Below are 45,626 nucleotides of genomic sequence, written 5' to 3' on the forward strand. Positions count from 1 at the left end.
CGCGACCTCGTCCACCGGACCGGCCGGCTGCTCGTCCGCACCCCCGCCGGCGCGACCCGTTTCGACCGCGGGCTCGTCGACCTGGGCCGCGAGGTGCCCGGCTTCGCCACGCTGATGGCCCGCTGGCTGGCCGACACCCCGGAGGACTGGGCCGCGGTGGTCGGGCCCAGCACCCGGCGCATGATCGAGAACCTGGCCGGGGTGGGAGTTCCGGCATAGCCGTCTTCGTACGTGCGCCCGGTCACAGCCTTCAGGCCGATGCGGGCCGCGAGCCCCCGGCATGGCACCCTTAGACCTGCGCAAGAGGTCAATGACACAGGTCTACATCAGGTCTATATACGGACACGGGTTCGATGAGGAGCGGTCACAGTGCAGCGCTGGCGTGGCTTGGAGGACATCCCTGAGGACTGGGGGCGCAGCGTCGTCACCATCGGTTCTTACGACGGGGTCCACCGCGGACACCAGCTGATCATCCGGCACGCCGTGGAACGCGCGCGCGAGCTGGGCGTTCCCTCCGTCGTCGTCACCTTCGACCCGCACCCCAGCGAGGTCGTGCGCCCCGGCAGCCACCCCCCGCTGCTCGCCCCGCACCACCGCCGTGCCGAACTGATGGCCGACCTCGGGGTCGACGCGGTCCTGATCCTGCCCTTCACCAAGGAGTTCTCGAAGCTGTCCCCGGCGGACTTCGTGGTCAAGGTCCTGGTGGACAAACTGCACGCGAAAGCGGTCGTCGAGGGCCCGAACTTCCGCTTCGGCCACAAGGCCGCCGGCAATGTGGCCTTCCTGATCGAGCAGGGCAGGACATACGACTTCGAGGTAGAGGTGGTGGATCTTTACGTGAGCGGTGCGGCGGGCGGCGGCGAGCCCTTCTCCTCCACACTGACGCGGCGCCTGGTCGCCGAGGGCGATGTCGAGGGCGCCCGCGAGATCCTCGGCCGCCCGCACCGGGTCGAGGGTGTCGTGGTGCGCGGCGCCCAGCGCGGTCGTGAACTGGGCTTCCCGACGGCCAACGTCGAGACCCTGCCCCACACCGCGATCCCGGCGGACGGCGTCTACGCCGGTTACCTCCACGCCCAGGGCGAGGCCATGCCGGCCGCGATCTCCGTCGGCACGAACCCACAGTTCGACGGCACCGAGCGCACGGTCGAGGCGTACGCCATCGACCGCGTCGGCCTCGACCTCTACGGCCTGCACGTCGCCGTGGACTTCCTCGCGTTCGTGCGCGGGCAGGCGAAGTTCGAGTCGCTGGAGGGCCTGCTGGAGCAGATGGCCCAGGACGTGAAGCGGTGCCGTGAGTTGATCTCGGCGGACGCGGAGTAGCTTCTTTCGCTCCTACGACGCCGAAGGGCGGCCGGTGCCTGTGAGCACCGGCCGCCCTTCGCGTTGTTCGGGTGGCGTTACTGCTGAGGGGGTTGCGGGGGAGCGGGCGGGGGCGGAGGTGAGGCCTGGCCGCCGGGGTGCTGCAGGTACGGCTGCTGGCCGTAGAGCTGGGGTGGCGGGGGCTGCTGCGGGTAGGGGCCGGGCTGGGGCTGGGCCGGGTACGGCTGGCCGGGGGGCGTCTGCTGGCCCGGGTACTGCTGGGGAGCCGGGTACTGCTGCTGTCCCGGGTATCCCTGCTGGCCCGGCATCGGCGGGGCGGCCACCGGCGGGGGGTTGCCGTCGCTCGTCCACAGGCCGTGCATCTGCTGGTGGCGGACGAAGTCCTCGGCGACCAGGGCCGCGAGATTGAAGTACGACTCCCGGACCTTGGGCCGCATCATGTCGAGGTCGACCTCCGCGCCGGCGGCGAGATGCTCGTCGAACGGCACGACCACGACACCCCGGCAACGCGTCTCGAAGTGGCTGACGATGTCCTCCACCTTGATCGTCTTGCCGGTCTCGCGCACACCCGAGATGACCGTGAGCGAGCGCGAGACGAGGTCCGCGTACCCATGCGCTGACAGCCAGTCCAGCGTCGTACTCGCGCTGCTCGCACCGTCCACGGACGGCGTCGAGATGATGATGAGCTGGTCGGCGAGGTCCAGCACCCCGCGCATGGCGCTGTAGAGCAGACCGGTGCCGGAGTCGGTGAGGATGATCGGGTACTGGTTGCCCAGCACGTCGATCGCGCGGCGATAGTCCTCGTCGTTGAACGTGGTCGAGACGGCCGGGTCGACGTCGTTGGCGATGATCTCCAGACCGGAGGGCGCCTGGGACGTGAACCGGCGGATGTCCATGTACGAGTTGAGGTACGGGATCGCCTGGACCAGGTCGCGGATGGTGGCGCCGGTCTCGCGGCGCACCCGGCGGCCGAGCGTGCCGGCGTCCGGGTTGGCGTCGATCGCGAGGATCTTGTCCTGGCGCTCGGTGGCGAGGGTGGAGCCGAGCGCGGTGGTGGTCGTCGTCTTGCCGACACCGCCCTTGAGGCTGATGACCGCGATCCGGTAGCAGGACAGCACCGGCGTACGGATCAGCTGCAACTTCCGCTGCCGCTCGGCCTCTTCCTTCTTGCCGCCGAGCTTGAACCGCGAGGGCGCGACACCCGGCCGCCCGCTCTTCGCCTTCTGCCTCTTGTTGTTGAGCAGCCGGTCCGACGACAGCTCCACGGCGGCGGTGTAACCCAGCGGCGCGGCACCGGGGTTGGTCGGCTGCCGCTGATCGTGCTGTATGGGCTGGGGCCAGGCGGCGCCGGTGCGGGGGTCTACCGGGGGTTGCGGGTGAGGGGGCTGAGCCGCGTCGGGCTGGGGCTGGTGCTGCGGGTTGGCCTGGAACTCCGGCTGCGACTGCTGAGGGAAGCCGGGGCGGCCGTCCGCGGCGACCGGGGGCGGGCCCTGCGGGGGCACGCTGGGCGCGTCGGCCTGGGGGGCGGCGGCGGGCGGGTAGGCGTAGCCACCCTGCGGGTTGGACGGGGGGACCGGCTGGCCCTGTTGTGCGGGGGGCGGCGGGTAGGCGTAGCCGCCCTGCTGGTTGGGCGGGGGGACCGGCTGGCTTTGTTGTGCGGGTGCCGGGGGGTAGGCGTAGCCGCCTTGGGCGTTCGGGGCGGGCGGTTGCGGATAGGCGTAGCCGCTCTGGGGCGGGGCCGGTGTGGGCGGGGCGGTCCAGGCGGCCGGGGCCGGTTGTGGTGCCTGTGGCTGGAACGGGGGCTGCTGCTGGGGCGGCAACGGCGGCTGGGCCGGGGGCGCGACGGGCGGCTGGGGTGCGGCGGCGTTCGCCGGCTCGGGCTGCGGCTGAGCCTGGGGGTGGGGCTGGGCCGGCCACTGGTCGGCCGGTGCCGGGGCGGCTGGCTGGTAGGACGGCGGCAGCGGCGGGACCCCGCTCTGCGGGGCCGGCGGGGGAGTCCAGGCCGGCGGAACGGCCTGGACGTCGGCGGGGGCGCCCGTCTCCGGATCGGCTCCCTGGGGGGAGTCGTCCTCGGGCGAGGGGGTGGTCGTGGATGTGGGCGTCGTAGCGTCGATGTTGTTCGGCTCGTCCGCCGGGGCGTTGGCCGAGTCGTCGGCGGGCTCGTCCGCGCTCTCGTCGCCCGTGGAGTCCGACGGGTCCGCCGTGTCTGCGTGGGCGACCGCGCCGTCCTCGCCTTCAGCGCTCGGCTCGGTGGCGTCGGTGCCTTCGGTGTCGCCGTTCTCCGGTGCTTCGTCATCAGCCGGAATCAAAGCGTCTGGCGCCTCGCCTTCGAACTCCCGCTCCCCGGAGCCCGGTTCCGAGTCACCGGCAGCCGCGCCTCCGGCACCATCGGCGCCTTCGACGGAACCTTCGTCGCCCATGGAAGCCTCGGCTGGGGCTGGGGCTGGGGCTGGGGCTGGGGCTGGGGCTGGGGCCGGAGCGGTCGGAGTCTCGGGGGGCTCCTGCTCGGACGTGGCGTCCGTCGCCGCGCCCCGCTCCGCGATCTCCCGCTTCAGCGCGGCGGAGGAGATCCGCATGGTCGCGCCGCTCACGAGGTCGCCGCTCTCGGGGTCCTCGTCGTCTGGAACCGCCGCCGAGGGCGCCCAGCCGGCGTTGTCGGGCGGTGCCGGCACCGGGAACGGCGGAGGCGGCGGCGGCGTGGCCGTACCGCTCGCCGGAGTCGGCGTCGGGGACGCCTGCGCGGAGGCGCCCGACGAGTTCTGCGTGTACCAGGCCGGCGGCGCGTAGTCGATCGTGAACTCGCCCGTCATCTCGATGGCGGACTCGTCGTCGGGCTGGTCATCGCCGGGTGTGGCCCAGCCCCCGCGGATCCCGTCCCGATCGCTGCTCACAATTCCTCCTGGTGTGGTCGAGCACCCTCATGCTCATGCCGTGCTGGGGCGACCCTTCGCAACATCCGATATGCCGGGTTGTCCCCCCGGAGCCCCTGGGCCACGCACCACCCGCTCGCGGATACTCGTGACGTGCCCAGTCCCAGCCTAATCACGAAAACCGTGGACTCGGCAGGGCCGCCCACCCCTTCGTGCACCACCACACAACCGAGACCGGCGATAGCGGATCAAATCCCCCTGGGGATCCGCCAAATCAGACAAACGGGACGCTTCCGCGGTGAGGTCAGTCCATGCGGCGGGCCACGCCCAGCAGTCCGACCTCCGGGTCCGTCGGCTGAGTCATCACGTACTGGCGGTCCCGCTCGGTGCACCACAGCGTGACGCCGTCGGGCAACGTGGGCAGCGCGTCGAGGTCGGCGCGCGGCAGCCCGATCACACGCCCGATCTCCGCCGCCTCGTCCGGCGACACCCGCTGCACACCCACCAGTCGCGCCTGACGCATCAACCGCGGTGCGACCGGGCTGAGATACGGCAGCAGCGTCAGCACGGACTGCCAGGGCGCCGATGTCACCCGCCCGCGCGGCGGCCGCATACCGCAGTCCCGGACCACCAGCACCGGCGTACCGGCGGAGGCGCCCTGCGGGGGGACGCGGCCGACCTCGTAGACGGCGAGGCCGTTCTGTCCGCCGCCCATCGCGTGCACCATCTGCATCCAGGCCTGCGGCCGTCCCGTCTCTACGGCGACGCGCGCTCCGGTGGCCGCCGCGCGCAGCGCCAGCACCTGGGCCGTCCACAGACCGCTGATGAGCAGGATGTCGTACGGCGTCGGGCGGTTGACCCCGAGCACGGCCGGCCGGCCCTCGGGGTCGATGCCCACCACCACGCCGTCGTCCCCGATGGGCAGCGACAGCGCCTCCACCTGGTCGACGGGCAGTGAGTGGCGGGGGTGGCGGGGGCCGAGGAGGCCGAATCCGGAGCGCAGCCGGGAGGTGAGGCCGTCGGCCGGAGGCTCGGTGGTCGTCGTGGTCATCAGCGGGCACCTCCGAGGGGCAACGTGGCGAGAACGCCGGGGAGTTGTTCACGGTCCAGGCGGGCGAGCCCGGTCCGTGCCTGCCGGGCCGCCTGCTCCAACTCGCGCCGCGCGTCGGTCAGTTCCTGGTTGCTGCGGCCGGTGATCCGCAGATGCCCGGTGAGCGACACGTCCTGCCGCTCCCCATGGGCCAGCGTCAGACTGAAGGTCGTCGCCAGCGCGGGCACCGCCGTCAGACTCGCCACGAGCTGCGCCAACGAGGTGCCGGAATCGCCCAGTTGGGGCCAGCGGCGCACCCAGTAGGTGGTGTGCCGGCGGTTGTCGCAGCGCCAACTGCGGCTGGACTCCTCGGTCCGCCGCTGCGGCGCCTCGCTCCGCCCGGCCTGCGCGGTCACCATCGGGTTGGCGCACGCGGAGGTGGCGATCGCGGCCGTCAGCTCCTCCTCCGAGAGCACGTTGGCCCGCAGACCGGCACCGCTCAGCCGGCTCGACAGATGCTCCGCAGACCGCGCCAGGCACTTCTGCGCGCCGACCAGCCCGCCCCCGCGCGCGGCCACCGCCTCGGGGCACAGCTCGGGGTCGAGCTTCAGCGCGATCCAGGTGATACGGACGGCGGGGGAGCCCGTCTGGGCCTGCAGCGGCGCGTAGTTGCTCACCACGACCGACTGCTGCGGCAGATGCAGCGCGGGCGCGGGCTGCGTGTGCACCACGATCTGCGCCGATTCGAGGCGGATCCCGTCGACTTCGAGGGTGTCCCGGACCAGGCCCACCGGCAGTGGTCTGCGACCGCGCTCGGCACGCAGCGCGCCCGCGTCCGACTCCACCTGGAGCACCGCGGTGAGGAAGTCGCCGTCGCCGACCATCCCGACCGGCCGCTGGTCGCGGTCGTCGCCGCGGTGGTAGCTGTACGTCCGCAGATTCGGGTCGCACTCCACGGCGGGCGCCAGACCCGCGTCGGTCCCCGGCGGCACCGGGGTGCTCGCGGCCCGCCGCACCCGGGACCGCAGCGCCAGCAGCGTGCCCAGCCACTCCGGCAGGGAGCGCCCCCGGCGTCGTACGACAGCGAGCACCACGAGCAGCGCGGCGACCACGACCGCCGGCATGAGCGCCATCGGGCCGATGAGCCAGCCGGACACCACGAACGCGGCCGCGGCCTCCAGCAGCACCAGCCGCTGGGTGGTGAACGAACCTCCGCGCCCCGAGCGCGACTTCAGATGCGGCGTGAAGGAACCGCGGTACGGGCCCGAAACGCTCACATGACCCGATCCCGATGCGGATTGCGATCGCGACCGGTTCCGCGTTGCGGTAGCCATCACTCCAAAACCCCCGAACTCTCCCGAATTCCCTGCGGCATTCCCTGCGCGACGCGCCGCGCTCCGGTCCCCTCAGGGCCCGAGCACCCTACCCGTGACACAAGCACACCCACGCAACAGGCATAGTAGGGGGCGGGTCTGACACCTGAGGTATCAGAGGCAATCGGGGGCGGGGGACGAATCTCCACAGGTCCTCCACGGCTCCGCACGGGGAGAGAGCGGACACAGATGGCATCACGGCGCGATGAACTCAACGCCTACACCTTCGCGAAGCGCCGCACGCTCGCGTCCTTCCTGCAACCGTCCCCGACGGGTTCGGAGGAAGGTGCCCCGAAACCGCTGGGTGCGCTGGTGCCCGGCATCGTCGTGGGTGTGGTGATCCTCGCGGTGTTCGGCGGTATCGGCATGTTCAAGCCGACGGCCCCCAAGGGCTGGTCCGACGTCGAGTCGCACGTCATCGTGGCGAGCGAGTCGACCACCCGGTACGTGGTGCTGAAGACCGGCAAGGAGGCCCAGCTCCACCCGGTCCTCAACATGGCCTCCGCCAAACTCCTCCTGGATCCCAACAAGGACAGCGTGATCACCGTCGACGAGGACGTCCTCGACAACGGCAAGCTCCCGCACGGCGCCACCATCGGCATCCCGTACGCCCCCGACCGCCTGCCCTCCTCCGGCGAGGCCGAGGCGGCGAAGCGCTGGGCGGTCTGCGAGAGCCCCTCCGCCGGCGGTCGCTCCATCCAGAAGGCCGCGTTCGTCTTCTCCAAGAAGGACTGGTCCAAGACCGAGGGCGGGAACAAGCTCTCCGGCGGCGACCTCATGTACGTCGTAGGCCCAGACGGCAAGTCCCAGTACGTCGTCGACGCCAAAGGCACCGCGTACCCCCTCGCCGACCCCTCCGACAACGAACTCCTCAAGGCCCTCGACACCCAGGGCCGCGCCCCGCAGCGCGTCTCCCAGGAGTGGCTCGACACCCTCCACAAGGGCGACCCGATCGCGATCCCGAAGATCACCGACGGGACCCCGGGCGCGACCGCGAACGCCTTCGCCGCCGCGGACATGCGGCCGTACGACAAGGTCGGCGAGGTCATCAAGGCCAACGACGGCCAGGCGCTGAAGTACTACGTGGTGCTGCCCGGCAAGGTGGCCCGCATCTCGGAGTTCACCGCCACGCTCCTGCTCAACAGCGGTGACCTCGTCCCCGTCGGACAGACGGGCGAGGCGCAGCCGGTCAGCCCGGGCGCGGTCGCCGACAGCACGACGTTCGAGGCCGACAAGAACTGGCCGACGTACCGGCCGAAGACGGTCAACGACGGCACCAGCGCCACCAGCGGCCGCAACACGGTCTGCAATGTGCTGCGTTCGGTGGGCAGCGGCAACAAGACCACGCTGTCCACCTGGGCAGGCACCGACTTCCCCGCCCCCTTGCCCACCGGCTCCTCCAGCGCCTACGTGACCGCCGGCTCGGGCCAGCTCTTCCGCCAGGTCATGGGCACCGAGGCCGACGCGGGCCCGGTCTTCCTGGTCACCGACACGGGCCTGCGCTACGCCCTGCAGTCCAACAGTGACAGCGCCACGGACGACAGCGGCATCGGTACGACGGCCAAGCAGCGCAAGGAGGAGCTGAGCGAGGCCAAGATCGCCCAGACCCGCCTCGGCTACGAGAAGGTCACCCCTGCCCCGGTCCCCGCCGAGTGGTCGACGTTCCTGCCGACGGGCCCGCGCCTGTCGGAGGCGGCGGCACGGCAGCCGCAGGGTTCGTAGGCGAGACGGGGAAGGGGAAGGGACCACAACTCATGCTGATCACAAGGATGTTGAGGGTCGCGCTGGCGACGTCGACGCTGGCGGCCGTCCCGCTGTCGCTTCCTGTGTCGCTGGCTCTGGCGACCCCGGCGCGGGCGGACGACGGCCAGTGCACGTTCCCGTCGAAGCAGTACACGGGCCGCCCCTGGGCGCTGCAACGCGTCAACCTGGACGAATTGTGGGCCCAGTCCACCGGCAAGGGCGTCAAGGTGGCCGTCATCGACACCGGGGTCGACGTCAAGAATCCGCAGTTGAAGAAGGCGGTCGACGCGTCGGCAGGCGAGAACCTCCTGCCCACCAAGAACTCCAAGGGCGAGAAGATCGACCGCGGCAACAGCCAGGGCACCACCGACACGGTCGGCCACGGCACGCGCGTGGCCGGCATCATCGCGGCCCGCCCCGCCAAGGGGACCGGCTTCGTCGGCCTGGCCCCCGACGCCACGATCATCCCGATCAAGCAGAACGACGCGGAGGGCGACGGCACGGCCGAGACCCTGGCCACGGCCATCCGCGACGCCGTCGCCAAAGGCGCCGGCGTCATCAACATCTCCCAGGACACGGCGAACGCGATCGCCCCCGCCGACAGCCTCCAACAGGCCGTGGACTACGCCCTCGGCCACAACGTCGTGGTCGTCGCCTCGGCCGGCAACGACGGCCTCGGCGGCACCGTCCAGATCACCTACCCGGCCTCCTACAAGGGCGTCCTCGCCGTCGCCGCCTCCGACCGCAACAACGAACGCGCCTCCTTCTCCCAGTCCGGCGAGTTCGTCGGCGTGGCGGCCCCCGGCGTCGACATGATCTCCACCGTCCCGGGCAACGGCCACTGCTCCGACAACGGTACGAGCTTCTCGGCGCCCTATGTCGCGGGCGTCGCGGCCCTGTTGAAGGCCAAGTACCCCAAGTGGACCGCCCAGCAGATCGTCGCCCAGATCGAACAGACCGCGGAACGCACGATCTCCGGCCACGACCGCCTGGTCGGCTGGGGCGTCGTAGACCCGGTAAAGGCCCTCACGGACGTGGACCCCGAACACCCCGTGGAAACCCCCAAGCCCGAGGGCGGCGTAGCGAAGGGCGAGGCCCCGTCGGTCGCCCCACTGCACTTCGGCGAGACGGCGGACGAGCGGAACACGCGGTTGGGGACGTATGTGGTCGTCGGCGGGCTGGTTGTCGTGGCGGGGCTTGGGGGGAGTGCGGTGGCTTTGCGGGATGCGCGGAGGCGGCGGGGGCGGGTTGCGGGTGGGGTGAGGGATTGATGGACGGGAATGTCAACAAGCTTGTGGCGGGCGGCTGATGGACGCGCTGACCAAGCTGAACATCTTCTGCCTCGTCCTGTCCGCCGTATTCCTGGCCATGGCTTGCGTAAAGGCGGACCGGGTACGCGCGTGGCGGGCCGACTTCAACCCATCGGCTCCGGACATCCCGGACTCTGCCTTCACTCTGGCCCGCCTCCTCTTTGTCACGATCGCCGGCATCGGCATCTACACGAGCGTGCAGGGCTTCGGTGTCGTCGACGACATGTCGTGGAGCGACGACGAGTTGACGAGCGCGGTGCGAGGCGCCACGGACGACCTGGACGGATACACGTACCAGAACGACGAGTCGGGCACCCCGCTCTACTTCGACGACTACGCGTCCCTGATTGAGCAGAAGGTGACCGAGAACGGCGGCGGTGACGCCCCGGAAACAGGTGTCACCACCGAGCCGTCCGACCCCGACACGGAGTCCGACACTCACATCACCGTCACGGCGAACGGCACGGACAAGACGTTCTGCGTGCACGTCGTCCGGACTCGCTCGAAGAAGGACGACTACACGCCGCCGGGCATCGCGGGCAGGGAGGGGACGCTGACCTTTTTCGGGTACCGGTTGGCGGTGGCTATGCGGGAGGGGGCTTGCTGATTTCCGGGATGGTGTCAATTCACGAGTTTTCACTGCATGGCTGTTGTTTCTCGAAAGCGGATGTGTAACCCAGAATCAGATCCTTCATGGCTGATTCGTCCTGGTGCGCAGGCTTGACGGTTTTCACCGCGATGGTGATGTCCTCGTCGCCACTCTCTCCACCGCGGCATTTGACCACCGATACCGCGACGCGGTCCGAATAGGCGGCACTGCCCTGCCGCACGGACTTCGGTTGCTTGACGCCGAACCGGTCCCGCGCGATGTCGTAGGCCGATGCGCCCGCATCCCGGTGTTCTTGCTCCACCGAGAGCACCTTGTCGCCGTCGACACTCGCCTCGCAGGTGGTGAGGGCATCAGGAACCGGAGTGGCCTCGTTCACCGTTAGTTGCTTGCCGGTCGGCATCAGATGGGAAAGCGCGGAGGCGGGAACGGGTATGCCGCACAGCGATGTCGGAAGTGCGTATTCCCGCTTCTGCTCTTCGGAACAGCCGACCGCTGCAACCACAACTACTGCGGCGCAGACGGGCAGTCCAGAAAACCTGAGTCTCAATTCCCGTCACTCTCCGAGTTCCACTGCGCGCCGTCCGAGTGGCTGACGCCTGCGGAGGCGTTAGTTTCGGCAGGCGTCCGTTTTCGCGATGGCCGTTGCGTAATCTTCGATGAACCGCCGCATGTCCGACGCGGCTGAGGCCTGGGTTGCCCGAGCCGTAACCCACAGCGAACTTCCTGAAGATGCCGAAACGGGGCACTCTACTTTACTTACGGCTCCGGTTTTCGAATAAATTACCTGTCCGTTGCCAGTGCTCGCGTCGTCCGGATCGACTTCCAGCGCGGACATGGCCACGTCCCTGGCGGAAACACCGGCTGCCCGCTTCTCTGTGCTGGCTGAGAACACCGTTTCCCCGTCGACTTGGAGTCGGCAGCGTTGAACCCCGACTGCGGACGTCGGCTGTGCGCTGATCTTCTTGCCCGGTGGGAGTACGGGTTCCAGTGCGGAGCTTTCAATCTCGGTGCCGCACAAATCCTTCGGCGTGGCGTACTCGCGTGTGGGTGACGGTGAGGAGCAGGAGACCGAGACGGCAACGAGTAGCGCCGTTCCGAAGGCCATAACCGCATGACGTCCTCTGTTGCCCAAAAGTCCCTGCATTGCGTTTTCCAATACCGTTGGCGATTCTTCCGATGGGATGGGTCCTGGATCAGTCAGGGATCTCGGTATCCATATCCTTGGCCATCGCGTGGATGTCGGTGTTCGCGTCACTGAAACCAGTTGCGGTGCCTTCGCTTACCCAGGTGTCGATCTGATCCGAGTAGTTGGCCCCGTGGGCCTTGGCCGCTTCGCTGGCTGCCGTGTAGTTGATGTTGGTCGTCGTGTCCTTGACCGTCTCCCAACGTGTTGCGATGTCGCTGCCGACCTCTGAACGATATTTACCGGATTCGTCCTTGTAGAAGTCTTCCAGGACCACCGAAGTCACAGTTCCCGCTGCCCCGCCGACAGCAGCACCAACCACGGGACTGGCAATGAAACTTGTGCCGACTCCGACTCCCGTTCCAATAATTCCGGAGATCACGTTCTTTTTCTGGTTCACGGCGTAATCGAAATCGCCGTCCTTTTCGGCAGCCGGGCCGAGAACGGCTTCCTGTCGACCTTGTGCGAGGAGCCCACTGAACTCTCCGGACTTGCGGGAGATGCTCGTAATCGTTTCCTGCGCATCGTGCGGGTAACGCGCGGAATCTGGAAGATCGGGATTCAGGTGGTAGTCCATCAAACTGGATGTGTAAGCCTTCTCGCCCACGCTGAGTGCGCTGTAACCCTCAGGATTCTGGCTGACAGTGGCAAGGAAGCGCGTCACGGAACTGTGGTCCAGCTTTGCGTCTTCACCCGCGAGCGGAAACAGCAGGTTCCATCCAGACTTTTCGTCGCCGACTTCCGGGCCGTCAGCCATGGCTCGATGAATGTCGGGCAGATACTCGGATCCGATCTGGCCGATGCTGTCCGACATGTAGGAGTGGTCTTTAAGTCGGCTGGGATCGTCGGAAATGGAGTTCACGATCTCTCTCATCAGCCCAGCCTGCGCCGCGGTATGAGCCGGTGTGTCCGCTGTCTGAATCTCACCGGCCGGATGCCCCGTGGTGGCCGCTTCCAGTGCCAGGGCCAGATTGTTCTGACCGGTGTGAAGCTCGTCCCCATGAGAGCCCACCTCCTGAGGCCAGTCCCGCTCCTCGAACAGGTACTGGAAGTTGGACAGCGAGACCTTGCCCTTGTTTCCGGCGCCGTCCGTGTCCCGCTCGAACGGGTTGTCCGCATCGTCCTTCGAGACGTACTCCTGGTTGAAGAACGAGGTAGCAGCGTCAGGACTGTTGGACAGCCCCTTCAGATAACCCGTCAGTGGATCGGACCCACTGTCCTCCCCGATCCGGTTCAGCCAGGGATCCCCGCCCATGCGTTGCCAGAATCCGTTACGGTGCTCGCCGTTCCCGGTGAGCTTCCGTTCGGTGGCCATGAGTTCGGTGCCGTAGTCCTTCAGGAACTGGTCGTCGTAGTCGCCGACCCGCATGAGGTTGCTCATGACCTGGAAGCCCATCGGACCACCGTGGTTGCCGTACAGCGGCTTGTCGCCGATGTCGATCATCGTGCGCTTCCACTCGGTCATCCCCGCGGAGTCGCTCTGCGATGCGTGGGCCAGCGTCATGCTCAAGTTGCGCTGCAGATCATCGAACTGGTCGAGCCGTTCGTGGCCGAGTTCGTAGTTTCCCCTGTTGGCATCGGTGAGTCCGGTCCAGAATTCCAGGGTCTTCTGCGGCCCGAGATGCGTGGCGAAACGCTCCGCGAAGAGTTCGTCGGCACCGTACTTCTTCAGCCCGGCGTTGAGTCTGTCGAAGTCCGCGACCGTCAGGTCGTCGGGGTTCTTCTTCGCCAACTCGGCCAGTTCGTCGGCTTCCTTGACGGCCGCGGCCGCGGAGTCCCGGTTCTTGTAGTCGGCATCGGTGAAGCCCAGTTTGCTCTGATCGGCGATGGCTTGGAGGACGGTCTTGGCCGAGTCGTCACTCTCGGTCGCCTTGTCCAGAATCCCCTGGATCTGATCCCGAAGAGCGGTGATGTCGGTCGCGTTGTCCTTGTCCTCTTGGGCACGGCCTTCCGGAGGGACGTTCGTGGTGACCGTGAAACCGCCCTCATAGCCGATGACCGTGAGGTTCTTCTTCCGGCCGCCCTCGATGGCGTCGACCAACTGCCCGTGATAGCTCTTCAGTTCGTCCCGGGTGTCGCTGAGGATGTTGTGAATCGTCCTCGCCTGGGTGTGGGCGTCGGTGAACTCGCCCGCGGTCTTGCCGATGAACTCCTTGGACACCTGGGCGTTCACGCCGGCCCAGTCCGCCTTGTTGGCGGCCTGGTGAAGGTCGTCCTCGGCGTCCTTCTTCAGTTCCTCAAGGTGCCCGACGAGCGTCGACCAGTCGGTGACGGCGTCGTCGAGCAGCTTGAAATTGGCGTCGCGGAGAGCGTCGAGTTGCATTGGTATGTGTCCTTGGAGGTAGCGAGAGGAGAGAGTGTGATATTCGCGCCAATACCCGTACCGGGCAGCGCGGTTGAGCCGCTTTCTGCCCCGGCGGTCACTACTTCTTCTCGCTCTTTTCTCCGTAGATGGGGTTCTTGTCGCCCGGCGCGCCGACCCGTTCGTCGAATCCGGCGTCCAGCACGTCGATGCTGCTCATCTGCCGTTGGACATAGCCTTCGTCGCCGGCGTGCAGCTTCGTGGTGGTGTGCATGTGGTTGGAGATCTGTGCGCATGCGTCCATCAAGGACTTCAGTTGCTCCTCCCACCGGTCCGAAACATGCTGAAGCCCGGCTCCGAGCGCGAAACCCTGCTTCGAGAGATCGCCTGCCGCGGAGTCGCTGGTGGGAACCGCTACGCGAGCCTTGTCCCATAGCTGGTTGTAGAGGGAGTGCGCGGCTTTGCCGATCTTGGCCAGGTCGTCATGCCCGACCTTGAGATCGCCGTACGACGCCGGCAGCACATAGGGCCCATACGTCCCGCCGCCACCGTCGACATGGTTCAACCGCATGTGGGTCGACTGCCTGTCGGCGGCCTGAGCCTTGAGCTGCTCCCACTCTTCCCACGCCATGGGCGGACCCTTCCCCCGTGCTCGACACTCGATGTCGGGTCAAGCTAGCAACCCACCCCGAGTAAAGTCCTGGTCAGGTCCGCAATGTCTTGATTGTCGAGACGTGAAGTTTCGGAGAAGGCGGCTCAGCCGGCCGTGACGGGACGCGCCTTCAGCGCACCCAGCGTCTTCGGCAGACCGCTCTCCTTGAAGCAGCCGATGGTGCTCGCGGCCTTGACCGCGGCCGAGTAGGCCATGCGGATGTTGGCCTCGCGGTACGCCGCGGACTTGGCGGAGTCGGTCGTGCCGGGCGGGAAGGTGTTGACCGTCGCGGTGAGGTAGCTGGGCTGAGGGAGGCCCTGATCGCCCTGGTCGCGGGCGCAAGGAAAGGAAACCCAGGCGTAGTTGTCGGTGGACTTCGTGGAACGCGCGAAGGTGTAGGCGGTGGCTGCCTCGGATGATTCGGTCGCCGCGCTCGAACCATCCCCCTTGGCGGCAACCCAACTGAAACCGACTTGGATGGGGGACCCCGTCTTCTTGCCCACGGCGGTGAACTGGCACAGGTACTCACCGAGGTCGGCGTCTGAGTCGCCCGCGATCGCGTTCAGGTCCTTGACCAGTTGAGTGAAGGTTCCGCTGATGGACTTCCGCTTGACCTCTTGGAACCTCGTCGCACCACTCAACGACCGGAGAGCTTGCGCGGCCTGTTCGTCGAACGCGCCGTCACACACCGAGGCCGCGGTGGCCCGTTTCTGCGGCTGATATCCGTTGTCCTTCGAGCAACCGACCAGTGCCGATGCGCACAGCACGCCGATCGCCACTGCCTGCGTACGGCGAGCGGTAAGCCTGTTGTTCACCATGCTGAGCCCATCGATCCGTTTCATTCTGTCACCGGGAGGTTCCCGGCTTCCTGCTGGGCGTTGCTGCCGGAGGTATAGCCGGTGGCCTGGGCGTTCTTGAGGTTCTCCCTGACCTGGAGGTAGGGGTCGTCCTGGTGTGCGTGCCACGCGCTGCCGTCGAGCCTCTCCAGCGCACGACGCCCCGGCTCCCAGGAGGAGGTGTAGCCGGCGTCGTAGATGGCCTTGCGGTCTCCTTGACGCACGTCGGCGAGCTGCCTGTGCTGGCTCTCGCCGTAGGTGTCGAGGTTGTCCTCGATATGGCTGGTCGTCTGGTCCTGGATGTTCTCGGTCGCGATCGGCACGATGGTCGACGCCAAACCGCTCTCCGGTTCCGGAATGAAGGAGAACGCGCCGCCGACGATGGCGCCGGCGAGTTCCTTCTGACGCGCGATGCGCTCGTCCACAGCCTTGTTGTATTCCGCCTCCGCGACTCCGTGTTCGGCCGTCGTCTGGTCGGCGCGCGACTGATCAATGATCCCCTGGACCTCGGCCCCCGTCCGCACAGCCGCCTCGGCCGCGGCAGAGTGCACCACCCCGTTCGCGTCCACGGTCGGCTGATGCGCGTCCAGTACGGAGGTCGTGTACACCTGCTGCGCGGTGCCGATCTGCGCGTACGCCTTCGGGTCCTGACCGAGCGTGCCCAGAAAACCTCGCGTGTCCGAGGCTTGGAGATGCGCACGCTCGCCCATCGAGCGCCCGGTGCCGTCCTGGGCGAAGACGGAATGCTTGTCGTCATCGTCCATGGACCAGTTGAGGTCGTCGATGTAGGCGGAGCCGATGCGGCTGAGGCTGTCCTGGATGCCGTCCTGCTTCTTCATCAACTCGGCCCCGCTGAGCTGCGTCCGCTCGGCGTCCGTCCCCTCGGCCGGACGCCCGTACAGATGAACCACCTTCTCCGCGACCTTGGCCGTGTCCAGATCCCGGTGCAACTGCGGCGGATGAGCGTCGTACGCCGCCCCCGTCGTCGCGGATTCCAATGCGTGGCCCAGCGAGTCGTAGCCCGCGATGGTCTTCGCGTGGTCGCCGGCGTAGTCCTCCGGCCATTCACGCTTGTCGGCAAGGTAGTTGAAGTTGTCGCCCTCGTTGAAGAACTGGGTCGAGGCGTCGGAGTTGTGGCCCAATGCCTCCATGAACCCGGTCATCGGGTCCCGCCCGGCGTCGTTGGCGTCGCCGTAGTGGAGTTGCTCCCACTGGCCGGAGTGGTCCCAGGGGAGTACGTCCTTGCGGGTGACGCGGCGCTGGAGGCCGCCGTACTCGTCCGAGGTGTGCGACTTCTCGTAGGCGATCAGGTGGTCGCCGTAGTCGTGGAGGAAGTCGGTCCGGTACTCCCCGTTGCGCATCAGGTTGCTCATCACCTGGAAGCCGTAGACGGGATTCTCGCCGTTGGGACGGACGTTCTGGCCGCCCAGGTTGATGGCATCGGACTTCCAGGTCCGCATCGAGTCGCTGTCGGAGTGGCTGGCCGTGGCCAGTGTCATTCCGAGCTGTTTCTCGAAGCCCTCGACCAGCTTCATCCGTTCCTTCTGCGCGGTCGAAAGGCCCTCGCGGGAACGGGGGTTCACGGCGAACTGTGAATCGTCGACCAGGCTCGCGTAGAACTCCATGGTCTTCTTGGGGCCAACGTCGGTCGCGAACTTCTCGGCGAAGAGCGGGTCGTTCTTGTACTGGGCGAGTGTGGTGTTCAGCTCGTTGAGTTCGGTGTTGGTGACGTCGCTCGGATCCTTGTCGAGGATCTTGGCCAGCCTGTCGGCTGCTGCTACGGCCTTGGCGGCGGAGTCGCGGTCCTTGTACGACGCGTCGGAGAATCCGTACTCGGCCTGGTCGACCAGGAGCTTGAGGACCTTGGCGGCGCTGTTGTCGCTCTCCGTGGCCTTGGTGAGGATGCCCTGGATCTCGTCACGGAGGGCGTTGATCTCCTGCTGGCTGGTGGTGTCGGTCTCGCCGCTGGGGTCGGACGCCCAGTCGGGGCGGGTGTTCTGTGTGACGACGAAGGTGCCGTCGCCGGTGTCGATCACGGTCAGGTGCTTCTTGGCGCAGCGGTCGATGGCCGCGTTCAACTGGGTGCGGTAGCCGATGAGTTCGCCACGGGTGTCGCTGAGGATCTTGGTGATCGAGTCGGCCTGGGTGTGCGCGTCGGTGAACTCGGTCGCCGTCTTGTCCACGAACTCCCGTGTGACAGTGGCGTTGAGACCTGCCCAATCGGCCTTGTCCGCCTTGGCTTTGAGGTTGTCCTCGGCGTCCTTCTTGAGACCGGCGAGTTTCGTGGTCATCTGCTGCCAGTCGGTGATCGCCTCGCCGAGCGGGGCGAAGTTGCCGTAACGGAGGGCGTCGAGGTCCATCAGTTCTGCCCGCCCTGTCCGCTCCGATGGTCGAACCCCTCGTCAAGGGTGGAGATGCTGCTGATGGAATCGGCGATGTAGGCCTCGTCGCCGGCGTGCGCACCCTTGGTGTAGTCGAGGTGGTTCGAGATGTGGGCGGTGGCGTCGAGCAGCGACCGGGTCTGGTCGGCCCAGCGTTCGGCTACGTGGTCGAGTGCGGCGCCGAGAGCGAAGCCCTGCTTCTTGAGGCCGTCGGCCGCGGTGCGGGCGTAGGCGCTGTAGTGGGTGAAGTCCTGGTGGAGTTGGTAGGCGGCATCGCCGACCGCGGCCAAGTCCTTTTGGCTGACGCGCAGATCACCTTGCGCGCTGTCCCCACCGCCGCTGCCACCCGGGTCTGCCGGGAGCTGGTTCAGCTCCATCTTCGTAGAGTGCCGCTCCGCGGCCTGGGCCTTGAGCTGCTCCCACTCGTCCCACGCCATGCGTGGATACCTCCCCGTTACCGCTGTATTCCGTTATGCCCCGTAGTTTGCGCTTTGCCCGATGACTGCGTCCGCGTCATGGCAAAGTTGGCGTCAACCTAGCAATCGGTTTGTCAGGCTCAGGTTTTGTAGTCGCAAAGATCTTCCGATGTCGATCGCGGAACGCCCTGGGGGCGGGGTGGGACCTCCGCTGCTGTGCCGTACGTCGAACGGTGCGATGTCGGGCGGCGGTTCGCTGTACGGCGGGTGCGCCCGTTGGGCGGGCGGCTGTGGAACCTGCACCTGCCTGGCTGTCCGTCGCGTGTGGAAATGTGATGAAGATCGTCACGGGTGCAGCGTTCGAAGAGGTTTGCCATGCTCACGATTGGGTCGTCGGGGGGCTGGGTATCGCGACCAGGGGTCGTGTGCCGACGGGAGCCGAACCGGCGAATCGGGCAAACTGTGGCGTCTGGGCCGGTCTCGTAACTGAGTTAACACACAGGCCGGTTGGCCCCGATGTACAGGTTGACTACAGTGGTAAACGCGTTGTCAGGTGCGACTCGGTTTGCGATCGTACGGTGAGTGGATGGGATCGGCGCGGCTTGGCCGCAGCCGATGGGTGTACGGGGAAACGGGGAGGAGCGTCGTGCTTCCGGCAGACATGGTGGGGGGCGTGTCGGCTACCAGGGCGAAGGACCTGGAGGCGAGTAGTGATGTGCTGACCGACTTCGTGAACCGGGTCGACAAGGTTCTGCGTGATCTTGAGGGGTCGGCCGGGAACCCGACCCGAGTGGGTGCGCAGACGGTCAGCGCCGCGTCGCTCCACAGGGGCGGGCGAGGGGCATTCCACGAAGCGGACGGCCTGTACGACGAGTACCACGCCGTCCACGACAAACTCACGTCCCTGTCCAAGACGCTGCACCTGCAGATCGAGGCGATCGGAATCGCGGTGCAGGGTGCTCGGGGAACTTTCGACGGAGTGGAAGAAGACCAGCGCCGTCGGTTCTGGGAGATTCAGACGGAGATCAAGAAGATCAACACTGCCTCGGGTCCTGAGCGCACCAACACCGGCAAGTCCGGTATGAGTGCATGAGGGGGCGACGATGACTGACGAACAGCACAAGGCGGACCTGAGCCGGGTCTCCAACCAGAATCAGTTCACCGACTTGGCCCGTGGTGTTGAGGAACGGCCGCACGGAAGCGGGCTCCTGGACAACATCGTGTTCAACCCCCTGCGTGCGGTGGTCGAATCCACCGCAGAGGGCAAGGCTGTCCGCGATTCGGTGCGTGGAAAATCCGACAACCTTCGCACGGACTTCGAGAATCGCCCGCTCAACGAGATGATCGACCTCGTCGAGCGGACGAATCCTGAGGACCTGGAGTCGTCCGGAAAAGCGTTGTGGGATGCGCGTGACGCGATCAAGGCGGCAGCCGAGGAGCTCAGCGGCCACATCGACAGGGTCCCGTGGGCTGGGAAGTCGGGTGACGCTTTCCGTAAATGGGGCGGCGAGCTCGTCACCCAGACGCACAGCCTGAGCGGCTTCGCCGGAGGCGCGGGTGACCAGATCACCGCCGCTGCCATGGGCCTGGCATCCGTGCGCAGCGCCATGCCTGCTCGCGACACGCAAGCGGCGCGGAAGCACCCTGGGAAGTTCACTGAAGCCGAGAAGGTGGCGAACAAAGACGAGTACGCTACCGCGGTACGCGTGGAGAAGGATCGCCAAGAGGCGATCAACCAGATGAACCGGCTGTCGTCGTACTACGTCGTGTCGCGGGACGAGTTGGCGGCTCTGAACAGCACGGCTCCTGAGTTCACGTCCATGCCGAATGTGGGCGTTCCGCGGCCTCAGGCGGTCAACCACGACGCGTACAAGGTGACCACGTCCCAGCATACGCAAGGGGATGGCGCGTCGGTCGTGAGTCATCACGCAACGGTCGCGTCGGCCACGGCTAGTAGCGGCAAGCATGTCGTCAGCGATGCCACGCTCCCTGCCACGGATGTCACCGGGCACGTGACCTCTCCTGACGTTCCCACACGTACGCACATCGACAGCGTGGGCACACTTCCGCCGACCACCACTGTGCCCGCGACAGTCCAGAATCCGCCGGGCATGGGCACACCCGCCACGGGGAGTGGCCAGGCCAACGTGTTCGACAGTGGCTTCGGAACTCTCATGCCCAATGGCCCTGTCGGCAGGAGCGGCGGGAGTTCCGGAGGCCTCCGGAACCCAGTCTCCGCGCAAGGGCGAAGCGGCACATCGGACCTGCGGAATTCGACCACGGGACGGTCCGTCGGCCGCGGGCCCGCAAGCCAGATGGGTCGTGCCACCGAGACCGGCCGATCTCTGGCCAAAGGCAGTGCCTCCGGAGCGAAGTCGTCTCCGATGGGCCGCGGCGTCACCGGTGGCACTCCGCGGGCAAGCGGTACAGCGACCCCACGAACCAATGGTGGCCCGGCCACTGGCGCCGGTCGTTCCAACGGCGTGGTGGGCGGGCGACCTACGAACGCAGCGGGCAATGCGGCCAAGGGCGGGTCGAGGATTCCACGTGGCAACGTCGTCGGAGCCGAGGAAGCACCAGCTTCCAGGGCTGCTACCGGTCGGCCGGGGCAGCGGGGAGTCTTCGGAGCGCCGGAGAACGCCACACGGCCGAGTCCGAGCACATCGACCACGCGTACCAGTACGGGAACATCCGAGAACGTCACGGGCACACCGACCGAACGCAATTCGGTTGCCCGAGCCGAGCGCAACGGGATGACGCGCGGTGGCTCCGGCCTCGTACGCGGATCCGGCAGTCAGGGGAAGCCCGGCGACAGGGGGCACAGGGACGAGACTTCGAGTCCCGACCGCCTCGTCGAGAACGAAGAGACACACCTGCCCACTCAGCCGCGGCGCGATGTGCCGCCGGCCGTCAACTGAACGCGAGCGAGGACAGCCAACGCAATGAAGTCAGGGACCAGCCGACGAGCCCAGGGGGCTGCGCTCGTCAGGACACGCCGTGCCGGACGAGGGCGCGCAGTGAGCGCTGTCGTAGGTGCCCTGGCCGTAGTGAGCGTCGGGTTCGCACCGAATGCCACCGCCTCCGACGCCCAGTCGAAGCAGTGGTATCTGGACCAGATGCAGGCCGAGCAGATGTGGAAGATCAGCACCGGGAAGGGGGTGAAGGTCGCTGTCATCGACACTGGAGTGAACCCGAACACGCCGTCGTTGAAGGGGCAGGTTCTGGTCGACGAGGTGCCCAAAGCGGTTGCCTATCACTCCACGGTTGACTTCGACGGCCACGGCACGAGCATGGCCGAGCTGATCGCGGGCACGGGATCCGGCGGTGGACTGAAGGGGCTGGCACCGGGTGCGAAGATCGTCCCGTATCGCGTCGACCTCAAGGGCCTCAAGGTCGGTTCGGCGGAGCAGAAGAAGACGCCCGAGCCGTGGCAGGCGATCAGAGCCGCCGCCGACACCGACGCGAAGATCATCAGCATGTCGATCGGCGGATACGTCAGCCCCGAGGAGGAGGAAGCGGTCAAGTATGCCGCTTCCAAGGGCAAGTTGATGATCGCCGCCGTAGGCAACTCGGGTACGGGCAACGGCGATGGCAACATCGACTATCCCGCCGCCTACCCCTATGTGGTCGGTATCGCGGCGGTGAACTCGTCGTTCACCGTGGCGAAGTTTTCTTCTTACGGAAACTACGTCGACCTCGTCGCGCCGGGCACAGGAATTCCGGGATGGTGCGATACCACCTTCCGTGCGTACTGCGACACAGGCGGCACGAGTTCGGCGACCGCGATCGCTTCCGCCTCCGCCGCCCTCATCTGGTCCGCTCACCCCAACTGGACGGTCAACCAGGTCACTCGTGCCCTGATCGACACGGCGAGCCGTTCGTGGGCGAAGGACGACCCGAGCAAGTACGCCGGTTACGGGTTCGTCCGTCCTCGCATGGTCCTGGACAACGTCAACTACAACGCGGGTGCCGCGAACGTCGACCCGCTCGCGCAGGAGAACGGCGGCAATCTGCTGGCGAAGTCGGCGAGTTCGGCCTCGACCGCATCCACTCCGTCCGCATCGGCCACCTCACAAGCCCAGGAAAAGAATTCCACCGGCGGCACCTCCGCAGCTGGATCGACCGCCGAGTCGTCGAGTGACAGCAACTCACTCTGGATTGCCATCGGCGCCGCAGCTGCGGTCATCCTCGTCGGCGGCGTGGGCGTAGCCGTAATGCGCGCACGGCGGACCAGGTGACCGGGATCTCCGGTTCGGACCACGAGACAGTCAACACGAGAGTCAATAGAAGAAGGGTGAGCTGACCATGTCCAACAAGCAGAAGCTCGAAGATGCCGCAGTAGTCGATATTCAGAAGCAGATGCTCGACAAGTACGACGGTATCGCCAAGCGCGTGCACGGACTTCAGGGTGTCATTGATGGGCTTGAGGGGCAGTGGCACGGAATCGGTCGTGCCGCTTTCGACAAGAAGCAGTACGAGATCAACGAGTCGCTGCAGAAGATCGGCACCATCCTCGGTGACGTCATCGAGGCGATGACCGCGACGCGCAACATCAAGGACAGCAAGGAAGACGAGGTCCGCGCGGCGGTCAACAAGATCGACGTACAGGACGGCGCTCCGACCGTGTCCTCGTTGAGCTCCTACTGAGTCACGCCACCGGACTCACCGGCCCAAGCCCCTACGAACGAGACGAGGTAGACACGCATGAGCCGTAACTCCGACGGCCTTTCCGTCACTTATGACGGGCTGGACTTCGCGGCCACCAAGATCGGTAATGAGGCGAAGCAACTGGAGCAGGATCTCCAGGAGCTCCGCGCTCTGGTCGTGAAGAGCCTGCAGTACTGGGAGGGTGACGCGCAGAACACCTTCAACGAGAAGCTCCACAAGTGGGACAAGGAAGCCAACGACATCCACACCGCGCTGACCGGCATCGGCCACGTCGTGTACACGTCGGGCGGTACCTACATGGAGGGCGACAAGAAGGCCGCCAGCTACTTCCAGTAGGACGAGCAGGACGCAGCCGGACGAGGCTCGTCGGGCTCCTAGAAGCAACTCCAGGGTGGGCGCGCGCGGGAGGCGCCCACCCTGCTGCTGTGCCGAGCCGTACACGTGAAAGGTGAACATGCGCGTGCCTGACGCCGGCCGACGTGCAACGCGGCTGATCGGCCCGTACACGGTCGTCACCCGGCTCGACACCCATACCGCAGCGCAGTCGCCGGTCCCGGAGCAGCGTTTCATCGCGCGCAGCGCCGACGGAGACCGGACCGTGCTGCTGAGCACACCGCTGCCGAGCACCGACCCGCAGCGCTTCATGATCGAAGCCGACGCCTCCCGTTATCTCCTGGGTCCCTGGGTCCTCCCGGCCACCGAACTCGCCACTTCGGGCGGCGAAGCCTGGCACGCCCGGCCCTATGTGCCGGCGCTGCCGCTTCCCGTCGCCCTCGCCGTGAACGGCGGCCCGCTGCCCGAACGGACGGTGCGGGCGCTCGCTGTAGCGCTGGCCGAGACGCTTGCGGTGATGCACGGGCAGAAGTTGACCCACGCCGGGCTGTGCCCGTCCGCTGTGCTGCTAGCCGCCGACGGGCCGCGGCTCACCTGCTTCGGGGCGGTCCGGGCCGCCGCTTCAGACGGCGCCCCGCGGCACGGACTCCCGGGGCTCGACGCCGGCGGCCTGCCGCCCGAGCAGGCTGCGGGTGGACAACCTCGTCCGCTGGGTGACGTATACGCGCTGGGTGCGACGCTCGCGTACGCCGCCGCGGGGCACACGATGCCGGAGCGGGCCGAGTTGCCTTCAGTGCTGCGCTCGCTCGTTCCCCGATGCCTGTCCCGGGATCCGGCGCATCGACCTCAACTCTCCGACGTCATTGATGAGTTGGCGACCGATTCACCCATGCCGGTCCTCGCGGGCTTCAGTGGGTTCGGGGCCGGCTCCCGGGCTGACACGTTGCTGGGGCCCGGCTGGCTGCCCGCCCGGGTCGTCGCCGCTGTCGTTCATCAGTCGGCTTCCGTGCTCGCCGCTGAAGTGCGGTTGCCTATACCGGCGCGCCCGGCAGGGCCGCTGCCGGGAATGCCGCACCCGGCGGCTGCCGTTCACCCTTACCGCCCCTGACGACAAGAACCCGATGCCGACTCCACTCACCCACGACGACCCCGTCACCCTCGGCCCGTACCGGCTCATTGCCCGGCTGGGCAGCGGGGGCATGGGCACCGTCTACGTGGCGCGTTCCGTCGGCGGAAGCACCGTCGCGGTCAAGACCATGCACGCGGGCATGGCCTCCGATCCTGCGGCCCGTACCCGTTTCCGCCTCGAAGTGGACGCGGCCCGGGTCATCGGGGATCGGTTCGGGGCCCGGGTGATGGACGCGGATGCGCTCGGTGAGACGCCTTGGTTGGCGACCGAGTACGTACTCGGGCCCGCGCTCGACGAGGCCGTCGAGACCGGGGGACCGCTGCCCGAGGCGTCGGTGCGGGCACTGGGGGCCGCCCTGTGTTCGGCGCTCGGCCAGTTGCACCGGTCGGACGTCGTGCACCGCGATCTCAAGCCGTCCAACATCCTCGTCACCGCCTACGGCCCGAAGGTCATCGACTTCGGTATCGCGCGGGCCATCGGCGACGACCGGCTGACCCGTACGGGTTCCGCCGTGGGCACGCCGGCGTTCATGTCTCCGGAACAAGCGACGGGACAGGAACACGACGCGACCGGCGATGTGTTCGCTCTCGCCGGAGTGCTGGTGTACGCGGCGACGGGGCGCGGCCCGTTCGGGCACGGGCAGCCGGCGGATCTGTTGTACCGGGTGCGATACGCGGAGCCGGACCTGAGTGAGGTACCGGCTCCGCTGGTGCCGTTGCTCGCCCGGTGTCTGGCCAAGGAGCCGGGGGAGCGGCCGGGGACCGATGAAGTGGCGGCTCAACTTCACGATGGGCAGGGGGAGTTCGCCGACCATCTGTCCGATGCGGTGCTCGCGGACATCGGGCGGCGAGCCGTCGACGTCTGGTCGGTGGTGCCGCAGCGGCTGCCTGCGCCCGTGGTCGATCCGGGGCCCATGGCGACGACTCCGTCGTCCGGCGGCCGATTCTCGCGCCGCCGGATCCTCGCCCTCGGCGGAGTGCTCGCCACGGGTGCGGCGGTGGGGGGCGGAGTGTGGTGGCGCGGACGGGCGTCCAGCGGAGGGGGTGGCGATACGACGGGCACGAGCCGAAGCGCCCCCGAAGCCCGGAACCTTGATCCACTGTGGCAGTACGAGGTCCACCACACCGGTATGGAGTACGAGGCGCTGGTCGTCCCCCATACCGTTCCGGGGACCGTCATCGTTCCCACCGGAGGTAACACGGAAGGCGTCAACGCGTCGAACGGGGACGAGAAATGGCAGTCCACCACCTGGGAGAGCGGATGGCAGATGGTCGTGACGGACGGCCAGATCTACCGGCTCGGGGTGGCGCCTTCCACCGACTCCATGATCGGGTCCGCGGTCACACTCCAGACGTCCCGGCCCGACAGCGGAAAGACCATCAAAACACTGGCTCGTTTCGCGGGCACCAATGACCAGTTGCTCGGAGCGCACCAACTGCTGAACATCTCCGACGGAGTTGCGTACGTCGCCGTGGGTGCCGGGAAGGCCTCGCCGATCGATGCCTTCCTGGCGACACAGACCTGGACCTTGCGCGCCGCCGACCTGGAATCCGGCACGACCCTGTGGTCCAAGGATCTGCCCAGGCGCCCAGACAAGAGCCTGCGGCACCACTTCCTCGCAGCGAAGGCCGTCGGCGACCTCCTGGTCACGTTCCAGGAAGTGAAGGAGTGGACCGTACACATCGTCGTACGGAACAGGCGTACCGGAGCCGTCGTATGGGACAAGCCGTATGACGTCCTCAACCCCGACGTCCTACGCGGCGAGATCGCCGTGGACGACCGGTACCTCTATCTCGGTGGGGCTCATCTCCGCGCCGTGCGGCTGAGCGACGGGGCACAGGTGTGGGCGAGCAAGGACGAGCGCAGGTACGGACCGCCGACTCTGAAGGCGGGCGTGGTCTATTCCGTAGGGGCCAACGCTGGTCTCACGGCGGTGGACGCGGCCGAGGGGCAGGTGCTGTGGACCGAGCAGGGCGGCGAGGTGGACGAGGCGTTCACGGGCTGGCGGCCCATCGTCGGCACCCGCTACGCGTACTACAAGAACGGGGCGTTGCTGAGAGCGATCAGTTTGTCGCATCACGGAACCGCGTCGACGTACCAGACGACCGGTAAGTCCTTCTACGAGCACGCGCAGTCGAAACTGGTCCTCGCGGTGGACCTGGAGTCGCTGGCCGCCTATCCACTGAAATGACCGACCGCCTCCAGACAGAAAGCTCCACCATGAAGCCCCTCGGCACCGGCGACCCGCTTCGCCTCGGCCCCTATCGCGTTCTCGGCGTCCTCGGTGAGGGCGGGATGGGTAAGGTCTACGTCGGTCAGGACGGTGTCGGCACCCTATCTGCCGTCAAGGTGCTGAGGCCCGAACTCGCCCACGACACCCACCTCGCCCAGCGCTTCGTGCGTGAGGCGCAGGCCGCCCAGGCGGTGCGGAGCAAGGGAGTCGCGGCGGTACTGGGCGCGTGGACCGAGGGCGGACGGCCGTGGATCGCCACCGAGTTCCTCGCCGGACTCACCCTGGACCAGGCAGTCGAGGCTCACGGCCCATTCGGCGAGCGGGCCGTCCGGGCACTGGCCTCCGCGCTTGCCGGCACTCTCGCTGACATCCATGCGGCGGGGTTCATCCACCGGGACCTCAAACCGCCGAACATCGTGCTCACTTCGGACGGGCCGCGCATCATCGACTTCGGCATCGCGCGGCCGGAACACGGCCTCACCCTCACCACCACCGGTCAGGTGCCCGTCACCCCCGGCTACGGAGCGCCCGAGCAGGTTCTCGGGCAGCGAGTCGCTCCGTCAGCCGACGTGTTCTCGCTGGGCGCGGTTCTGGTGTACGCCGCCAGTGGCCAACGGGCGTATGAGGGCACCCATGTGGCAGCCGTGCAGTACGAGGTGGTCCACGGCGAGCCTCGGCTCGACGCCGTCGTACCGGATCTGCGGGCCCTGATCGCCCCCTGCCTGGCCAAGGAGCAGGCTATGCGCCCCCTGCCCACTCAGATCGTCCAGGCCATGGGCTTGCCCAAGGGCGCCGAACGGGTCTGGCGACGCGGACCGGTTGCCGACGCCATCAAGGAGCGAGAGGCAGGGGCGCACCGGCTGACCACGCTTGTGACGACCGGGGCGACTCCGTCCGTTCCTCGAAGACGACTGCTCACCGGACTTGGCGCGGGTGGTGCGGTCCTTGTGGCCGGAGGCGGTACGACGGCCTGGTGGCTCGGATCGCGCGGGAGCCGGGAGGGTGCCGGGCAGGTCAAGAGCGACCCGTTCGACATTCCTCCCGCGGCCCGCACCCCCACGCGCGCCCTGGATACCAAGGGCGTCAAGGACATCATCGGTACCGACATCCAGCCGACCGGACTCTGGGCGGTTAACGGGGAAGCAGATGTCTACTCACGAGTCCTGCTTCCCGTGCGGGACGTGATCATCTTCGGTGTCGCGACCGGTGGCATTGCGGCATACGACGTCAGGACCGGCGTCCGACGCTGGAGCGCACCCGGCATCAGAACGAAGGGAGGCTATCTGTCACTCTCGGACCGGCTCGTCGTGGCAGCCGATAAGCAGGGAGTGCTGCGCACCTACGTTCCCTCCACCGGTACACCCAAGTGGACCTGCCCGGCCGCCGAGGCTGCGACACTGCTGGCCGTCGACCAGGAGGCGGTGTACTTCGTGACGCTCGACGACAAGCTGCGCAGCGTGAGCCGCGCGGACGCGAGGGTGCGGTGGACGGCCGCCGTTCCCGCCGAATTCCGCAAGAAGTTGCTCAACCCGGCCGGCGCGGGCCAGGGCAGGCTGGTCATGTCGACGTCAGACGGCAACGTGCTCGTCGTACACACCAGCGACGGCACCAAGGCCTGGAGCCGAATCGACCACGCCGACGTGACGGTCCGCCCTGCCGTCCACGGCGACACCGTGTACATCAACGGCAAGAGCATGCGGGCCTGCCGGCTCGGTGACGGAGAGGTTCTGTGGAACTCCGAACTCGGCGACTGGGAGACCGACTGGGATCAGTGGGGCCCGCCGGCCGTCTACGCGGACGCCGTCTACGCCAACGCGGGCACCAACACCCGGCGCCTGGACAAGAAGGACGGCAACAGGCTGTGGCTCGGCTATAACACGGTGACGGCAGAGAGCCCCGCGTTGCTCCAGGGAAACGCTGTCTGGGCACTGAACACCAGTTCCACCGCCGATGCGACGCACATGACGGTCTGCGCGGTGCGGGCGGCCGACGGAAGCAAGGGATGGAGCTACACGCTCACCATGCCCGAGTACGCCCGGTTGGCCGCCGACGGCAATCGAGTCTTCGTCATGGGCGACAGCACGGTGGTCGCCCTGTCGACGTTCTGACGCCTGCGCCGCCACCGTCCAAACACCAAGGGCTGTGATCGCCGAAGCGACCACAGCCCCAACACCCCGCCGAGATCAGCGAGTTCTTACACGTCCCCGTCCACCCGCCCCACCTGCACCAACGGCTTCCCCCGCTTCCGAGAAACGAACACCCCCCGCCCCGCAGGCATCGGCCGCGGCCGAACCCCGCCGAGCAGGTCTCCCTCGGCCGGGTCGCCGGCCAACACCACGCCCTGTGCGCCGAGTTCCTTCATCCGCTGCATGAAGGACTCGTATCCGGCGCGCCCCGCGCCCGCCGTGGAGCGGGCGATGATGAAGCGGACGCCGACGTCGCGGGCGAAGGGCAGCAGCTCTGTCAGGCCCGACAGCGGGTTGCCGCTCGACGTGGAGACCAGGTCGTAGTCGTCGATGATCACGAAGACCTGCGGGCCTCGCCACCAACTGCGGTCGCGGAGCTGCTGCGGGGTCACGTCCGAGGTCGGTGTCCTGCGCTGCATCAGGTCGACGAGGGCGTCCATGTGGTGCTGCATCTGGTTGGACATGGGGATGTACTCGGCCAGGTGCGAGGACGGGGTGACGCCCAGCAGGGAGCGGCGGTTGTCGACCACGAAGAGCTTGCAGGCGTCGCCGTCGTAGCGCTCGCTGAGGCGCTTGATGAGGAGCTTGAGCAGGTTGGACTTGCCGGACTCGCTCTCGCCGAAGACGAGGAAGAACGGGTCCTGGTCGAAGTCGACGAACACCGGCTCCAGGTTGTCCTCGTCGAGGGCGAAGGAGATGCCCCGGTTGGGGAAGCGGTCGCCCGGCGGGAGCTGGGCCGCGGCGAACTCGCGGGGCAGCAGGCGGACTTCGGGGGCCCCCGGCTCCTGCCAGTGCCGGGAGACCTCGGCCGTGAGGGCCGTCGTCGCCTCCGCGAGATCCGTGTCGGAGGACAGGCCGTCGATGCGTGGGACCGCCGCCATGAAGTGCTGCTTCTGCGGGGTCTGGCCCCGACCCGGCACGCCCGTGGGCACGTTGGCCGCGACCTTGCGGTCGAACTCGGAGTCCATCGGATCGCCGAGTCGCAGCTCCAGACGGTTCATCAGGTGGTCCTTCATGTTCGCGCGGACCTCCATCGAGCGCGAAGCGGTGAGGATCACATGGATGCCGTAACCGAGGCCGCGTGCCGCGATGTCCAGCACGATCGGTTCCAACGCCTCGTAGTCCGTACGGAAGTTGCCCCAGCCGTCGATGACGAGGAAGACGTCGCCCCAGGGCTGGTCGGTCAGCGAGATGTCGCCCCGCGCGCGGCGGGTGCGGAACTCGGAGATCGAGGAGATGCCCGCCGTACGGAAGTACTCCTCGCGGCGCGTCATCACGCCGTAGACCTCGGCCGCCGTACGCCGGACCTTCTCGGGGTCGAGGCGGGAGGCGACCCCGCCGACGTGCGGCAGGCCGGCCACGGCGGACAGGCCGCCGCCGCCGAAGTCCAGTGCGTAGAACTGCACTTCGTGCGGAGTGTGGGTGAGGGCGAACGAGGCGATGAGTGAGCGCAGGAGTGTCGACTTGCCGGACTGGGGGCCGCCGAGGATCTGCATATGGCCGGCCGCGCCGCCGAAGTCGGTCCACAGTGGGTCGCGTCGCTGCTCGTACGGCTTGTCGACCAGGCCGACCGGGACGATGAGGCGGCCCGCGCCCTCGTAGCCGGGCTGGGTCATGCCCCGGCCGGGGACGGCCGCCAGTCCGGGCAGCAGCGAGTCGAGCGACGGCGGGCTGTCGAGCGGGGGCAGCCACACCTGGTGGGCGGCCGGACCCTGCGCCTCCAGGCGCCGCACGATCACGTCGAGCACGGTGTCGGCGAGGGCGTCGTCCTTCTCGTCGACAGTCTTCTCCTGGCGCTGGCGCGGCACGGGCGCGTACTGCACCGGCACCTGCGCCGCCGTGAAGAGGACCGGCCTGCGGTCGACCGGGAGCGGTCCGCCGAGCGCGGCGGACTGCTGCGAACTGGTCCGGTACACCCCGGAGACGTACGCCGCCTTGAAGCGCACCATTTCGTCGGTGCCGTACTTCAGGAAGCCGGAACCCGGCACGTTCGGCAGCTCGTACGCGTCCGGCACACCGAGCGCGGCCCGCGACTCGGCCGCCGAGAACGTGCGCAGGCCGATCCGGTAGGAGAGGTATGTCTCCAGGCCGCGCAGCCGGCCCTCCTCCAGGCGCTGCGAGGCGAGCAGCAGATGCACGCCCAGCGAACGGCCGATGCGGCCGATCTGCACGAACATCTCGATGAAGTCCGGCTTGGCGGTGAGGAGTTCACTGAACTCGTCGATCACCAGGACGAGGGAGGGCACCGGTTGAAGGGGGGCGCCCGCCGCGCGTGCCTTCTCGTAGTCGTGGATGTTCGCGTAGTTGCCCGCGTCGCGGAGCATCTCCTGGCGGCGGTTCAACTCGCCGCGGATCGAGTCACCCATACGGTCGACGAGGGTCAGGTCGTCCGCCAGGTTGGTGATCACGGCCGCCACATGTGGCATCTGCGCCATACCGGCGAAGGTCGCACCGCCCTTGAAGTCCGCGAGGACGAAGTTCAGTGTCTCGGAGGAGTGCGTCACCGCGAGGCCGAGGACCAGCGTGCGCAGCAGCTCCGACTTGCCGGAACCGGTGGCGCCGACACACAGGCCGTGCGGGCCCATGCCCTCCTGCGCCGCCTCCTTGAGGTCCAGCATCACGGGCCGGCCGTCCTCGCCGAGCCCGATCGGCACCCGCAGCCGCTCCGCCGTCGAGCGCGGGCGCCAGGTCCGCTTCGGGTCGACGGAGGCCGCGTCGCCCAGGTTCAGCAGATCCGTGAACTCCAGGTTGGCGAGCAGCGGTTCGTCGTCGTCACCGCCTGACACCATGCGCAGCGGCGCCAGTTGACGGGCCAGCGCCTCGGCGGCCTCGTACGACAGCACGTCCGGCGTGCCCTCGTAGACCATGCCGTGGCCCGACTCCAGACGGAGTTCCTTCGGGTGTACGACGACGGAGAGGTCGCCGCGGCCGCTGCTGAGGTCGCCGGGCACGACCTCGACGATCGTCACACCCTGGAGGCCCTCGGGGCTCGCCAGGAACGAGGTCGGCGGCAGGGAGACGCCGTCCAACACGACCACCAGGTGCGGCTGTTCGGGCACCGGTGCTCCGGAGGGGTGGAAACGCGGCCGGCCCTGGAGCCGGTCGGCCAGCATCTCCTCCAGATGCATCGGGTCGGTCGTGATCAGGCGCACACTGCCCGCGCCGTCCGCGAGGCCGGGGGACTGCGCGTGCGGCAGCCACTTGGCCCACTCCCACTCGGGCACCGACTCGCGCCCGGTGGCGACGGCGATGACCAGGTCCTCGGGGGAGTGCAGCGAGGCGAGGGAGGCGGTGACGGCACGGGCCGCGCCGCGCACGGTGGCCGGTTCGCCGCTGATCGTCACGTGGTAGAAGGCGCGCAGCGAGACCGCCATCGGCAGGTCCTCAAGGGTGCCGTGCGTGGCCAGGAAACGCTGCATGGCGCCCGCGGTCAGCGGTTCCAGCTCGTCGACCGGGGCGGTCTGCGGCGGGATCAGCGGGGTGGCGAGCCCCTGTGGGCCGAGGCCCACCCGGACCTGTCCGAAGTCCTCGTCGTTCGTCCGCCGTTCCCACACCCGGCTGCCCTCGGCGACCAGTGCCCACAGTTGCTCCGGCGAAGGGTGCAGGTAGTACTGGGCGTCGCGCTGGGAGCGCGCGGTCTCCAGGGCCGTACGCCGGGTCTGCGACAGGTAGCGGAGGTAGTCGCGGCGCATGTCGGCCATCTGCCCCTGGTTGCCCCGGCGGTAGCGGACCAGCATCGAGACACCCATGGCGAGCGTCGACGCGATCATCACCATGCCCATGATCTTCATGAAGGGCTGGGCACTGGGGTTGAAGAAGAACACCACCGACCCGCCCATGCCGAGCATGGGCAGGAGCTGCATCAGAGCGCCCTCCTGCTGGCCGCGCGGAAGCTCCGGCGGAGCCTGCAGCAGCACCTCGTCCGTGGGCACTTCCTTCGGCAGCGACCTCGGCGGCCGCTTGACGACGATCTGGCTCACTAAGCACCAATTCCCTTGCCGGACCGAGTTGTTTCGTCCGCCGCCCCGTGTCGGGCGGACGCCGATCCGCACTGCGCGATCCTACTGACAACCACTGACAACGGCGGGCGGTAGGGTGCCCGTGAGACGTGTGAGCAGTTGCGAATCGTTCCGGGAAAACCGGACAAAACCACAGCGTTCGGAGCGTGCGAATCCCGTTGTGAGCCGGGCGCGACGGCGCGGTTGACCGGCGGGACGGGCGGCACGGCACGACCTACACAGGATCTTTACGGCGGATGCCCGCAGCGTCGCGAACGAGCGGCGGCTTCGCGAGCGACCGGCCGTCACTGACGAGGGGGAACAGCAGGTGAGCATCACGGCCTCCGCGCCGACCGGCGCGACCGGCGGAACGGGCAGCGGAGCCCCTTCCGGAGCGGGCATGGGCTTCGGCTTCTGCCGGGTCACCATCGTGGCCCCCGACAGCCGGATCGACGTGGCCCTGCCCGACGACGTACCGGTCGCCGACCTGTACCCGGAGATCCTGCGGCTCTCCCAGCAGAGCCTCGCCGAGGGCGCCCCCGTCGGCTACCACCTCGTACGCCGCGACGGCACCGTCCTCGACGGCGCCCGCTCCTTCGCCGCCCAGCGCATCCTCGACGGCGAACTCCTCACCCTGCGCCCCTTCGCCGACTCGCTGCCGCCCGCGGTCTACGACGACGTCTCCGAGGCGGTCGCCTCCGCCGTCACCCGTGACCGTGCCCTGTGGAACGGCGAGTTGACGCGCGCCGCCGGTCTCGTCGCCGGCGGCATCCTGCCCGCGCTGCTCGCGTTCGTGGCCTGGAGCTCCCAGATCCACCACGACATGAACAGCCTCCAGGGCATCGTCGCAGGCCTCGCCGGCATCCTCCTCATCACCATCGCCTGCGTCCGCGCGCGCGTGTACGACGACCGGGGCTCGGCGGTCGCCCTGGGCCTGGGTGCGCTCCCGAACATCGCCGTGGCGGGCTCCGGACTGCTGCCCTTCTCCGAAGGGCAGGGCATCGGGCGGCTCCAGTTCCTGCTCGCCTGCGCCGCCGTCCTCGTCGCCTCCGTAGTCCTCACCCTGGTGTCGCCCGGCGGCGACGGCCCCTTCGTGGCCTTCGTCTTCGCCTCCGCGATCGGCCTGCTGACGACGTTCGTCGCGATGCTCGCCGAACTGAAGCCCATCGAGACGGCCGCCGTCTGCGCCCCGCTCTCGGTGTGCGCGCTCGCCTTCCTGCCGGGCCTGTCCATGCGCTTCGCCCGCCTCCCCATCGGCTTCGAACCGCCCAACCCCAGCCGCGGCGGCTACGGCGACGGCGAACCCGTGGTCCAGGAGCCCGTCGACGCCGAGCGCATCGCAGCACGCGCCCGCCGTGGCCATGAACTCCTCGTCGGCCTGGTCGGCGGCTGCGCCCTCGTCTCCGTGGGCGCCTCGATCGTCCTCGGCTTCTCCAGCGACGTGTGGGCCCAGCTCCTCGCGCTCGCCACCGGTGTCGCGATGCTGATGCGCGCCCACCTGTTCCGCTACACCGCCCAGGTCGGCGCCACCCTCGCCGCGGGCCTGGCCGCCCTTGTCTTCCTGGGCCTCGGCCTCGCCCTGAACCCGCCGCACGCGTACGTGCGGGACGCCTTCCTGGGCGACCCGAACTCCCTCGACATCCGCAGCGTGTGGCTCGCGGCTGCCGTCGCCGCCTCCACCGCGCTGGTCACCGCCGTCGGCCTGATCACTCCGAAGCGCGGAGTCACCCCCTTCTGGGGCCGCTTCCTGGAGATCGCCGAGAGCTTCGTCCTGCTCACGCTGATCCCGCTGTCCCTGGCCGTCTTCGACGTGTACGCGCAGGCACGGGCGATGACCAGCTGAGGACCGTAGACAAAAAGGAGGAGGGGCGGCACGCACGCGTGCCGCCCCTCCTCCGTACCTACGACTTCTGCACCTACGACTACTGCTCCTCCGGAGCCGGCTCCAGATCGAACTCCCCGTCCCGGGCCCCCAGCACGAACGCCCGCCACTCCGCCTCCGTGTACCGCAGCACGGTGTCCGGGTCGAGCGACGAACGCATCGCCACCGCCCCGTCGGGCAGGTCGGCGATCTCGACGCGCTCCTCGTGCTCCTCCGTGCCCGGCGCGCTGCGCCACTCGACGCCCGAGATGTCGAGGGCGTACAGCTCGTCCCGCTCCCGCTCCTTGCGTGCCTTGATCTCCTGCTCCGTCTCCGCCATGGCGAAGCGACCCCTTCCCGACGAACCGACGTGATCCACCATCCACATGTGGACGTGGATCACCCTAGTGGCCGTATCCGCCCCGGCCAGGGCCCTTCGCGGACCTGGACCGACGCGTCCCCCCAGGCTGGTACGCTGTGTAGCGGCCGTTTGTGTACGCACCCCCGAAGCTCACCGCTCCGGAGGCAGCGCCCAGCGGATCCCGCCTTCCGAGTCACGGAAGCTCCCCTGAGAAGTGGACCAGGGGCACTCGGTGGCACATCAAAGACTACGAGGAGTACGCGTGTCGCTCGACGCCGCTACGAAGAAGCAGCTCATCAGTGAGTTCGGCCAGAAGGAGGGCGACACCGGCTCCCCCGAGGTCCAGGTCGCCATGCTCTCGCGCCGCATCTCGGACCTGACCGAGCACCTCAAGACCCACAAGCACGACCACCACTCCCGTCGTGGTCTGCTGATCCTGGTCGGTCAGCGCCGCCGGCTGCTCCAGTACCTGGCCAAGAAGGACATCCAGCGCTTCCGTGCGCTGGTCGACCGCCTGGGCATCCGCCGCGGTGCGGCGGGCGCCAAGTAAGACGCCGTGAAGGGAGCGGGTCCCGAAACGATCGGGAGCCGCTCCCTTTGCCGTACGTGCGGAAACTCTGCCGTGCGTGCAGAAACATGCGGAGTGTCACTGACGCTTTGTAGTGTGGTAGCACAACGCAACACCACGAGGAGAAGTGCACCTCGCCGCCGCCGGTCCTCGGTAGTGGCTCCCGGGCGATGCGAACCCGGGTGCTTCGATCGAAGACCGGCCCGCACCAGATGGAGCGCTTCTCCGCGCACGTCCCCCCGCCACACGGGCGGACCGGGACAAAAGACGAACGCAGACGAAAAGTAACGGAGAAAACACTAGTGGAGAACGAGACCCACTACGCCGAGGCCGTCATCGACAACGGCTCCTTCGGCACCCGCACCATCCGCTTCGAGACGGGCCGCCTGGCCAAGCAGGCCGCCGGCTCCGCCGTGGCGTACCTGGACGACGACACCATGGTGCTGTCGGCCACCACCGCCTCCAAGAACCCCAAGGACCAGCTCGACTTCTTCCCCCTCACGGTGGACGTCGAGGAGCGGATGTACGCCGCCGGCAAGATCCCCGGCAGCTTCTTCCGCCGTGAGGGCCGGCCCTCCGAGGACGCGATCCTCACCTGCCGCCTGATCGACCGCCCGCTGCGCCCCTCCTTCAAGAAGGGCCTGCGCAACGAGATCCAGGTCGTCGCGACGATCATGGCCCTCAACCCCGACCACCTGTACGACGTCGTGGCGATCAACGCCGCCTCCGCGTCCACGCAGCTGGCCGGTCTGCCCTTCTCCGGCCCGGTCGGCGGCGTCCGCGTCGCGCTGATCAACGGCCAGTGGGTCGCGTTCCCGACGCACACCGAGCTCGAGGACGCCGTCTTCGACATGGTCGTCGCCGGTCGCGTCCTGGAGGACGGCGACGTCGCGATCATGATGGTCGAGGCCGAGGCCACCGAGAAGACCATTCAGCTCGTGCAGGGCGGCGCCGAGGCGCCGACCGAGGAGGTCGTCGCCTCCGGTCTGGACGCCGCGAAGCCCTTCATCAAGGTGCTCTGCAAGGCCCAGGCCGACCTCGCCGCGAAGGCCGCCAAGCCGACCGGCGAGTTCCCGATCTTCCTCGACTACCAGGACGACGTCCTGGAGGCCCTCACCGCCGCCGTCCGCCCGGAGCTGGCCTCCGCGCTGACCATCGCCGGCAAGCAGGACCGCGAGGCCGAGCTGGACCGCGTCAAGGGTCTCGCCGCCGAGAAGCTCCTCCCGGAGTTCGAGGGCCGCGAGAAGGAGATCTCCGCCGCGTACCGCTCGCTGACCAAGGCCCTGGTCCGTGAGCGCGTCATCAAGGAGAAGAAGCGCATCGACGGCCGCGGCGTCACGGACATCCGTACGCTCGCCGCCGAGGTCGAGGCCATCCCGCGCGTGCACGGCTCGGCGCTGTTCGAGCGTGGCGAGACCCAGATCCTGGGCGTCACCACCCTCAACATGCTCCGCATGGAGCAGCAGCTGGACACCCTCTCCCCGGTGACCCGCAAGCGCTACATGCACAACTACAACTTCCCGCCGTACTCCGTCGGCGAGACCGGCCGCGTCGGCTCCCCCAAGCGCCGCGAGATCGGCCACGGTGCGCTCGCCGAGCGCGCCCTGGTCCCGGTCCTCCCGACGCGCGAGGAGTTCCCCTACGCGATCCGTCAGGTCTCCGAGGCCCTCGGGTCGAACGGCTCGACGTCCATGGGCTCGGTCTGCGCCTCCACCATGTCGCTGCTGAACGCCGGTGTGCCCCTCAAGGCCCCCGTCGCCGGTATCGCCATGGGCCTGATCTCCCAGGAGATCAACGGCGAGACGCACTACGTCGCCCTCACCGACATCCTCGGTGCGGAGGACGCCTTCGGCGACATGGACTTCAAGGTCGCCGGCACCAAGGAATTCGTCACCGCCCTCCAGCTCGACACCAAGCTGGACGGCATCCCCGCCTCCGTCCTGGCCGCCGCCCTCAAGCAGGCCCGTGACGCCCGCCTCCACATCCTCGACGTGATGATGGAAGCGATCGACACGCCGGACGAGATGTCCCCGAACGCCCCGCGGATCATCACCGTCAAGATCCCCGTGGACAAGATCGGCGAGGTCATCGGCCCGAAGGGCAAGATGATCAACCAGATCCAGGAGGACACCGGCGCCGAGATCACGATCGAGGACGACGGCACCATCTACATCGGTGCCCAGGTCGGCTCGCAGGCCGAGGCCGCCCGCGCCACGATCAACGGCATCGCCAACCCGACCATGCCGGAGGTCGGCGAGCGCTACCTGGGTACGGTCGTCAAGACCACCACCTTCGGCGCGTTCGTATCGCTGCTCCCGGGCAAGGACGGTCTGCTGCACATCTCGCAGATCCGCAAGCTCGCCGGCGGCAAGCGCGTGGAGAACGTCGAGGACGTCGTCGGTGTGGGCCAGAAGGTCCAGGTCGAGATCGCCGAGATCGACTCCCGCGGCAAGCTCTCCCTGATCCCCGTCATCGAGGGTGAAGAGAACGCCGATGACGACAAGAAGGACGACGGCGACAAGTGACGTCGACCAGCACCACGACGACGGCCCGCACCTCCTCGGAGGCGCGGGCCGTCGCCCGTACGCAAACCCTCATCCAGGGCACCAACGGCATCGGTACGGTCCGTAAGACCACCCTCCCGGGCGGCCTGCGCATCGTCACCGAGACGCTGCCCTCGGTCCGCTCCGCGACCTTCGGCATCTGGGCACACGTCGGCTCCCGCGACGAGACGCCGTCCCTGAACGGCGCCACGCACTACCTGGAGCACCTGCTCTTCAAGGGCACGCACACGCGCAGCGCGCTGGACATCTCCTCCGCGATCGACGCGGTCGGCGGCGAGATGAACGCGTTCACGGCGAAGGAGTACACGTGTTACTACGCGCGCGTGCTCGACACCGACCTGCCGCTCGCCATCGATGTGGTCTGCGACATGCTGACGGGCTCCCTGATCCGCGAGGAGGACGTCAACGTCGAGCGCGGCGCCATCCTCGAAGAGATCGCGATGACGGAGGACGACCCGGGCGACTGTGTGCACGACCTGTTCGCGCGCACGATGTTCGGCGACAACCCCCTCGGCCGCCCGGTCCTCGGCACCGTCGACACCGTCAACGCCCTCACCGCGGACCGCATCCGCCGCTTCTACAAGAAGCACTACGACCCGACCCACCTCGTGGTCGCGGCCGCCGGCAACATCGACCACGACAAGGTCGTACGACAGGTCCGTGCCGCCTTCGACAAGGCCGGCGCCTTCAAGAACGCCCAGGCCGCGCCCATCGCCCCGCGCGACGGCCGCCGCGCCCTGCGCACCACGGGCCGCGTCGAACTGATCGGCCGCAAGACCGAACAGGCGCACGTCGTGCTCGGAATGCCCGGCCTGGCCCGCACGGACGACCGTCGCTGGGCGCTCGGGGTCCTCAACACGGCCCTCGGCGGCGGCATGTCCTCCCGCCTGTTCCAGGAGGTCCGTGAGAAGCGCGGCCTGGCCTACAGCGTGTACTCGTACACGTCCGGCTTCGCCGACTGCGGCCTCTTCGGCGTCTACGCCGGCTGCCGGCCCTCGCAGGTCCACGACGTGCTGAAGATCTGCCGCGACGAACTCGACCAGGTCGCCACGAACGGCCTGTCCGACGACGAGATCGGCCGCGCCGTCGGCCAGCTCCAGGGCTCCACCGTCCTGGGCCTCGAAGACACGGGCGCGCTGATGAACCGCATCGGCAAGAGCGAGCTGTGCTGGGGCGAGCAGATGTCCGTCGACGATCTGCTGGCCAGGATCGCGTCGGTCACCCCGGACGAGGTCCGCTCGGTCGCCCGCGAGATCCTGGGACAGCGGCCCTCGCTGGCGGTCATCGGCCCGCTCAAGGACAAGCAGGCGGCCCGACTTCAGGACGCCGTCGCCTAACACCAGTCGTAAGGAAGCAAGAACGATGAGCAAGCTGCGCGTGGCGGTCCTCGGTGCCCAGGGCCGTATCGGTTCGGAGGCCGTACGAGCCGTCGAGGCCGCCGAGGACATGGAGCTTGTGGCCGCCCTCGGCCGCGGCGACACCCTGGAGACGCTCACGGCGAGCGGCGCCCAGGTCGCGGTCGAACTGACCACCCCCGCCTCGGTGATGGACAACCTCGACTTCTGTGTGGGCCACGGCATCCACGCGGTCGTCGGTACGACGGGCTGGACCGACGAGCGCCTCGCGCAGTTGACCGGCTGGCTGGACAAGTCCCCGGAGACGGGCGTCCTCATCGCGCCCAACTTCTCCATCGGGGCCGTCCTGACCATGAAGTTCGCGCAGATCGCCGCGCCCTACTTCGAGTCGGTCGAGGTCATCGAACTGCACCACCCGAACAAGGTGGACGCCCCCAGCGGCACCGCCACCCGCACGGCTCAGCTCATCGCGGAGGCCCGCGCCAAGGCGGGCTCGGCCCCCGCTCCGGACGCCACGACCACGGCCCTGGACGGGGCGCGCGGTGCGAACGTCGACGGCGTCCCGGTGCATGCCGTCCGGCTGCGCGGCCTGCTGGCCCACCAGGAGGTCCTGCTGGGCGGCGAGGGCGAGACCCTGACCGTCCGGCACGACTCCCTGCACCACAGCAGCTTCATGCCGGGCATCCTGCTCGGCGCCCGCCGCGTGGTGACGACCCCGGGCCTCACGTTCGGCCTGGAGCACTTCCTGGACCTGGGCTGACATGCGCGCCAAGCTCACCTACGGCGTCACGGCGGCCGTCCTGGTCTTCTACTTCGTCCTGGTCGGCAGCCGCGGCGTCATGCTCATACAGTCGGGCACGGTCATCACCGTCACCTTCGGGATCGCGGTCCTGATCCTGCCGGTGATCGGCGTGTGGTTCCTCTGGAAGAACACCCAGTTCGTCCGCAAGGCCAACCGCCTCGCCGCCGAACTCGACGCCGAAGGCGGCCTGCCCGTCGACGAGTTGAGGCGCACACCCGGCGGCCGCATCGACCGCGACTCCGCCGACGAGGTCTTCGCCAAGCGCAAGGCCGAGACGGAGGACGCCCCGGACGACTGGCGCAGTTGGTTCCGCCTCGCCGTCGCCTACCACGACGCCCGCGACACCCCCCGCGCCCGCAAGGCGATGCAACGCGCGATCGCCCTGCACGACGGCAGACCCGTGCAGGTCTGAACGTCCGTACACGCCGAAGGGGCCGGTCCGCACGCGCTGCGGACCGGCCCCTTCGGCATACGGCTGCTGTCGGGCGGTCAGCTGCGCCGGTACTCGTCGGACCACACCTCGACCGAGTCCGCGGCCCGGTCGAAGGCGGAGGCACGCGCCACGAAGTCGAGATCGTGCGTGGTCAGCAGCGCGGGCACGTCCCCGGGGGCCCGGTCCTTCCGTACGAGGACCAGCGCCTGCCCCTGCACCGTGCGCGGCAGCCCGAGCCAGCGCACCGGCTGCTGCACCGTCCGCACGGCGACGATCCGGTCCCACGGCACCGTACGCGTGAAGAGGAACCGCACCCGGCGCAGCCCGCGCGCGCTCACCCACACGCCCATGCGCAGCAGCCGCAGGGAGCAGACGATGACGACCGCCGCGATGCCGAGGATCACCCCGGCCTCGGACGGCGAGCCGGTCAACGCGATGATGACCGCCGCGAACAGCACATACGACGCGAGCAGCAGGACGAGCGCGGCCACCGCCACCCGCCACGGTCCGGGCCGGTAGGGGCGGCGCCAGTGGTCGCGGTCGTCGAACGGCAGCGCGAGCTCGTCCGCGGCCTCGAATGCGCGGTCGGCCGTAAGGAAGGGCAGGGGCACGGCTGGTGTCCTCACTGAATTCCATGCGTGGGCTGTGCCCGGTGAGGCTATCCGGCCGTGTTCCCGCTCACCACCCTTGGGGGTCCGGATGAGTCAAGACCCAGTACGTGCCTGGTCAGCGGTTGTCGGCGGCCTGCGACTGTTGGTTCTGTGTCGAGAGGTTGTTCTGGGACAACGCCGGCATCCCGAGGACCAGGGAGCCCACGATCCCCGCGACGATCGTGAGGCCCAGGAGCCAGCGCCCGGTTATCTGAGCGGCGGACGCACGCTCATGGGGCGGCGGGGTGACATTGCTGCGGAAACGGTCGTGCTCGGCGATGAAGGCGAACGGGACGGGTTCGCGCCGACGGAACATCGGTGGTGCTTCTCCCTTCGGGGATCGAATCGGGATCGAACGGGTGGCTCTCACCAAGACAGACGAGCGAACGCCTCAATTGGTGCCCCGTTTCACCGAATTCGCAGAAGAATGTCGCGGCACAGCACCGAACGCCCCGATGTCAGTGCCGGGCCGTAGAGTGGGCGCCGCCCGAGAGCCCTGATGGAAGGACCCGCCGAGCCGTGACTGATACTCCCGCCGATGACCTCAAGCCCAGTTTCCGTAGCGATGTCACCGTTGAGCTGGTCAAGCACACCGCGTCCGACGCGGACGTGCTCTTCGCCGCCCGCGTCTCGACGATCGGCGAGCAGTCCCTTGACGAGATGGGCAAGGACCCCGAGCGCTCCAAGGGCCTGATCAACTTCCTGATGCGGGACCGGCACGGCAGCCCCTTCGAGCACAACTCGATGACCTTCTTCATCAGCGCCCCGATCTTCGTCTTCCGCGAGTTCATGCGGCACCGCGTGGGCTGGTCGTACAACGAGGAATCGGGCCGCTACCGGGAGCTCCAGCCGGTCTTCTACGTCCCCGGCGAGTCCCGCAAGCTGGTCCAGGAGGGCCGCCCGGGCAAGTACGTCTTCGTGGAGGGCACCGAGGCCCAGCAGGAGCTGGTCGGCCGCGCCATGGAGGACTCGTACCGCCGGTCGTACGAGGCGTACCAGGAGATGCTCGCCGCCGGCGTCGCCCGCGAGGTCGCCCGCGCGGTCCTCCCTGTCGGCCTCTTCTCCTCGATGTACGCCACGTGCAACGCACGCTCGCTGATGCACTTCCTCGGCCTGCGCACCCAGCACGAGCTGGCGAAGGTCCCGTCCTTCCCGCAGCGGGAGATCGAGATGGTCGGCGAGAAGATGGAGGAGCAGTGGGCCAAGCTCATGCCGCTCACCTACTCCGCGTTCAACGCCAACGGCCGTGTCGCCCCGTAGCGCACCTCAGTTTGTCGATCGGGCACACATGTACGGATGGCTTGCGCGAAGTGTCCGTATTGCGGCATTTAGAGAAGTTCATCTAGCCTGATCAAACGGACCCGGCACTGCTTGAACCCCCGAGCAGGCAGTGCCGGGCTCCATATTTGTCACGACTTGTCGCCTGCCCCGAGGGCAGACCCCGCATTGAGCAGCGAGTAGCGTGTTACCCATGGCTCCGACCTCCACTCCGCAGACCCCCTTCGGGCGGGTCCTCACCGCCATGGTCACGCCCTTCACGGCGGACGGCGCACTCGACCTCGACGGCGCCCAGCGGCTCGCTACCCACCTGGTGGACGCAGGCAACGACGGCCTGATCATCAACGGCACCACCGGTGAGTCCCCGACCACCAGCGACGCGGAGAAAGCGGATCTCGTACGAGCCGTACTGGAAGCGGTCGGCGACCGGGCCCACGTCATCGCGGGCGTCGGCACCAACGACACCCACCACAGCGTCGAACTCGCCCGTACGGCCGAACGCACCGGCGCACACGGCCTGCTCGTCGTCACGCCGTACTACAACAAGCCCCCGCAGGAGGGCCTGTACCGGCACTTCACCACGGTCGCGGACGCCGCCGAACTGCCGGTCATGCTCTACGACATCCCCGGCCGCAGTGGCGTCCCGATCGGCACCGAGACAATGGTCCGACTCGCCGAGCACCCGAGGATCGTCGCCAACAAGGACGCCAAGGGCGACCTCGGCCGCGCCAGTTGGGCCATCGCCCGGACCGACCTGGCCTGGTACTCCGGCGACGACATGCTGAACCTGCCGCTGCTCTCCGTGGGCGCGGTCGGCTTCGTCTCGGTCGTCGGCCATGTGGTCACTCCCGAACTGCGAACCCTGGTGGACGCGTATGTCTCCGGTGACGTCCAGAAGGCCACCGAGATCCACCAGAAGCTGCTCCCCGTCTACACCGGCATGTTCCGCACCCAGGGCGTCATGACCACCAAGGCCGCGCTCACCCTCCAGGGACTGCCCTCCGGACCGCTGCGCTCACCCATGGTCGAGTGCTCGCCCGAGGAGATCGCCCAGCTCAAGATCGATCTTGCCGCCGGCGGGGTACAGCTCTGACAACGGACTTCACAACTGAATACGCAGGGCCTCGGCGCCTGCACCCCACACAGACAACAGCACTTGCACGAACGTCATGCGCGCCACGTGCCTATCGGTACGTGGCGCGCATGGGTAGGAGAGTCTTTTGAGTCATCCGCATCCTGAACTCGCCCCGCCGCCCAAGCTCCCCGAAGGCGGCCTGAGGGTCACCCCACTCGGCGGCCTCGGGGAAATCGGCCGAAACATGACGGTCTTCGAATACGGCGGCCGTCTGCTCATCGTCGACTGCGGCGTGCTCTTCCCCGAGGAGGAGCAGCCCGGAATCGACCTGATCCTGCCGGACTTCACGTCCATCAGGGACCGCCTCGACGACATCGACGGCATCGTCCTCACGCACGGACACGAGGACCACATCGGCGGAGTGCCCTTCCTCCTTCGCGAGAAGGCGGACATCCCGCTGATCGGCTCCAAGCTGACCCTCGCCCTCATCGAGGCGAAGCTCCAGGAGCACCGCATCCGCCCGTACACGCTTGAGGTCGCCGAGGGGCACCGCGAGCGCATCGGCCCCTTCGACTGCGAGTTCGTCGCGGTCAACCACTCGATCCCGGACGCCCTCGCGGTCGCCATCCGCACCCCCGCGGGCATGGTCGTCCACACCGGCGACTTCAAGATGGACCAGTTGCCGCTGGACGGTCGACTGACAGATCTACACGCGTTCGCACGGCTGAGCGAGGAGGGCATCGACCTGCTCCTCGCCGACTCGACCAACGCCGAGGTGCCGGGATTCGTCCCGCCAGAGCGGGACATCTCCAACGTCCTGCGGCAGGTCTTCGCCGGCGCCCGCAAGCGCATCATCGTGGCGAGCTTCGCCAGCCACGTGCACCGCATCCAGCAGATCCTGGACACGGCCCATGAGTACGGCCGGCGGGTCGCCTTCGTCGGCCGCTCGATGGTCCGCAACATGGGCATCGCGCGTGACCTCGGCTACCTCAAGGTTCCGCCGGGCCTGGTCGTCGACGTCAAGACGCTCGACGACCTCCCGGACAGCGAGGTCGTCCTGGTCTGCACGGGCTCGCAGGGCGAACCGATGGCCGCCCTGTCCCGGATGGCCAACCGTGACCACCAGATCCGCATCGTCGCCGGCGACACGGTGATCCTGGCGTCGTCACTCATCCCGGGCAACGAGAACGCCGTCTACCGGGTGATCAACGGCCTGACCCGTTGGGGTGCGAACGTCGTCCACAAGGGCAACGCCAAGGTCCACGTCTCCGGACATGCCTCGGCCGGCGAGCTGCTGTACTTCTACAACATCTGCCGCCCGAAGAACCTGATGCCGGTCCACGGCGAATGGCGCCACCTACGGGCCAACGCCGAACTGGGCGCCATGACCGGCGTTCCGCACGACCGGATCGTCATCGCCGAGGACGGCGTGGTCGTCGACCTTGTCGGGGGCAAGGCCAAGATCTCGGGCAAGGTCCAGGCGGGTTACGTCTACGTCGACGGTCTCTCGGTCGGCGATGTCGGCGAACCCGCGCTGAAGGACCGCAGGATCCTGGGCGACGAGGGCATCATCTCGGTCTTCGTCGTGGTCGACTCGTCCACCGGCAAGATCACGGGCGGTCCGCACATCCAGGCCCGAGGCTCCGGCATCGACGACTCCGCCTTCGTCGAGGTGGTCCCGAGGATCACGGAGGTCCTGGAGCGCTCGGCCCAGGACGGCGTGGTGGAGCCCCACCAACTGCAGCAACTGATCCGCCGGACGTTGGGCAAGTGGGTCTCGGACAACTATCGGCGCAGGCCGATGATCCTCCCGGTCGTCGTGGAGGTCTGACCGTCGTACGACCCCCTCGTACGCGTGAACCTGGAGCGGGCCGCCTCGATTTGCATCGAGGCGGCCCGCTCCAGTACGTTTACGGCTCCGCCTGAGGGGGAACCCGGACACTTCGCGTGTACGGGAGCCACTCCCGGGGGGCCGGAAATTCCGACTCAGAACTTCTGATAAAGTCGGAAACGCCGGAAAGGGAAACGCGGAAGCGGAAACCTGGAAAGCGCCGAGGAAATCGGGTCCGGAAACGGTCTGATAGAGTCGGAAACGCAAGACCGAAG

Annotated in this window: 35 protein-coding genes (1 of these 35 only partly in view); 22 read left to right on the plus strand and 13 right to left on the minus strand. The window is 68.1% G+C overall.

Translation table 11 applies throughout. The features are described 5' to 3' along the window. Positions 1–219 carry the final stretch of a hypothetical protein gene (locus AB0M63_RS36995; RefSeq protein WP_366022444.1) on the plus strand. 3,855 nt of this gene lie to the left of the window's left edge, so the window shows 219 of its 4,074 coding nt (coding positions 3,856–4,074); the start codon falls outside the window, past its left edge; it ends in the stop codon at positions 217–219. A 150-nt stretch (positions 220–369) separates the two neighbouring features. After that, on the plus strand, positions 370–1,320 hold the full coding sequence (locus AB0M63_RS37000; protein WP_355919512.1) for a bifunctional riboflavin kinase/FAD synthetase: 951 nt from the start codon (positions 370–372) through the stop codon (positions 1,318–1,320). A 77-nt stretch (positions 1,321–1,397) separates the two neighbouring features. Here AB0M63_RS37000 and AB0M63_RS37005 read toward each other — a convergent pair whose 3' ends face one another. From AB0M63_RS37005 to eccE, 3 genes are all read right to left on the minus strand, one after another. Further along, positions 1,398–4,211, minus strand: coding sequence for an SCO5717 family growth-regulating ATPase (locus AB0M63_RS37005; RefSeq protein ID WP_366022445.1), 2,814 nt, complete (start codon positions 4,209–4,211; stop codon positions 1,398–1,400). A 283-nt stretch (positions 4,212–4,494) separates the two neighbouring features. Further along, complete coding sequence (locus AB0M63_RS37010; RefSeq protein ID WP_355924217.1) at positions 4,495–5,241, minus strand: hypothetical protein; 747 nt, start codon at positions 5,239–5,241, stop codon at positions 4,495–4,497. Beyond that, the gene (gene eccE / locus AB0M63_RS37015) at positions 5,241–6,554 is read right to left on the minus strand and encodes a type VII secretion protein EccE (protein ID WP_355924215.1); all 1,314 of its coding nucleotides are present in this window, start codon (positions 6,552–6,554) and stop codon (positions 5,241–5,243) included. The genes AB0M63_RS37010 and eccE overlap by 1 nt, the downstream gene beginning before the upstream one ends. Positions 6,555–6,782: 228 nt before the next feature. On the opposite strand from eccE, the gene eccB reads away from it, so the two are divergent. Genes eccB through AB0M63_RS37030 form a run of 3 tightly spaced genes read left to right on the plus strand, consistent with a single transcriptional unit; the run spans position 6,783 to position 10,253 of the window. After that, positions 6,783–8,315 (plus strand): type VII secretion protein EccB, encoded by a 1,533-nt coding sequence (gene eccB / locus AB0M63_RS37020; RefSeq protein ID WP_355924213.1) that lies wholly within the window; start codon positions 6,783–6,785, stop codon positions 8,313–8,315. 32 nt (positions 8,316–8,347) lie between these two features. Then, a complete protein-coding gene (mycP, locus tag AB0M63_RS37025) occupies positions 8,348–9,607 on the plus strand; it encodes a type VII secretion-associated serine protease mycosin (protein WP_366022446.1) in 1,260 nt (419 codons plus the stop codon). 37 nt (positions 9,608–9,644) lie between these two features. Then, positions 9,645–10,253, plus strand: coding sequence for a hypothetical protein (locus tag AB0M63_RS37030; protein WP_366022447.1), 609 nt, complete (start codon positions 9,645–9,647; stop codon positions 10,251–10,253). Positions 10,254–10,272: 19 nt separating this feature from the next. Here the strand turns inward: AB0M63_RS37030 and AB0M63_RS37035 are convergent, their stop codons facing one another. The 6 genes from AB0M63_RS37035 to AB0M63_RS37060 all read right to left on the minus strand — a co-directional run bounded on the left by AB0M63_RS37035 (position 10,273) and on the right by AB0M63_RS37060 (position 18,047). Then, positions 10,273–10,758 carry a hypothetical protein gene (locus tag AB0M63_RS37035; protein WP_366022448.1) on the minus strand — a complete coding sequence of 162 codons (486 nt, stop codon included), beginning with the start codon at positions 10,756–10,758 and terminating at the stop codon, positions 10,273–10,275. A gap of 691 nt (positions 10,759–11,449) precedes the next feature. After that, complete coding sequence (locus tag AB0M63_RS37040; protein ID WP_366022449.1) at positions 11,450–13,762, minus strand: hypothetical protein; 2,313 nt, start codon at positions 13,760–13,762, stop codon at positions 11,450–11,452. A gap of 100 nt (positions 13,763–13,862) precedes the next feature. Then, complete coding sequence (locus tag AB0M63_RS37045; protein ID WP_366022450.1) at positions 13,863–14,372, minus strand: hypothetical protein; 510 nt, start codon at positions 14,370–14,372, stop codon at positions 13,863–13,865. 125 nt (positions 14,373–14,497) lie between these two features. After that, positions 14,498–15,172, minus strand: coding sequence for a hypothetical protein (locus AB0M63_RS37050; protein WP_358849588.1), 675 nt, complete (start codon positions 15,170–15,172; stop codon positions 14,498–14,500). 59 nt (positions 15,173–15,231) lie between these two features. After that, a complete protein-coding gene (locus tag AB0M63_RS37055; protein WP_366022451.1) occupies positions 15,232–17,589 on the minus strand; it encodes a hypothetical protein in 2,358 nt (785 codons plus the stop codon). Then, positions 17,589–18,047: a hypothetical protein gene (locus AB0M63_RS37060; RefSeq protein WP_366022452.1), complete on the minus strand. Its 459-nt coding sequence runs from the start codon at positions 18,045–18,047 to the stop codon at positions 17,589–17,591. The genes AB0M63_RS37055 and AB0M63_RS37060 overlap by 1 nt, the downstream gene beginning before the upstream one ends. Positions 18,048–18,672: 625 nt before the next feature. Between AB0M63_RS37060 and AB0M63_RS37065 the strand changes: the two genes are divergently transcribed. The 8 genes from AB0M63_RS37065 to AB0M63_RS37100 all read left to right on the plus strand — a co-directional run bounded on the left by AB0M63_RS37065 (position 18,673) and on the right by AB0M63_RS37100 (position 28,497). Further along, a complete protein-coding gene (locus tag AB0M63_RS37065) occupies positions 18,673–19,119 on the plus strand; it encodes a hypothetical protein (protein ID WP_355924198.1) in 447 nt (148 codons plus the stop codon). A gap of 10 nt (positions 19,120–19,129) precedes the next feature. Further along, complete coding sequence (locus AB0M63_RS37070; RefSeq protein WP_355924196.1) at positions 19,130–20,944, plus strand: hypothetical protein; 1,815 nt, start codon at positions 19,130–19,132, stop codon at positions 20,942–20,944. A 99-nt stretch (positions 20,945–21,043) separates the two neighbouring features. Beyond that, complete coding sequence (locus tag AB0M63_RS37075) at positions 21,044–22,264, plus strand: S8 family serine peptidase (protein ID WP_366022453.1); 1,221 nt, start codon at positions 21,044–21,046, stop codon at positions 22,262–22,264. Between the two features lie 67 nt (positions 22,265–22,331). Then, positions 22,332–22,673: a WXG100 family type VII secretion target gene (locus AB0M63_RS37080; RefSeq protein WP_355924192.1), complete on the plus strand. Its 342-nt coding sequence runs from the start codon at positions 22,332–22,334 to the stop codon at positions 22,671–22,673. Positions 22,674–22,730: 57 nt separating this feature from the next. Further along, positions 22,731–23,030 (plus strand): WXG100 family type VII secretion target, encoded by a 300-nt coding sequence (locus AB0M63_RS37085; RefSeq protein ID WP_355924190.1) that lies wholly within the window; start codon positions 22,731–22,733, stop codon positions 23,028–23,030. Positions 23,031–23,148: 118 nt separating this feature from the next. Then, positions 23,149–24,135: a serine/threonine protein kinase gene (locus AB0M63_RS37090; protein WP_366022465.1), complete on the plus strand. Its 987-nt coding sequence runs from the start codon at positions 23,149–23,151 to the stop codon at positions 24,133–24,135. A 13-nt stretch (positions 24,136–24,148) separates the two neighbouring features. Continuing rightward, positions 24,149–26,347, plus strand: coding sequence for a protein kinase (locus tag AB0M63_RS37095; protein WP_366022454.1), 2,199 nt, complete (start codon positions 24,149–24,151; stop codon positions 26,345–26,347). A 29-nt stretch (positions 26,348–26,376) separates the two neighbouring features. Beyond that, positions 26,377–28,497: a PQQ-binding-like beta-propeller repeat protein gene (locus tag AB0M63_RS37100; protein WP_366022455.1), complete on the plus strand. Its 2,121-nt coding sequence runs from the start codon at positions 26,377–26,379 to the stop codon at positions 28,495–28,497. An 86-nt stretch (positions 28,498–28,583) separates the two neighbouring features. Here AB0M63_RS37100 and eccCa read toward each other — a convergent pair whose 3' ends face one another. Further along, entirely contained in the window at positions 28,584–32,555 is a 3,972-nt protein-coding gene (gene eccCa / locus AB0M63_RS37105) for a type VII secretion protein EccCa (protein WP_366022456.1), read from the minus strand. A 346-nt stretch (positions 32,556–32,901) separates the two neighbouring features. Between eccCa and eccD the strand changes: the two genes are divergently transcribed. Further along, on the plus strand, positions 32,902–34,416 hold the full coding sequence (gene eccD / locus AB0M63_RS37110) for a type VII secretion integral membrane protein EccD (RefSeq protein WP_366022457.1): 1,515 nt from the start codon (positions 32,902–32,904) through the stop codon (positions 34,414–34,416). Between the two features lie 79 nt (positions 34,417–34,495). Here eccD and AB0M63_RS37115 read toward each other — a convergent pair whose 3' ends face one another. After that, positions 34,496–34,774, minus strand: a complete 279-nt coding sequence (locus AB0M63_RS37115; protein ID WP_355924180.1) for a DUF397 domain-containing protein — start codon at positions 34,772–34,774, stop codon at positions 34,496–34,498. 283 nt (positions 34,775–35,057) lie between these two features. Between AB0M63_RS37115 and rpsO the strand changes: the two genes are divergently transcribed. The 5 genes from rpsO to AB0M63_RS37140 all read left to right on the plus strand — a co-directional run bounded on the left by rpsO (position 35,058) and on the right by AB0M63_RS37140 (position 40,496). Beyond that, a complete protein-coding gene (gene rpsO, locus AB0M63_RS37120) occupies positions 35,058–35,345 on the plus strand; it encodes a 30S ribosomal protein S15 (RefSeq protein ID WP_019064787.1) in 288 nt (95 codons plus the stop codon). Between the two features lie 320 nt (positions 35,346–35,665). Further along, positions 35,666–37,888, plus strand: coding sequence for a polyribonucleotide nucleotidyltransferase (locus tag AB0M63_RS37125; protein WP_355924177.1), 2,223 nt, complete (start codon positions 35,666–35,668; stop codon positions 37,886–37,888). Then, entirely contained in the window at positions 37,885–39,264 is a 1,380-nt protein-coding gene (locus AB0M63_RS37130; RefSeq protein ID WP_358849764.1) for a pitrilysin family protein, read from the plus strand. The genes AB0M63_RS37125 and AB0M63_RS37130 overlap by 4 nt, the downstream gene beginning before the upstream one ends. 25 nt (positions 39,265–39,289) lie before the next feature. After that, complete coding sequence (dapB, locus tag AB0M63_RS37135; protein ID WP_355924173.1) at positions 39,290–40,042, plus strand: 4-hydroxy-tetrahydrodipicolinate reductase; 753 nt, start codon at positions 39,290–39,292, stop codon at positions 40,040–40,042. A 1-nt stretch (position 40,043) separates the two neighbouring features. Further along, a complete protein-coding gene (locus tag AB0M63_RS37140) occupies positions 40,044–40,496 on the plus strand; it encodes a tetratricopeptide repeat protein (protein WP_355924171.1) in 453 nt (150 codons plus the stop codon). A 77-nt stretch (positions 40,497–40,573) separates the two neighbouring features. Here AB0M63_RS37140 and AB0M63_RS37145 read toward each other — a convergent pair whose 3' ends face one another. Both AB0M63_RS37145 and AB0M63_RS37150 read right to left on the minus strand, forming a co-directional pair. Next, a complete protein-coding gene (locus tag AB0M63_RS37145; RefSeq protein ID WP_355924169.1) occupies positions 40,574–41,128 on the minus strand; it encodes a hypothetical protein in 555 nt (184 codons plus the stop codon). Between the two features lie 115 nt (positions 41,129–41,243). Continuing rightward, positions 41,244–41,483, minus strand: coding sequence for a hypothetical protein (locus AB0M63_RS37150; RefSeq protein ID WP_366022458.1), 240 nt, complete (start codon positions 41,481–41,483; stop codon positions 41,244–41,246). A gap of 203 nt (positions 41,484–41,686) precedes the next feature. On the opposite strand from AB0M63_RS37150, the gene thyX reads away from it, so the two are divergent. The 3 genes from thyX (at position 41,687) to AB0M63_RS37165 (ending at position 45,351) form a co-directional block, all read left to right on the plus strand. Further along, the gene (gene thyX / locus AB0M63_RS37155) at positions 41,687–42,427 is read left to right on the plus strand and encodes an FAD-dependent thymidylate synthase (RefSeq protein WP_355924165.1); all 741 of its coding nucleotides are present in this window, start codon (positions 41,687–41,689) and stop codon (positions 42,425–42,427) included. A 211-nt stretch (positions 42,428–42,638) separates the two neighbouring features. Next, positions 42,639–43,538 carry a 4-hydroxy-tetrahydrodipicolinate synthase gene (gene dapA, locus AB0M63_RS37160; RefSeq protein WP_355924163.1) on the plus strand — a complete coding sequence of 300 codons (900 nt, stop codon included), beginning with the start codon at positions 42,639–42,641 and terminating at the stop codon, positions 43,536–43,538. 127 nt (positions 43,539–43,665) lie between these two features. Further along, on the plus strand, positions 43,666–45,351 hold the full coding sequence (locus AB0M63_RS37165) for a ribonuclease J (protein WP_355924161.1): 1,686 nt from the start codon (positions 43,666–43,668) through the stop codon (positions 45,349–45,351). Positions 45,352–45,626 lie beyond the last annotated feature (275 nt).

Source organism: Streptomyces sp. NPDC051576, from assembly GCF_040681835.1.
In the GTDB taxonomy this organism is placed as follows: Bacteria; Actinomycetota; Actinomycetes; order Streptomycetales; family Streptomycetaceae; genus Streptomyces.

What these genes read in the sequence shown, in the direction of transcription:
- AB0M63_RS37045 (WP_366022450.1), bottom strand. Translation starts at nt 14,372, where the DNA reads ATGGCGTGGGAAGAGTGGGAGCAGCTCAAGGCTCAGGCCGCCGACAGG.
- AB0M63_RS37085 (WP_355924190.1), top strand. Translation starts at nt 22,731, where the DNA reads ATGAGCCGTAACTCCGACGGCCTTTCCGTCACTTATGACGGGCTGGAC.
- dapA (WP_355924163.1), top strand. Translation starts at nt 42,639, where the DNA reads ATGGCTCCGACCTCCACTCCGCAGACCCCCTTCGGGCGGGTCCTCACC.
- AB0M63_RS37010 (WP_355924217.1), bottom strand. Translation starts at nt 5,241, where the DNA reads ATGACCACGACGACCACCGAGCCTCCGGCCGACGGCCTCACCTCCCGG.
- AB0M63_RS37040 (WP_366022449.1), bottom strand. Translation starts at nt 13,762, where the DNA reads ATGCAACTCGACGCTCTCCGCGACGCCAATTTCAAGCTGCTCGACGAC.
- AB0M63_RS37100 (WP_366022455.1), top strand. Translation starts at nt 26,377, where the DNA reads ATGAAGCCCCTCGGCACCGGCGACCCGCTTCGCCTCGGCCCCTATCGC.
- dapB (WP_355924173.1), top strand. Translation starts at nt 39,290, where the DNA reads ATGAGCAAGCTGCGCGTGGCGGTCCTCGGTGCCCAGGGCCGTATCGGT.
- AB0M63_RS37030 (WP_366022447.1), top strand. Translation starts at nt 9,645, where the DNA reads ATGGACGCGCTGACCAAGCTGAACATCTTCTGCCTCGTCCTGTCCGCC.
- AB0M63_RS37090 (WP_366022465.1), top strand. Translation starts at nt 23,149, where the DNA reads ATGCGCGTGCCTGACGCCGGCCGACGTGCAACGCGGCTGATCGGCCCG.
- AB0M63_RS37095 (WP_366022454.1), top strand. Translation starts at nt 24,149, where the DNA reads ATGCCGACTCCACTCACCCACGACGACCCCGTCACCCTCGGCCCGTAC.
- AB0M63_RS37115 (WP_355924180.1), bottom strand. Translation starts at nt 34,774, where the DNA reads ATGGCGGAGACGGAGCAGGAGATCAAGGCACGCAAGGAGCGGGAGCGG.
- AB0M63_RS37060 (WP_366022452.1), bottom strand. Translation starts at nt 18,047, where the DNA reads ATGGCGTGGGACGAGTGGGAGCAGCTCAAGGCCCAGGCCGCGGAGCGG.
- AB0M63_RS37140 (WP_355924171.1), top strand. Translation starts at nt 40,044, where the DNA reads ATGCGCGCCAAGCTCACCTACGGCGTCACGGCGGCCGTCCTGGTCTTC.
- AB0M63_RS37070 (WP_355924196.1), top strand. Translation starts at nt 19,130, where the DNA reads ATGACTGACGAACAGCACAAGGCGGACCTGAGCCGGGTCTCCAACCAG.
- AB0M63_RS37080 (WP_355924192.1), top strand. Translation starts at nt 22,332, where the DNA reads ATGTCCAACAAGCAGAAGCTCGAAGATGCCGCAGTAGTCGATATTCAG.
- eccB (WP_355924213.1), top strand. Translation starts at nt 6,783, where the DNA reads ATGGCATCACGGCGCGATGAACTCAACGCCTACACCTTCGCGAAGCGC.
- mycP (WP_366022446.1), top strand. Translation starts at nt 8,348, where the DNA reads ATGCTGATCACAAGGATGTTGAGGGTCGCGCTGGCGACGTCGACGCTG.
- AB0M63_RS37055 (WP_366022451.1), bottom strand. Translation starts at nt 17,589, where the DNA reads ATGGACCTCGACGCCCTCCGTTACGGCAACTTCGCCCCGCTCGGCGAG.
- AB0M63_RS37150 (WP_366022458.1), bottom strand. Translation starts at nt 41,483, where the DNA reads ATGTTCCGTCGGCGCGAACCCGTCCCGTTCGCCTTCATCGCCGAGCAC.
- eccE (WP_355924215.1), bottom strand. Translation starts at nt 6,554, where the DNA reads ATGGCTACCGCAACGCGGAACCGGTCGCGATCGCAATCCGCATCGGGA.